Annotated in this window: 50 protein-coding genes (1 of these 50 running past the window's edge); 15 read left to right on the top strand and 35 right to left on the bottom strand. The window is 38.6% G+C overall.

Annotated features, from left to right (window positions below; all coding sequences use genetic code 11):
- On the bottom strand, positions 1–229 hold the 5' end (the start) of the coding sequence (locus AW17_RS07925; protein ID WP_029275592.1) for an ATP-binding protein. Its footprint begins 959 nt before the window's first position; the window shows 229 of its 1,188 coding nt (coding positions 1–229); it begins with the start codon at positions 227–229; its stop codon lies off the left edge, out of view.
- Positions 230–860: 631 nt separating this feature from the next.
- Here AW17_RS07925 and AW17_RS07920 point away from each other — a divergent pair.
- From AW17_RS07920 to AW17_RS07895, 6 genes are all read left to right on the top strand, one after another.
- Positions 861–3,548, top strand: a complete 2,688-nt coding sequence (locus tag AW17_RS07920; RefSeq protein ID WP_029275591.1) for a glycoside hydrolase family 38 N-terminal domain-containing protein — start codon at positions 861–863, stop codon at positions 3,546–3,548.
- A 167-nt stretch (positions 3,549–3,715) separates the two neighbouring features.
- The gene (locus AW17_RS07915) at positions 3,716–6,037 is read left to right on the top strand and encodes a PSD1 and planctomycete cytochrome C domain-containing protein (RefSeq protein ID WP_029275590.1); all 2,322 of its coding nucleotides are present in this window, start codon (positions 3,716–3,718) and stop codon (positions 6,035–6,037) included.
- A 3-nt stretch (positions 6,038–6,040) separates the two neighbouring features.
- A complete protein-coding gene (locus AW17_RS07910) occupies positions 6,041–7,492 on the top strand; it encodes a DUF1501 domain-containing protein (protein WP_029275589.1) in 1,452 nt (483 codons plus the stop codon).
- A gap of 9 nt (positions 7,493–7,501) precedes the next feature.
- Positions 7,502–8,527, top strand: a complete 1,026-nt coding sequence (locus tag AW17_RS07905) for an NHL repeat-containing protein (protein WP_029275588.1) — start codon at positions 7,502–7,504, stop codon at positions 8,525–8,527.
- Positions 8,527–10,689 carry an FN3 associated domain-containing protein gene (locus AW17_RS07900; RefSeq protein ID WP_029275587.1) on the top strand — a complete coding sequence of 721 codons (2,163 nt, stop codon included), beginning with the start codon at positions 8,527–8,529 and terminating at the stop codon, positions 10,687–10,689. The genes AW17_RS07905 and AW17_RS07900 overlap by 1 nt, the downstream gene beginning before the upstream one ends.
- Positions 10,690–10,741: 52 nt before the next feature.
- The gene (locus AW17_RS07895) at positions 10,742–12,016 is read left to right on the top strand and encodes an MFS transporter (protein WP_029275586.1); all 1,275 of its coding nucleotides are present in this window, start codon (positions 10,742–10,744) and stop codon (positions 12,014–12,016) included.
- A 258-nt stretch (positions 12,017–12,274) separates the two neighbouring features.
- On the opposite strand, the gene AW17_RS07890 is transcribed toward AW17_RS07895, so the two are convergent.
- A complete protein-coding gene (locus AW17_RS07890) occupies positions 12,275–13,123 on the bottom strand; it encodes an AraC family transcriptional regulator (protein WP_029275585.1) in 849 nt (282 codons plus the stop codon).
- 149 nt (positions 13,124–13,272) lie between these two features.
- On the opposite strand from AW17_RS07890, the gene AW17_RS07885 reads away from it, so the two are divergent.
- The 5 genes from AW17_RS07885 to AW17_RS07865 all read left to right on the top strand — a co-directional run bounded on the left by AW17_RS07885 (position 13,273) and on the right by AW17_RS07865 (position 20,289).
- Entirely contained in the window at positions 13,273–14,658 is a 1,386-nt protein-coding gene (locus AW17_RS07885) for a sugar porter family MFS transporter (RefSeq protein WP_029275584.1), read from the top strand.
- 8 nt (positions 14,659–14,666) lie between these two features.
- Entirely contained in the window at positions 14,667–15,545 is an 879-nt protein-coding gene (locus AW17_RS07880; RefSeq protein ID WP_036669325.1) for a phytanoyl-CoA dioxygenase family protein, read from the top strand.
- A 4-nt stretch (positions 15,546–15,549) separates the two neighbouring features.
- Positions 15,550–16,371 (top strand): hypothetical protein, encoded by an 822-nt coding sequence (locus tag AW17_RS07875; RefSeq protein ID WP_029275582.1) that lies wholly within the window; start codon positions 15,550–15,552, stop codon positions 16,369–16,371.
- Between the two features lie 6 nt (positions 16,372–16,377).
- Positions 16,378–18,225: a right-handed parallel beta-helix repeat-containing protein gene (locus tag AW17_RS07870; RefSeq protein WP_051691693.1), complete on the top strand. Its 1,848-nt coding sequence runs from the start codon at positions 16,378–16,380 to the stop codon at positions 18,223–18,225.
- A gap of 99 nt (positions 18,226–18,324) precedes the next feature.
- Positions 18,325–20,289: a DUF1565 domain-containing protein gene (locus AW17_RS07865; RefSeq protein ID WP_051691692.1), complete on the top strand. Its 1,965-nt coding sequence runs from the start codon at positions 18,325–18,327 to the stop codon at positions 20,287–20,289.
- Between the two features lie 1,038 nt (positions 20,290–21,327).
- On the opposite strand, the gene pepE is transcribed toward AW17_RS07865, so the two are convergent.
- The 32 genes from pepE to AW17_RS07705 form a co-directional block, all read right to left on the bottom strand.
- Positions 21,328–22,023 (bottom strand): dipeptidase PepE, encoded by a 696-nt coding sequence (gene pepE / locus AW17_RS07860; protein ID WP_029275579.1) that lies wholly within the window; start codon positions 22,021–22,023, stop codon positions 21,328–21,330.
- A gap of 174 nt (positions 22,024–22,197) precedes the next feature.
- Complete coding sequence (locus AW17_RS07855; RefSeq protein ID WP_157280241.1) at positions 22,198–22,593, bottom strand: hypothetical protein; 396 nt, start codon at positions 22,591–22,593, stop codon at positions 22,198–22,200.
- A gap of 194 nt (positions 22,594–22,787) precedes the next feature.
- On the bottom strand, positions 22,788–23,369 hold the full coding sequence (locus tag AW17_RS07850) for a WcaF family extracellular polysaccharide biosynthesis acetyltransferase (RefSeq protein ID WP_245235027.1): 582 nt from the start codon (positions 23,367–23,369) through the stop codon (positions 22,788–22,790).
- Entirely contained in the window at positions 23,353–23,949 is a 597-nt protein-coding gene (xrtY, locus tag AW17_RS07845; protein ID WP_029275576.1) for an exosortase Y, read from the bottom strand. The genes AW17_RS07850 and xrtY overlap by 17 nt, the downstream gene beginning before the upstream one ends.
- Positions 23,950–23,970: 21 nt before the next feature.
- Positions 23,971–24,825, bottom strand: coding sequence for a glycosyltransferase family 2 protein (locus AW17_RS07840; protein WP_029275575.1), 855 nt, complete (start codon positions 24,823–24,825; stop codon positions 23,971–23,973).
- The gene (locus AW17_RS07835) at positions 24,809–26,122 is read right to left on the bottom strand and encodes an XrtY-associated glycosyltransferase XYAG1 (RefSeq protein WP_167343649.1); all 1,314 of its coding nucleotides are present in this window, start codon (positions 26,120–26,122) and stop codon (positions 24,809–24,811) included. The genes AW17_RS07840 and AW17_RS07835 overlap by 17 nt, the downstream gene beginning before the upstream one ends.
- Before the next feature lie 41 nt (positions 26,123–26,163).
- Positions 26,164–27,576: an exosortase Y-associated Wzy-like protein gene (locus tag AW17_RS07830; RefSeq protein ID WP_029275573.1), complete on the bottom strand. Its 1,413-nt coding sequence runs from the start codon at positions 27,574–27,576 to the stop codon at positions 26,164–26,166.
- The gene (locus AW17_RS07825; RefSeq protein WP_209444216.1) at positions 27,566–28,681 is read right to left on the bottom strand and encodes a glycosyltransferase family 4 protein; all 1,116 of its coding nucleotides are present in this window, start codon (positions 28,679–28,681) and stop codon (positions 27,566–27,568) included. Before AW17_RS07825 ends, AW17_RS07830 begins: the two co-directional genes overlap by 11 nt.
- 169 nt (positions 28,682–28,850) lie before the next feature.
- Positions 28,851–29,630, bottom strand: coding sequence for an acyltransferase family protein (locus AW17_RS25355; protein ID WP_083488652.1), 780 nt, complete (start codon positions 29,628–29,630; stop codon positions 28,851–28,853).
- Positions 29,533–30,048 (bottom strand): acyltransferase family protein, encoded by a 516-nt coding sequence (locus AW17_RS07815; RefSeq protein WP_029275571.1) that lies wholly within the window; start codon positions 30,046–30,048, stop codon positions 29,533–29,535. The genes AW17_RS25355 and AW17_RS07815 overlap by 98 nt, the downstream gene beginning before the upstream one ends.
- Positions 30,048–31,289, bottom strand: coding sequence for a glycosyltransferase (locus AW17_RS07810; protein WP_245235026.1), 1,242 nt, complete (start codon positions 31,287–31,289; stop codon positions 30,048–30,050). Before AW17_RS07810 ends, AW17_RS07815 begins: the two co-directional genes overlap by 1 nt.
- Before the next feature lie 50 nt (positions 31,290–31,339).
- Entirely contained in the window at positions 31,340–32,479 is a 1,140-nt protein-coding gene (locus AW17_RS07805; RefSeq protein WP_029275569.1) for a glycosyltransferase, read from the bottom strand.
- On the bottom strand, positions 32,457–33,479 hold the full coding sequence (locus AW17_RS07800) for a glycosyltransferase (RefSeq protein WP_051691691.1): 1,023 nt from the start codon (positions 33,477–33,479) through the stop codon (positions 32,457–32,459). The genes AW17_RS07805 and AW17_RS07800 overlap by 23 nt, the downstream gene beginning before the upstream one ends.
- The gene (locus AW17_RS07795; protein ID WP_157280240.1) at positions 33,472–34,074 is read right to left on the bottom strand and encodes a hypothetical protein; all 603 of its coding nucleotides are present in this window, start codon (positions 34,072–34,074) and stop codon (positions 33,472–33,474) included. Before AW17_RS07795 ends, AW17_RS07800 begins: the two co-directional genes overlap by 8 nt.
- Before the next feature lie 98 nt (positions 34,075–34,172).
- Positions 34,173–35,174: a glycosyltransferase family 2 protein gene (locus AW17_RS07790; protein ID WP_051691690.1), complete on the bottom strand. Its 1,002-nt coding sequence runs from the start codon at positions 35,172–35,174 to the stop codon at positions 34,173–34,175.
- Positions 35,167–35,844, bottom strand: a complete 678-nt coding sequence (locus AW17_RS07785; protein ID WP_280739942.1) for a glycosyltransferase family 10 domain-containing protein — start codon at positions 35,842–35,844, stop codon at positions 35,167–35,169. Before AW17_RS07785 ends, AW17_RS07790 begins: the two co-directional genes overlap by 8 nt.
- Positions 35,845–35,894: 50 nt before the next feature.
- Complete coding sequence (locus tag AW17_RS07780) at positions 35,895–36,188, bottom strand: hypothetical protein (protein ID WP_029275564.1); 294 nt, start codon at positions 36,186–36,188, stop codon at positions 35,895–35,897.
- Positions 36,188–37,066 (bottom strand): glycosyltransferase, encoded by an 879-nt coding sequence (locus tag AW17_RS07775; RefSeq protein WP_051691689.1) that lies wholly within the window; start codon positions 37,064–37,066, stop codon positions 36,188–36,190. Before AW17_RS07775 ends, AW17_RS07780 begins: the two co-directional genes overlap by 1 nt.
- A gap of 16 nt (positions 37,067–37,082) precedes the next feature.
- Positions 37,083–37,868: a class I SAM-dependent methyltransferase gene (locus AW17_RS07770; protein WP_051691688.1), complete on the bottom strand. Its 786-nt coding sequence runs from the start codon at positions 37,866–37,868 to the stop codon at positions 37,083–37,085.
- A gap of 66 nt (positions 37,869–37,934) precedes the next feature.
- Positions 37,935–38,684 (bottom strand): glycosyltransferase family 2 protein, encoded by a 750-nt coding sequence (locus tag AW17_RS07765; RefSeq protein WP_029275561.1) that lies wholly within the window; start codon positions 38,682–38,684, stop codon positions 37,935–37,937.
- 70 nt (positions 38,685–38,754) lie between these two features.
- Complete coding sequence (locus AW17_RS07760) at positions 38,755–39,579, bottom strand: class I SAM-dependent methyltransferase (protein WP_051691687.1); 825 nt, start codon at positions 39,577–39,579, stop codon at positions 38,755–38,757.
- A 49-nt stretch (positions 39,580–39,628) separates the two neighbouring features.
- Entirely contained in the window at positions 39,629–40,816 is a 1,188-nt protein-coding gene (locus AW17_RS07755) for a glycosyltransferase family protein (protein WP_029275559.1), read from the bottom strand.
- Entirely contained in the window at positions 40,817–41,926 is a 1,110-nt protein-coding gene (locus AW17_RS07750; protein WP_029275558.1) for a DegT/DnrJ/EryC1/StrS family aminotransferase, read from the bottom strand.
- Positions 41,926–42,678, bottom strand: a complete 753-nt coding sequence (locus tag AW17_RS07745; protein ID WP_029275557.1) for a class I SAM-dependent DNA methyltransferase — start codon at positions 42,676–42,678, stop codon at positions 41,926–41,928. Before AW17_RS07745 ends, AW17_RS07750 begins: the two co-directional genes overlap by 1 nt.
- Positions 42,662–43,111, bottom strand: a complete 450-nt coding sequence (locus AW17_RS07740; protein WP_036669318.1) for a cupin domain-containing protein — start codon at positions 43,109–43,111, stop codon at positions 42,662–42,664. The genes AW17_RS07745 and AW17_RS07740 overlap by 17 nt, the downstream gene beginning before the upstream one ends.
- Positions 43,108–44,346, bottom strand: coding sequence for an ABC transporter ATP-binding protein (locus tag AW17_RS24890; protein ID WP_245235025.1), 1,239 nt, complete (start codon positions 44,344–44,346; stop codon positions 43,108–43,110). The genes AW17_RS07740 and AW17_RS24890 overlap by 4 nt, the downstream gene beginning before the upstream one ends.
- A gap of 6 nt (positions 44,347–44,352) precedes the next feature.
- Positions 44,353–45,207, bottom strand: a complete 855-nt coding sequence (locus tag AW17_RS07730) for an ABC transporter permease (protein WP_029275554.1) — start codon at positions 45,205–45,207, stop codon at positions 44,353–44,355.
- Positions 45,200–46,390 (bottom strand): glycosyltransferase family 4 protein, encoded by a 1,191-nt coding sequence (locus tag AW17_RS07725; protein WP_029275553.1) that lies wholly within the window; start codon positions 46,388–46,390, stop codon positions 45,200–45,202. Before AW17_RS07725 ends, AW17_RS07730 begins: the two co-directional genes overlap by 8 nt.
- Positions 46,380–48,167 carry an asparagine synthase (glutamine-hydrolyzing) gene (asnB, locus tag AW17_RS07720; protein WP_029275552.1) on the bottom strand — a complete coding sequence of 596 codons (1,788 nt, stop codon included), beginning with the start codon at positions 48,165–48,167 and terminating at the stop codon, positions 46,380–46,382. Before asnB ends, AW17_RS07725 begins: the two co-directional genes overlap by 11 nt.
- Before the next feature lie 187 nt (positions 48,168–48,354).
- Entirely contained in the window at positions 48,355–48,858 is a 504-nt protein-coding gene (locus AW17_RS07715; protein ID WP_029275551.1) for a UpxY family transcription antiterminator, read from the bottom strand.
- 181 nt (positions 48,859–49,039) lie between these two features.
- Positions 49,040–51,445, bottom strand: a complete 2,406-nt coding sequence (locus AW17_RS07710) for a GumC family protein (RefSeq protein WP_051691686.1) — start codon at positions 51,443–51,445, stop codon at positions 49,040–49,042.
- Positions 51,445–52,260: a polysaccharide biosynthesis/export family protein gene (locus AW17_RS07705; protein ID WP_055726085.1), complete on the bottom strand. Its 816-nt coding sequence runs from the start codon at positions 52,258–52,260 to the stop codon at positions 51,445–51,447. The genes AW17_RS07710 and AW17_RS07705 overlap by 1 nt, the downstream gene beginning before the upstream one ends.
- Positions 52,261–52,649: 389 nt before the next feature.
- Here AW17_RS07705 and AW17_RS07700 point away from each other — a divergent pair, with 389 nt between their 5' ends.
- Positions 52,650–53,048 carry a hypothetical protein gene (locus AW17_RS07700; protein ID WP_029275548.1) on the top strand — a complete coding sequence of 133 codons (399 nt, stop codon included), beginning with the start codon at positions 52,650–52,652 and terminating at the stop codon, positions 53,046–53,048.
- A 362-nt stretch (positions 53,049–53,410) separates the two neighbouring features.
- Here the strand turns inward: AW17_RS07700 and AW17_RS25105 are convergent, their stop codons facing one another.
- Positions 53,411–53,545, bottom strand: a complete 135-nt coding sequence (locus AW17_RS25105) for a hypothetical protein (protein ID WP_280739941.1) — start codon at positions 53,543–53,545, stop codon at positions 53,411–53,413.
- A gap of 320 nt (positions 53,546–53,865) precedes the next feature.
- Between AW17_RS25105 and AW17_RS07695 the strand changes: the two genes are divergently transcribed.
- The 3 genes from AW17_RS07695 to AW17_RS07680 all read left to right on the top strand — a co-directional run bounded on the left by AW17_RS07695 (position 53,866) and on the right by AW17_RS07680 (position 57,337).
- On the top strand, positions 53,866–54,165 hold the full coding sequence (locus AW17_RS07695; protein ID WP_029275547.1) for a hypothetical protein: 300 nt from the start codon (positions 53,866–53,868) through the stop codon (positions 54,163–54,165).
- Between the two features lie 935 nt (positions 54,166–55,100).
- A complete protein-coding gene (locus AW17_RS07685) occupies positions 55,101–55,931 on the top strand; it encodes a glycosyltransferase family 2 protein (protein ID WP_083488650.1) in 831 nt (276 codons plus the stop codon).
- A gap of 326 nt (positions 55,932–56,257) precedes the next feature.
- Positions 56,258–57,337 carry an MraY family glycosyltransferase gene (locus tag AW17_RS07680; protein WP_245235024.1) on the top strand — a complete coding sequence of 360 codons (1,080 nt, stop codon included), beginning with the start codon at positions 56,258–56,260 and terminating at the stop codon, positions 57,335–57,337.
- Positions 57,338–57,671 lie beyond the last annotated feature (334 nt).

Below are 57,671 nucleotides of genomic sequence, written 5' to 3'. Positions count from 1 at the left end.
CAATTAACGTTTTCGAAGTGAAGTAAATGTCATCAAGCGTGATATATAGTGCCTCTTCAACCCCAGCTAACTTCATTCTCTGCAATAGGGTAGTTGTTTTTCCAGTACCTCTAGATCCTAATATACATATCAATCTGTTGGACCAGTTTATTTCACTTAATAAATATCGTTGAAAACTTAAGTTTTGCTGGCTTAATAATATATTCGATTTTTCTTTTAGCTTATCCATTTTATTAAATCGTTTTTCAAAAATAGCAAAAATACTCAAAATCGTTCTTTATGTTTAACATATTTTGTGTTTTTTGCTCTGTTTAATTATCACTTTACTTTTTGTATATAATTAAGAAATACGAAAACTATTCATAATACCCATACTAATTGTTTTTTGAATGGTGATTTGGGGATGTCGCTAAAATTGGTTCTTCGTGACCAAAAGTGACGGAGAACCACTATGGCTGAAAAGGAGTGGCCATTTTTAGCGAAACCCCTACACAGGTAATGGATTATTTCGGCATCAGCGAGAGAACCTATAAGCACAAAGCAAAAGAAGGAACAACAAAACCCCTTGAAAATACCGGGTGGTGAAAGATGTTACAAAAGCCAGTTTTTAGAGCAGTTTCGAGAAAGTCGGAGAAGAAGTTGCATCAGGGCTAAATCATGATAAGCTTTATCAGGAACAGAAAGCGTTTGTATATTTCATTTTCCCAGCAACCGCCTTTTTATTTTTACAACCACAAAAAAACACAACTAATTGTCAAATTACTTGTAGTTGAGGACGGGTTATATTTTAACCTTTATATAGTTAGAAATTCTGGGTGCTGTTTCTTTGGCGCCTAGGCTACCTGTATAAGATCGTAATCATGAGATTGAAAAATTATTTATGGAAATACAATATCTTGGAATGCTTTATAGGCGTTATTCTACCCATATTATTTTTTAATCAAGATGTAATGGGACAGGATCAGCCAAAGTCTCCGATCCCTGTTCCCAGACAGCCTTCGAATTTATTGCCTGGGCATACCTCGCCTGGGGTAAAGGACATTTGGATTGTCTTTAAAACCCATTGCGATTTAGGTTATACCATGTCTGCAAAGGAGGTTTTAAAGAAATACCGCGTGGATATGATGGATAATGCAATTAAGCTCATTGATCAGGAAAGGACCAAAGAAAGTTCAGACCGGTTTAAATGGACCATTGCCGGCTGGCCAATGTGGGGGGATATTCTGGGTGATCTGCAGACTCCGGAGCGAAAAAAGAAAATAGAACAGGCCTTGAGGGAGGGGTATATAAATGTTCATGCTTTTCCGGCCACGATCCATACTGATGTGTTTGAAGCAGAAGATTATGCGCGTTCTCTGGGGTTCTCCTCTAAAGTAGCCCGGAAATATGGATTAAAATTACCCATTGCGGCAAAGATGACCGATGTACCGGCGCACAGTTGGTTTTTGCCAACCTTGTTGTATCATTCAGGGATTAAATTTTTGCAGATCGGAAGGAATTATGCTAATCGCGGGCCTATATTGCCTGAATTATTCTGGTGGCAAGGTCCGGATGGTTCAAGGATCCTCTGTAATTATTCGACAGAGTACGGATCAAAGCTAACGCCTCCCGATGACTGGCCTTCTAAAAACTATTTAGCGGTTTCCATGACTCATGATAACGAAGGTCCCCCTTCTCCGGGTCAGGTAGAACAGGTAAAGAAAGAAGCGGGGAAAATAAAAGGAGCTAAAGTTCATATTGGGACATTGGATGATTTTGCAAACGCATTATTAGCCGAAAACCCTGATCTGCCAGTAATAAAGGGCGATATGGTCGATCCATGGATTCATGGTGTAATGGCTATGCCTCAGGAAACCAAAATGGCGAGGAATATCCGTCCGCTTCAACCTGTTCTGGATATTTTAAATACGCAGTTAAACCTCTGGAAGCTACGGAGTGGATCAGTTGAGGACAAACTGGCTGTTTCCTATGAAAACAGTATGCTTTATGGCGAACATACCTGGGGAGCGATGACACCCGGATGGGGCTTTTTCTCCATGGATGGTAAAAATATGGGCATTGAAAGGTATCATTATGGCAATGATTTCATCCGGGCGAGGGCCGAAGGCTTTTATGAAAAGTTTGAAAGCAGTTTTGAGGAGCACAGGCGATATATAAAAATTACAGATAGTATTGTCTCAAAAGAACTGGATAAAAGGTTAGCCATTCTTGCACAGAATGTAAAGGCGAAGGCCGGAGAAATCATCGTATACAATACATTGCCATGGGCAAGAAGTGGAGAGATCAGTATTGGCAGCAAAAGGATCTGGGTCAATGATATACCGGCCAACGGTTATAAGGTCATAAAGAACGATGAGAAAAATGGGGTTGCTTTAGCTAATCATCCAGCTATTTTGGATACGAAATATTTTACGGTACGTTTTGATACCAGTCGCGGAGGCATTGCTTCTTTGATCGAAAAATCAAGCGGAAAAGAACTTGTTTCGAAGGACGATAATTTTGTGCTGGGACAGTTTTTACACGAGAAATTCAGTTATCAGCAGACCATAGATTATTATAATAAATATTGTACGCTTTCCAATTCATTCAATGCTTCTGTAAAACCGAATATGCCAAAGAATATTCCCTATTCAGCCGTTACGCTGAACAATTGGAAGATGAATGTTGTGCAGTCCTCTTTTGCTGATATTGTTACCCTGACCACTGGTAATACGCAAGGCATCGCCAAATCTGTATCTCTAAGATTTACCTTTCCCAAAGCGCAGCCCTTTGTTGATGTAGAATGGAGGATCAAGGATAAAGTCCCTAACACCCTTCCAGAGGGAGGCTGGTTATGTTTTCCATTTAACATCAACAAGCCTGATTTTAAGGTAGGAAGAATCGGTGGGGTGATGGATCTGGCAACAGATCAGATTACTGGAGGCAACCGCTATATCTATGGCGTAAATACCGGTGCTGCGTTAAAAGAGCATGGAGGTGTTGGAGTTGGGATCTGTGCAGTTGATGCCCCATTAATGAGTTTTGGAGAACCTGGGCTCTGGAAATATGATTATGACTATTTGCCCAAAAAAGCTTCTGCTTTTGTAAATCTTTATAATAACATGTGGAATACCAATTTCCCATACTGGACAGAGGGCACCTGGAGTGAAAAGGTGAGGATCTGGACCGTAGGGAAAAATGAAAATACAGCTGAAAATATTGCCATTAAGTCTTGGGAAGCCAGAATGCCCTTATTATCTATCACCGCAAGCGGTATAGGTGCAAAGCTGCCGCGCGAAAAAAGCGGGATTTCTGTTTCGCGTAAAGGCGTACTGGTAACTGCTTTCGGAGCAGACCCTGATGGTAACCGGGGCACGCTGCTGCGGATCTGGGAACAGGCAGGGATTAAAGGGAAGGTAACGATCAATCTTCCTGGAGAAATGAGTGTAAAATCCGCATTACCTGTAAATTTAAGGGGAGAGATAACCGGACAGAAAATAGAAGTGAAAAATAACCTGTTCAGTACTGATTTAACATCATTCGGCCCCGCCAGTTTTATTTTAAATTAAGCGCCGATTACATTGGATAGAACAAGGTTTCTGTTTATTCACAATAAGATAGTCCATGGTATTGTGTAGGATAGTCCATTGTGTTAACCGTTTTAGTTATTTATTATTATACCTGCCCTTGCAGATGATCATAACATCCGCAAGGGCCGAAACCAAATATAATCAGTATGAACCGTAGGCTTTTTTATTTAATGCTGTTGTTTTCGGCTATTATATATGCGATACAGGCATGCAATAGTTCGTCCACGAGCCAGGTTGCACAGGAGCAGATACCCGATAGCATCAGTTATAATTTTCATGTCCGGCCGATACTGTCCGATAAGTGCTTTATCTGTCACGGTCCTGATGCCAATAAACGTGAAGCCGATTTAAGGCTGGATATTGCGGAAGAAGCTTATAAAGCTTTGAAAGACAAGCCTTCGGCGCATGCGCTTGTCCCCTTTAAACCCTTAGCCTCTGAACTTTTTTTGCGCATCTCTAGCCAGGATTCAAGCCAGCTAATGCCCCCTAAATCCTCGAATCTCAAACTAACCGCGCATGAAATTGCAGTTATCGAAAAATGGATCAAACAAGGAGCTAAATATGAGCGGCATTGGGCTTTTACACCGCCAAAAAGCCATCAGATCCCAAAAGTGGAAAATAAGGAATGGGCAAAAAACGAAATCGATTATTTCATCCTGCAGAAACTGGAGCAAAAAGGAATAAAACCAAATGAACAGGCAGATAAAGAAAGGTTATTGAAACGGGTCAGCCTCGACCTTACCGGTCTACCACCGGATATGGAGATGATGAATAGGTTCATAGCCGATAATAGCAACAATGCCTATGAAAAGGTTGTGGAGTCACTCCTTCAGCGCCCCGCATATGGGGAGAAGATGGCCCTGCATTGGCTGGATGTGGCCCGTTATGCCGATTCGCATGGTTATCAGGACGACAACTATCGTAGTCAATGGCCATGGAGGGACTGGGTTATCCATGCTTTCAATACCAATATGCCCTACAAGCAGTTTATCAGCTGGCAGCTTGCCGGAGACCTGATGCCTAATGCTACCAAGGAGCAGTTGCTTGCGACTGGCTTTAACCGGAACCATAAAATCACCGAGGAGGGCGGGGTAATTGATGAAGAATACCGTGTTGAATATGTAACAGACCGCGTGAATACCTTTGGTAAGGCCATGCTGGCTGCTACCATTGAATGTGCCCATTGCCATGACCATAAATATGATCCCTTCTCTCAAAAGGAATATTATCAGTTATATGCTTTTTTTAACAATGTTAAAGAAGTCGGACTTCAGTCAACCGTCGGGGGGGCTGAAACCTACGCGAAAAAACCGTTGATGGAAATCAGCAATGAAGACATCAAAAAGATATTGGCTTTTGTAAATAAGAGAGATACCAATAAATTGATTGTTTCGGTAATGGGGGATAGGGATACACTACGTAAAACCTATATCCTCAATAGGGGGGTGTATGATGCACACGGAGAAGAAGTACAGGCCGGTACCCCGAAATCTTTGCTTGCATTCAGCGATAAATATCCCAAAAACCGTCTGGGTTTAACGCAGTGGCTCTTCGATAGGAAAAACCCGCTTACAGCAAGGGTATTTGTGAACCAGATCTGGCAGGAGTTTTTTGGACGTGGTATTGTTAAGACCTCAGGTGATTTTGGTATGCAGGGCGAACTTCCCTCGCATCCGGAACTACTGGACTGGCTGGCGGTAGATTTTATGGACCATGGCTGGAACATCAAGCGTCTGGTCAAACAGATCGTAAGCTCAGCGACTTACCAGCAATCTGCAGTCGTATCAAAAGAGAAATTAAAAACCGACCCTGAAAATATCCTGCTCGCACGTGCGCCACGTTACCGCATCCCTGCAGAATCCATAAGAGATGTGGTGCTGGCCAGCAGTGGCTTATTGGTGAAGACCATAGGCGGTCCAAGTGTAAAACCTTATCAGCCTGCGGGGCTTTGGGAAGGAGCGACCTCCGGGCGTGGTATACTGACCTCCTACCGCCAGGACCATGCCGAAGACCTTTACCGCAGGGGAATGTATACATTTATCAAACGTACGGTCCCACCGCCTTCAATGGGTGTTTTCGATGCCAGTAACCGCGATCAGTGCGAGGTGAAACGGTTAAACACCAATACCCCGCTTCAGGCTCTGGTGATGTTAAATGATCCAACGGTACTGGAGGCTTCACGCGTTCTTGCAGCGAGACTCCTACAGGAAAAGAACACTACTGAGGATAAAATCAAGAAGGCATTCCGGTTGATTGTATGCCGGATTCCAAATGAAAAGGAGATAAAACTGCTCAGCTCTTATTATGCAGATCAACAAAAAATATTTAAAGGTGGGAAAGATGCCGAGAAAGTATTGACTGTGGGCGAGTACCCACTTCCTAAAAACATCAACAAGGTCACACTGGCTGCAATGATGGAGGTGATTACCACCATTTATAATTTAGAGGAAACCATTACAAAAACCTGATATATGGAAAAGGATATTTTAGAACATGGCCTTAACTTTAACAGGCGCCGTTTTCTCTCCAGGCTAAGCTTAGGGCTTGGAAGCGTTGCCTTAGGCTCGCTGCTGATGCCTGATCTCTTTTCGGGCAGCATGGATGAAAGCGATATTTTAGCTGGCCTTCCAGATTTTGCACCAAAGGCCAAAAGGGTAATCTATCTGTTCCAGAACGGGGCGCCCTCGCAGCTCGAGTCTTTTGACTATAAGCCCAAGCTCAGGGAGATGATGGGACAGGAACTTCCTGCATCTATCCGTGCAGGGCAGCGGCTTACCGGGATGACAGCCAACCAGGCGTCCTTTCCACTGGTGGGCTCATACTATGATTTTAAACAATATGGCGAATCAAGGGCATGGATAAGCGATCTGTTTCCCCATACAGCAAAGGTGGTTGATGATATCTGTATCATTAAATCCATGTTTACCGAGGCGATAAACCATGATCCGGCACTGACTTTTTTCCAGACAGGGGCGCAACAGGGAAACCGGCCAAGTATGGGCGCCTGGCTCAGTTATGGGCTTGGCAGCGAAAATAAAAACCTGCCGGCTTTTACCGTTCTGCTCTCTCGCGGCAAGGGTAACGGGCAAGGGGTTTACTCGAAATTATGGACAAACGGGTTTTTGGATTCAACGCATCAGGGGGTACGCTTCAGTAGTGGAGAAGATCCGGTACTCTACCTTAAGGACCCTGAAGGGCTCAACAGGTTTGAACGCAGAAAAATGCTTGATAAGCTGGCGGAGATGAATGATATGTCGTATAAGGAATTTGGTGATCCAGAGATCAATGCCAAGGTACAGCAATATGAAATGGCTTACCGGATGCAGACTGCGGTGCCCGAAATTACCGACCTTTCTAAAGAACCAGATGATATCATCAAACTCTACGGCTCGGATTGCCTGGTGCCGGGAACCTTTGCGGCCAATTGTCTGCTTGCCAGAAAACTAAGTGAAAATGGTGTCCGTTTTGTACAGTTGTACCACCAGGGATGGGACCAGCATGGAAATCTTCCTAAAGAAATGGCCTCGCAGGCAAAAGATGTGGATCAGGCCTCGGCTGCACTGATCACCGATCTTAAGCAACGCGGGCTATTGGACGAAACCCTGGTCATCTGGGGCGGTGAATTCGGCAGGACCAATTACAGCCAGGGCAAGATGACCAAAGATAATTACGGGCGTGACCATCATCCGCGCTGTTTCAGTATCTGGATGGCCGGTGGGGGAGTGAAACCCGGGATAGTGCATGGCGAATCTGACGATTTTGGTTATAACATCATTAAAGATCCTGTACACGTGCATGATTTTCAGGCAACCGTGCTGCATCAGCTTGGGTTAAACCACGAGAAACTGATATTCAAACATCTGGGCCGTCGTTATAGGCTGACCGATGTGAGCGGTAAGGTAATCAATGACATTTTAATATAAATCCCGTTTATGGACAGAAGAAAATTTATAAAACATACTACAGTAGTATCTGCCAGTTTCTTTATTGCCAAAGATCTGATGGCAAAACCTAAGGGACCTGTTTATGGGCATAACAATATGCGCTATATGTTGGATAACAAATGGGGGCAGCTGAACCCTTTGAAAAACCCGGTAAATGATTGCCATGAGATGGTACAGGATGCCAAGGGAAGAATTATCCTGTTGACCAACGAGACTAAAAACAATATCCTCATTTATAATAAATCAGGGAAACTGCTAGATAGCTGGGGACATGAATTTCCCGGTGGCCATGGGCTTACCCTGGCAAAGGAAAACGGCAAGGAGTTTCTTTTTATCACAGATACTAATCGGCACCAGGTCTATAAAACCACATTGGATGGCAAGATCCTGATGACCATTGATTGCCCGATGGAAACTGGTCTATATAAAAAGAAAGAAGAATTTGTGCCAACTGAAACCGCGGTAGCTGATAACGGTGATTTTTTTATTGCTGACGGTTATGGCCTGCAGTATGTGTTCCATTATAGTGCCGATGGTAAATTGCTCAGTTATTTCGGGGGCAGGGGAGCTGAAACCAAACACCTTGATAACGCCCATGGGGTCTGCATCGATAAACGCAGTAGCACGCCAAGCTTGCTGGTTACAGACCGTACCCGCAACTGCTTTAAACGCTTTGATTTGCAGGGTAATCTGAAAGAGGTTATCTCGCTTCCAGGTGCCTGCGTCTGCAGACCGGTGATAAAAAATGATTATCTGTATGCGGCAGTATTGCGCTCGCCTGACCTAAGTAAGGACGGAAGCGGCTTTACGACCATTTTGGATAAGAACAATAAAGTAATATCCAATATAGGGGGAACGCTGCCAGTTTACAAAGACGGAGTGCTGCAGCCCATGGCCCAGGCGGAAAAGATTTTCTTGAACCCGCACGATGTGTGCGTAGATAATGATGAAAATCTATATGTCGCACAATGGGCATCGGGAAAAGTATATCCATATAAATTCACACGCATATAATGAAAATCACGCTGAAGGGTTTTGCAGAGAATATGCTGTTCATGGCAAATGCCTTTATTATTTTTTTACTGGTTTTTGGCCATAGGATTTCAGTTCCATATTGGTTACAACCGCTGGGAAGGATGCACCCTATGGTACTGCATTTTCCAATCGTTATTCTGCTGCTGGCGATGCTGCTGGAGTTTTTCCGCTTTAAAGATGCTTACGCTAAAGAAAAACTCTACCATGATTTTACTTCCTGGCTACTGCTTTCTGGTACTCTTTTTTCAGCTGTAACCGTTATCATGGGGCTGTTCCTCTCTAAAGAGGAAGCGTATTCGGGAAGCACGTTGCAATGGCATAAATGGACGGGAGTAAGTATCGTCCTCATCACCACCTTTATTTATTACTGCAGGAATTCTGCCTGGTATAAACTGCCTGTAGCAAGAGGTGGAGCTGTCCTTACCATTCTTTCGGTAATCCTTGCCGGCCATTACGGCGCGGCATTGACCCATGGAGATAATTTTGTGCTGGAAGCTGTAACCGCTCCTTCGGAAATGGTCAAAGTTCCACTGGAGCAGGCAAAAATATTTGATGATGTGGTCATGCCTATATTTTCTCAGAAGTGCCTCAGCTGCCATAATATCGAAAAGGCGAAAGGCAATCTGATCATGGATAATGCCGGCTCGATTCTTAAAGGCGGGAAAACAGGAAAGCTGTTTGTACCCGGAAAACCTGGGCTCAGCTTGCTACTGGAACGGATACATCTGCCATTGGATGAAAAAAAGCATATGCCCCCTAGAGGGAAATCCCAACTGAGCGAAAAAGAGATGGAGCTTTTGAAACTTTGGGTAAAAAGTAATGCTGAAATGAAGAAGAAGGTCACGGATTTACCTGCAAATGATTCTTTACGGTTATTGGCGACCACCTTTTTAGCCCCGACCGATGTGCCGGAGGAGAAATTCGAGTTTGCAGCAGCAGATGAGACCACCGTTAAAAAACTGAACAATAACTACAGAAATATTTACCCCTTAGCTAAGGAATCGCCGGCCTTGGCAGTAAATATCTATAATAAAAGTGTTTATAAACCATCAGTGTTAAAGGAACTGAGCGAGGTTAAAAAACAGATTGTATCATTAAACCTGAGCGGTATGCCCCTAGGCGATGAAGACCTGAAAATCATCGCTGGCTTTGAAAACCTGCGTAAACTGAACCTGAATTTTACGAACATCAACGGAACAGGATTAAAATATTTAACGGCTTTAGAACATTTAAATGCTTTGTCCCTTTCTGGCACCAGAGTGAGTTATAATCTTGTCAAACAGCTTGTAAACATGAACGGTCTCAGACAGCTAACTTTATGGAACACAGCCCTGACTGGGACAGAACTGTCTCAGCTACAAAAAATAAACAAGAATCTGACCGTGATTGCGGGCTTTAAAGATGATGGAAAACACCCCGTTAAATTGAACAAGCCCCGTCTGAATACGGATGTAACTGTTTTTAAAGATGCGATTACCCTGCAATTGAAGCACCTGATAAATGGGGTTGAAATCAGGTATACTACAGATGGGACAGAACCAGATAGCCTTAAATCCCCCATTTATAACAAGGAAATTGTCCTTAAGGGGAATACCACGGTTAAGGCCAGGGCATACAAGCCAGGCTGGTACGGCAGTGATCTGCTGAGTGCTAATTTTTACAGGAGCACTTATAAGCCAGACAGCATCTTCTTTTTATTGCCGGCCAACGAGAAATACAGGGCCGGGGGAGCAACGGTGCTGACCGACGGTCAATTGGGAGATTATGATTTCAACCTGGGCAAGTGGATCGCTTTCAGAGAAAATGATATGGAGGCGATGCTTTACTTTAAAAGGCCGGTTACCATGCAGTCGGTAACTTTACATGCGATGAAGCAGATACAGCCCTACATATTCCCGCCTACCGAAGTAGAGATATGGGGCGGGACAAATAAGGATAAACTGCATTTACTGGGCAGGGTAAGACCCAACATGCCAGAAAAAATGGAGGAACGCGAGCTCATTAAAATTGAAGCCAAGTTTAAACCTCAGCATATTTCCTGCTTAAAGATTGTAGCCAAAAACCTAAAAAAACTACCAGAGTGGCATCCTGCTAAAGGACAGCCGGCCTGGCTTTTTGTAGATGAAATATTTCTGAATTAAGAAAAAAAACCGTTTTTTTATTAAAAATTAAAACCAATATAAACCTAAACATATGCTTAAAATTCAAAACACCAAATTATTCTGGGCAAGCTGCCTGGCGTTATTGGTTACCTCTCTTTCCTTCGGCATCCGTGCCGGTATCATGAACCAGCTCGGCATCGATTTTCAATTGACTACTGGTCAGTTGGGTACCATTACTGCTGCTGCCTTCTGGGGATTTCCACTGGCAATTGTAGTCGGAGGATTTGTGGTCGATATGATCGGCATGAAACGTTTGCTGGTGATGGCTTTTATTTTTCACCTGGCCGGAATTGTGTTGACCATTTTTGCTCAGGGCTACTGGAGCCTGTTTTTATCAACGCTATTGATCGGCATTGCCAATGGCACGGTGGAGGCCGCCTGTAATCCGCTTGTAGCTGCTTTATATCCGGAAAATAAAACTACCCGCTTAAATCATTTTCACTTATGGTTTCCCGGAGGTATTGTGATTGGCACCTTGCTGGTTACCCTGTTTGTTCAGCTCGGACTGGGCTGGAAGGTACAGGTGGCCATGATGATTATTCCGACTTTAATTTACGGATACCTGTTTTCAAAGCTGGATTTTCCGGTTACCGAAAGGGTATCATCCGGTTACTCCAGCTCAGATATGTATAAAGCAGTACTTTCTCCATTGTTTATCTTTATGTTTATCTGTATGTTCGGTACGGCCATTACCGAGTTATTTACCGGGCAATGGATAGGTTTATTACTGAAAAATGTAACGGATAATGCCATTTTATTGCTCACGCTAACTACCGGAATTATGGTAATTGGCCGGGGTTTTGCCGAGCCTGTGGTTCACCGTCTTGCCCCTCAGGGCGTACTGCTCTTATCTGCAATATTTGCCGCATTGGGACTTTACATGCTGAGTACATTTACCGGGAATTCTGTTTTTTTCGCAGCAATTATCTTTGGTATAGGCGTTTGTTATTTCTGGCCGACTATGATCGGTTTTGTCGCTGAGAATGTCCCTAAATCCGGAGCCTTAGGCCTAAATCTGATGGGAGGTGCGGGAATGTTTGCTGTTTCTATTTATACGATGTTTATGGGTGGTTTTTATGATAACCTGATCGTTAAACATTTACCTGCTGGTGCCTCGTTAGGCGCTTATTTAAAGGCTCCGGAAAATTCAGCACCAGCGCAGGCGCTTGTCAATGCCAAAAATCTGGCGGGCCCAGAAATTCTGCAGGCTACACTGATTATCCCTGTGATATTGATTGTCGCGTTCGGTGGACTGGTTTTATACCTGCGTTCACGAAAAAAGAGCAAATCTGTACAATTGGTATAAGGGATAGAATACACTTGTTCAACAGTGATAATCGTACATTCGATTTGAATGTTAATTGCAATGAATTGTCTTTATAAATAAATCAGATATACAGAAAAAAGGAGCCGTCTCATAAATCAACTATGAGGCGGTTTTTTTGCTAAGTATTAAAGTAGCGCAGCGTGTGTTGCGCGCAAGCAATGAATTGATGCTGTTTTTTGCGGTGATCTATAAGTCAGGCTTCTTGTTCTTTTGCTGTATTGTTCTCATAATAGCTGATTAATCCGCAGTAAAATATTTTCTGTACTGCAATGGCGTTGTTTGTTTTACTTTTAAAAACTGTTTATGGAAATTGGCCATAGTATTGTAACCGCTGTCGAAACATATTTCCAGAACTGTTTTCCTGGTTTCCATAAGTGAGGTACAGGCATATCCGATCCGGATCTCGTTCAGAAAATCGATATACGTTTTTTTTGTGCTTTTTTTAAAATAATTACAGAATGCAGGCACGCTCATTGAAGCAATGCCAGCTACCCTGGATAGCGAGATCGGCTCCCTGAAAGAATCGATGGTAAACTGGAAGATGCGGTCGATACAATCCCTATCTTTATTATTGGGCTGTTTTAGGTCCTGTGTTGATACTTCGATATACTCTTTACCTGTTGCAATGATGTCGAGACATTTGCCCAGGATGAGGATACGCTGGAACCCTATTGTTGTTTCCAGCTCGCTGATGAGTGAAAAAAGCAGGCGTTTACTGTTTCCTGTTATTTTCAGGCCGAACAATGAACTCTCCAATAACTTCTTGATATACCGGCTTTCGGGTATATTCAATATTTCAGTGCCCCAAAAGTCCTCTCTGAACTGGACCACCACTGCACTTGTAATCAATCCCGGTTCCCTTTTCTGAAAGGTATGCGGAAGATTACTGCCTAGGAAATAAATATCACCGGTTTCAAATTCACCAACGTGATTGCCCACGAAACCTAGTCCAGAGCCTTCGGTAAACAAGATCAGTTCGTATTCGATATGCTGGTGCCAGCCCACCTCAAAATCCGGCGTTCTAAAAGTTTTGGCCACAAACGAAGTCGTTTCATCGAGTGTTAGCTTTTGAATAAAGGGCTTCATGATTGACGATATTTTACGTTTTTGATCACAATTTAATGATTTTTTCTTTTTTTTAATAAGATAGTTTACTTTTTTGATAGGAAAGTGTAAGGGATCAGAATAAAAACCCGCTAGCTTAGTATTTACCTAACCAAACCGACCCAGCTCATATGGCTATAGCACCTGCTTTAAAACCGTCAGCGCAAGCTGCGCCAAAAACCGAAACCATAAACACCAGGTTTATTATTGTTATTAGTATGGTGGCTGCATTAGGTGGTCTATTGTTTGGATTTGATACCGCTATTATTTCCGGGACGATACCTTATATTACACCTTATTTTGGACTAGACGGATATTCGCTGGGCTGGGCGGTTAGCTCAATACTGATCGGCTGCGCTACAGGTGCGATGGCGGCTGGGCTATTTGCAGATAAATACGGGCGCCGTGTAACGCTGATCGCATGCGCTTTGCTGTTTGCGCTCTCGGGCCTTGGAGCAGGTCTGGTATCAAATTTTACTTTCTTCGTCCTGTTCCGATTGATCGGCGGATTGGGGGTAGGAGCTGCTGCCATGATTTCGCCAATGTACATTGCAGAAACCACACCTGCCTCACTGCGCGGCAGGCTGGTTGCATTATACCAGCTGGCTATTGTCCTTGGGATATTGCTGGCTTATTTCTCCAACTATTTTTTTGAAAGTTTTGGAGAAAACAACTGGAGGTATATGTTTATTTCACAGCTTATCCCTTCGTTTTTATTCCTGGTGGCCTTGTTGTTTGTTCCTGAAACTCCCCGCTGGCTGGTCAAAAAGGGGCTCAAAGGAGAAGCATTAGTGATATTGACAAAAATATCTGGCAGTGTAGCCGCTGATGCGGAAATTGAGGAAATTGAAAATACTTTCAAATGTGAAAAAGATTCTGGTTTAAAGATACTGTTCAGCAAAACTTACCGCCCTGTACTGTTCATCGGGGTACTGATCGCAGTCTTTCAGCAGGTAACAGGCATTAATTCTATCCTTTATTATGCGCCTGTTATATTTAAAGAAACCGGTCTGAGCAATACATCTTCTTTATTGCAGACCATTGGCATCGGTGTAGTGAACGTGGTATCCACTTTTATAGCCATTGGCCTGGTAGATAAGGTGGGCAGAAAAAAATTCCTATTGATAGGAAGCTTGTTGATGGGACTGTCGTTAGTGGCTATTTCGCTCTGTTTTCACTTCCGGTATTTTGATAATTATGTGGTACTCGGGCTCATGGTGATATATGTGGGGACCTTCGGATGTACGCTCGGCGCAGTTACCTGGGTATACCTTTCAGAAATTTTCCCAAACCGGGTCCGCGGGATCGCAATGTCGGTCGCCACCCTCGCCTTATGGCTTGCCGATTTTATCGTTACTTATACCTTTCCGGTAATGACCCGGCAGCTGGGCACTTCAAATACACTGTTCTGTTATGCCGCATTCTGCCTGATCGCCTTTATCTATGTGATTTTTAGGGTACCTGAAACAAAGGGCAGATCACTGGAAGAAATTGAATCCATTTTTATCAAGAAATAACCATTGCTATGAATTTTGAAAATGCGCATATAAAGAATGCAAAGGTATCGCCCGCTAACATCGGGTTTTATAAAGAATACGGCTACCTTGTTGCAGAGCAGCTCCTGTCTGTGAATGAAATCGATGAGCTGAGAATGGAAACTGCAGAGATATTCAGGGGGAACCGCGGCCATGTTGACGGACTGGTTGATCCCGGGGAGTTGACAGATCAGGAGATACTTAAAAAATATATCGCGATACATTTTCCACATAAAATATCCAAGGTGATCAAATCATATCTTCTTCACCAGAGGATAACCGATGTACTTACCAAGATCATAAGTCCCAATGTAAAATGCATGCAGTCTATGCTGTTTGTAAAAGCTCCGGGCAAGGCCGGACAGTCCTGGCACCAGGATGAATATTATATTCCCACCAGGGACAGGTCACTGACGGGCGTATGGATTGCCATTGATGACGCGAGCCTTGATAATGGCTGTTTATGGATTATTCCGGGATCAAACAAGTCTGGTTATATCATGGACAGGGTACCCAATACTAGTGCCGAATATGCAGATGTGGATACCGTGGACGTCTCGGGCTTTGCAAAGGAAAATATTATCCCCGTAGAAGTGAAAAGTGGCTCAGTGGTTTTCTTTAACGGATATACGCTGCATAGTTCCCAGAAAAATAAGACAGAGGACTGTTTCCGTACTGCATTGGTCAATCATTACATGAGCGCCGAATCTATGTTGCCATGGGACCAGGACGGTAAATTCGATCCGACAGACGATCTGAGGGATATTATGATGGTTTCGGGCGAGGATCCTTACGGCTATAAAGGCACAATTGATGTGAACAGACCTTACTTAAGGCCCGAGACCCTGAAAATTAAAACATCGTTATAACCCTATGGAACTGAAGTTTTTTTGCCCGCGTTGGGGAAGTGAAAATACCGAGCTGGCTGAGTTTTTCAAACAAGCCAGACAGCAGGGGTACGATGGTGTAGAGTATGCTATTGCAGGCGATCTGCCTGTCTCAGCGATTGATGATATTTTTGACACAGCTGCCAGGGAGGATATGTTATTGATAGTCCAGCATTATGATACTAGTGAGGCAGACTATCACAAACATTATGATGCCTATAACAATTGGCTCTGGAAAATGAAGGGCTATAAACCATTTATGATCAATTCCCAGACCGGTAAGGATTTTTTCAGCTTCGAAGAGAACAGTGCGCTGATCGGTGCGGCCCGTGGATTCACCGGGGATACAGGCATTAAAGTATATCATGAAACCCATCGGAACAAATTCTCTTTTGCTGCACATATTACCAAAGACTACCTTCAAAGGATAACTGATCTGCAGATTACTTTGGATGCATCACATTGGGTCTGCGTGGCTGAATCGTTGTTAGAAAATCAGCAGGATGCGATGCAACTGGCCATTGAAAGAACAGCGCATATCCACGCAAGGGTAGGCTATGAGGAAGGGCCGCAGGTGCCTGATCCGCGCGCCGCTGAATGGCAGTATGCACTGAACATGCATTTAAGCTGGTGGGACAAGGTAGCCGAGCGTAAAAGACTTGAAGGACCTGGGGCAATCTTAAGCATCACGCCGGAGTTCGGACCGTTCCCTTACATGGTTCCATTGCCCTTTACAGGGCAGCCCATTGCTGATCAATGGGCGGTAAATGCTTATATGATGCAGATATTGAGAGAGCGGTATAATTAGATAAAGATGGGAAATGTGATTAAAATATTGGTTTTATTTATACTGAGCGCTTTTGGTGCCTCGGCTCAGCAGTACCATGTCGCTGTAAATGGGAATGATGGGAACGATGGAAGCCTGAGAAGACCATTCAAGACTATAACTGCAGCAGCAGATGTAGCCCAGCCCGGTAGTGTGATCACCGTTCATGCCGGCGTGTACCGCGAGCAGGTGGCGCCCCCACGGGGTGGGAGCTCGGATCAGAAAAGGATCTGGTACAAGGCTGCCAAAGGCGAAAAGGTTGAAATAAAAGGATCTGAAATCATCAAAAGCTGGAAGAGACTAAGTGCAACGAAATGGACAGTTACGCTGCCCAATCATTTTTTTGGAAAATTTAATCCCTACAGCGATACAATCCATGGCGACTGGCTTGAAAAAGGAAACTGGTGCCATACGGGTGAAGTATACCTGAACGGGAAACCGTTAACAGAAGTTAAAGATATAAAACAGCTGGATTCGGCGACGATCAAAGCGCCAGCGTGGTATTGCAGGGTTGATGAAAGCAATACCGTTATCTGGGCAGATTTTTTTAATGCAGATCCCAATAAGGAAATGGTTGAAATCAATGTCCGCCAAACTGTATTTTATCCTTCGAAACCGGGCATCAACTATATTGGTGTTTCAGGTTTTACAATGAGCCAGGCCGCGACTCCCTGGGTGCCTCCTACTGCCGAACAGTTCGGGCTGATCGGTACGCACTGGAGTCGGGGCTGGGTCATTGAAAATAACGATATCAGTTATTCAAAATGTGCCGGTATTACCCTTGGTAAGTACGGTGATGAATGGGACAATAAGTCTGGCTCGGTAGAGGGATTCATTAAAACCACCCAGCGGGCATTGGATCATTCGTGGAACAAAGAACACATCGGGAGCCATCTGGTGAGAAACAACCAGATCCATAATTGCGGGCAGGTCGGTATTGCAGGCAGTCTGGGGGCAGTTTTCAGTACCATTACCGGAAATTCCATCCATGACATTGCAGAACAAAAACTATTCTGGGGTTATGAAATGGCCGGGATAAAGTTACATGCACCTATTGATGTCGAAATAAGCCATAATCATATATATAATACAGAAGGAGGAATATGGCTCGACTGGATGGCGCAGGGAACGCGGATAACCAAAAATTTCCTGCACAATAACCGGGTACAGGATTTTTCATTGGAAGTTAACCATGGTCCCGTGGTAGTTGATGACAATCTATTTCTTTCCCCGCAGTTAGCCCAGGTGAGGTTGTCGCAAGGGGTAGCATTTGTAAACAATTTAATTGCATGGAAACTTTGGGAAACCAATGACCTTGATCCGCGCCCAACGCCTTTTCTGAAGCCACATTCCACTTTGATTGCCGGTTTTCATAACAATCCCTGTGGCGATACACGGTTTTATAACAATATATTCCTGGGACGGACGGACCTGTCGCCTTACGATAATGCGGCGTTGCCTGTGAAAATGGAGGGTAACGTGTATTTAGCAGATGCCAGGCCTTCTAAATACGAGCAGCAGCCCGTGAGGAATCCCGATCACAGCCCTGCTTTTGGAATAGAAGAAAAAAACGGGATGTGGTATCTTAGCGTTAATTTAAAAACCTCCTGGTCAGAAAATATAAAACCCAGACTTATCGATACCAGATTGCTCGGAAAGGCGGTAGTTCCACACCAGTCGTTTGAAGATCCTAACGGTAATACCTTTCTTTTCGATACCGATTATCTGGGTATAACAAGGAAGGCAAAGAATCCCGGTGTGGGACCGTTTGTGATAACTAAAAACGGAAGACAACGGATAAAAGTATGGCAGGATCGACATCGGACTGGCCTATGAGGATTTCTGTCTGGCACAAGCAATATCTAATGCCAGTGTTCGCGTAACCGGCATTCAGGAAAGAATTTATATGAGGAAAACGAACTAAAAACAACAACAATGAAAACTAAAGTAATCTCATTGCAACTAAAAAAGAGCTATATAAAAAATAAGATGATGTTTAAAAAAATTAATCTACTGGTTTTATTGGTATTGACAACATTTGTTGCCATGGCCAAGGAGTATCACGTAGCGGTAAATGGGAGCGATACCAATGAGGGCAGCCTCGCTAAACCCTTTAAGACTATATCTGCAGCGGCAAATGTGGCCATGCCAGGCGATGTGATCACGGTTCATGCCGGTGTGTACCGCGAACAGGTGACGCCTCCCCTTGGCGGCAATTCAGAGCAGCAGCGGATTGTTTACCAGGCAGCCAAAGGAGAAAAGGTTGAGATTAAAGGTTCTGAAATAATAAAGGGCTGGAAAAAGACCGGTAATGACACCTGGGTGGCAAAGATTCCCAACAGTTTTTTTGGGAAATTTAACCCATACAGCGATTTGATCCGTGGCGATTGGTACTGGCCGCCCAAAGGAAGTACCTATCATACCGGTGCGGTATATCTGAACGGGGACTGGTTAATGGAGGCTGGTACGCAAGCAGAAGTCATGAACGCACCCAACAAAAAAGATCCGCAGTGGTTTGCTACCGTAGATTCGACCTCGACAACAATATGGGCGCAGTTTAAAAATGTGGACCCTAATGAGCAGACCGTTGAAATAAACGTAAGACAGACTATTTTTTATCCCGATAAACCATTTATCAATTACATCACGCTACGCGGTTTTACCATGCAGCATGCAGCTACAAACTGGGCGCCGCCTACAGCTGAGCAAATGGGACTTATTGGTACCCATTGGAGCAAGGGATGGATCATAGAGAACAATACAGTCCAATATTCAAAATGTGTGGGCATTGCACTTGGTAAATATGGCGATAAATGGGATAACAATAATACAGAATCGGCAGAAGGCTATGTTGGTACCATCAAGCGGGCATTGGCATTCGGCTGGAATAAAGCTACGGTTGGAGGGCATGTTGTTCGTAACAACACAATTGCATATTGTGAGCAGGCGGGTGTAGTAGGCAGTATGGGATGTGCTTTCAGCGTTGTTGAGGGCAATACGATACATGATATCCATATGAAAAGATTGTTCAGCGGTGCAGAAATGGCGGGTATTAAATTTCATGGGGCTGTTGACGTGCAGATCCGTAACAACCATATCTATCGTACCAATATGGGCGTTTGGCTCGACTGGATGGCTCAGGGCGTACAAGTGAGAAATAACCTGATGCATGATAACGGTTTGGACGTCTTTTTAGAGGTCGATCACGGGCCTATGCTGGTCAGTAACAATGTGTTACTTTCCAAAACCAGTTTGCTGATGAACTCCAGCGGCGCCGCATTTGTACACAATATATTTGGAGGCAAGATGAACGTAGTTTCTTACGACAGCAGGCTCACCCCTTATCTTAGGCCGCATTCGACCTTTATGGAAGGGCTACATGACAATGCCGGGGGAGGTTGCCAGTTCATCAACAATTTATTTGTGAACGGTGGCGATGCTTCGGAATACAAAAAAGCAATATTGCCGGTAAGCTTTACCGGAAATGTTTATGTGAAGGGGGCCATAAGGGCGATCTCTGGTAATAAAAAAAGAAGCTTTGGAGAAATTAGTGCGGCAGCGAAAGAAAAGCTTAAAAATGTGCCGGACAAGGATGCCGTGGAAACGGATTTTTTGGTGGATGAAAATTTTGATGCCACTACAAAGTTAACAGCTGAAAAAGAAAAAATGTACCTTGAAATAGCGCTGGATAAAAACTGGCTGATCAAACAGAAAAGGAAATTGGTAACAAGCCAATTGTTGGGTAAGGCCATTGTCCCTGGTTTACCTTTTGAGAATCCAGATGGCTCTCCACTAAAGATCGAGATGGATTATTTCAACCGGAAACGGAACGTGCTCAATCCGTCGCCTGGTCCGTTTGAGATAATAAAAAGTGGAACGCAGCGGATACAGGTCTGGTAAGAACGTTTCGCAACATAGCATTTAGTGGGCGCAAATAGGCAAGAACTGGTCTATCTCGCATCGCACCTAGTTTTGTTGAAAAGAATTTTAATTGTTGGAGCGGTTGGAGCAATTATCCGCAGAGGATCTTTTATTATTCAAATTGCATGAAATATTAACCTTAAACAATGTAATCTGAAAGTTCAACTTTCAAATTACATTGTTTAAGGCATTTTATTTTCCTTGTGTAATCCAAACTTCCCTAAAGATGAAGCAGAAACCCTGGGCAGGTATCCCAGAGTGGTAATAGCGCATAAAACACATGTCTAATTTTTATTTCAGAGAAACCCTTTAAATAAATTTTCCCCTGGTTATGGCTATGAGCTGGAAAAAGCAATCGAAAAATACCCGTTCAGCGGTATGGAGGATCTGAAGAAAAAAGAAGCAGTGATCCGGGCACTGCATTATGGCAACCTGATATCACTCTCGATAAACATTGATGGAAAAGAGCAGCCGGTTTATGTCTCCGCCCAATGTCATTAAGTTAGGGCATTCGGCACAAGCAAAAATAATTTAACCACAGATAGAAAGGATGCACACAGATATGAAATCCGTGTTTATCTGTGTCCATCTGTGGTTAAAAACTCTTTATCCTATCGGTTGGTGTCTCACCGACCGAAATGGAACATACTCATTATTTCTTCAAATTAGGAAATGGAAGGCTTGTGGTTCTTGGCAGCTTGTAACCCCGCTTTCCATTTCAAGTCCGCACTCGTACCTCGCTTACGGGCTTTGCATTGCAATCGGGTTTAGGAACAAGGGCTTGTGCACCCTGCAACCTCAAAAATAAAAAACTGAGTTAGCCATTTATCCCCAGTTGAAGCGTTACCCCAATGTTATTAAGTTAGGGCATTCGGCACAAGCAAAAATAATTTAACCACAGATAGAAAGGATGCACACAGATATGAAATCCGTGTTTATCTGTGCCCATCTGTGGTTAAAAACTCTTAACTTAATGAAATTGTGTCTCCGCCAACCCCATGTGATCTTATTTTACACTTACAATAATGAACTGCCTGGAGGGAGCTCATAAGGGGGGTTGCCCACCTCAAAGATCCTGGTATATTCACTGCCCTGTGTAGTGATTTCATCGCCCAGTATCCTGATCCAATTGCCTTCGCGCAGCCCTACTACCTTTATGTTATTCTGCGTTAGAAATTCCATGATCCTGGTTTCCCTTGTTTCTCCATTATGTTTTAACTCCGGATTTGGGTCGAGGTAATGGGGATTAAGGTTGAAAGGAACCAGTTGCATGCAATCAAAAGAGGGCGGATACACAATAGGCATATCATTGGTGGTTTTCATATTCATGCCGGCGATATTGCTTCCGGCGCTACAGCCCAAATAAGCTTTGCCCTGTTTGATGGATTCACTTAGATGCTTCATCATGCCCAGTTCATGAAGTGTTTTTACCAGAAGAAAAGTATTGCCTCCCCCGGTAAAAAAACCTTTGGCAGTATGGATCGCCTCAATGGGGTTGTTAAATTCGTGCAGGCCTTTAACGCTGATATTTAGCTGTGAGAAAAAATCGCAGGCTTTGGCAGTATATTCTTCATGCGAAACGCCTCCTGGCCTTGCATAAGGGATAAATATAATTTCATCTATCCCGGCAAAGAGCGTAATGAGCTCATCTTTTAAGTATTCCAGATAATTACCGCCAAACAGCGTAGAAGTAGAGGCCAGGATAACATTCATTTTATTTTGCTTTCGGCAATTATACCGTTTTTCGTTGAAATAATTGTTGTGTAGAGCCAGCAGAAAGATCGGCTATTTTCTAGTTAATGAGAAACGGCAAACTGAAGGTTTTTTTAGAAATGAAGGTCGGTTTTTCCTTTAAAGCATGTTTTCTTTATGCCTTTCAGATAAAAATTAAGGCTGGGCGTTAGACACCCTGGCTGCAGAAAGATATTTCCTCCGCTCATTTATCCATTCTTTTAACTTTGGGAAAATAACCAGGGTAGCAAAAACCAGTATGGAAATAAAGGCCTGTAAATAGAGGTTTATCTTGGTTACCGGATTAATATCTACATCGCCCATTACAACATATAGGCGATATATGCTTCTTATAATAATGAGCACCAATAAGTACTTGCTCCATTCGAACCTGCGTTTGATCAGGATAAAAAGCAGATAGCGCGTGATGAGTATTGATATAAAAATAACCAACTCTTGCGTACTCTCATAATTGTAAAAAAACAGATTTACAATCCCGATTAAAAAAGTAATTAAAATAAGGTTAGAAGATAAGGAGTACTTATTCTTCATTAATTTAAAATTTACCAACTTAAATAGGTTTATGAATGGACAATGCAAATGTTCTCATAATTTTTAAATAAGATAATTTTTCTTGTTAAAGAAATCTTAACCATTGATATTTGTCAACAAATAGTTAAATAGCTATTCAAAAAAAGCGGATTGCTGTTTGGCAATCCGCGTTATATTTTAGTCTGAATTTTGTGTTACGCTTTCATTACACGGTCTTTAACCTTTACCGCTGGGTTGCCTTGGTAAATGCTGTAAGGCATTAAGTTTTTGTTCGCCACACTTCCCATTGTTAAAACTGCATGACTATGTAGCGTTACACCAGGGCCAATTGTAGCTGCAGCACCAATCCAAACGCCATCTTCCAGCACAATGGGGCCAGTCATTAAATCAAAATTTGTGCGGCTATAATTGTGATTTCCGGTAATGAGAACAGCCTGTTGCGAAATACAGCAGTTTTTTCCAATTTTTACCTGATCCAAATTGTCTATATAACAATCAGCGAGCCAGCTATAATCGCCAATTTCCAGTTTCCATGGATATTTAATGTGAATGCCCGGTTTTATGCGTACTTCCATGCCAATTCTGCTACCGAATAACCGTAACAAAGCAACCAGTACCGAACTGACTGGCATTAAACGGCTCTTAAAAAAGATGACATCGGTAAAGTACCACAAAATCTGCTTGAGGATGGGGGCACCAACCTTAAAATTGCCAGTATCAAAATTCTTGTGTAGCTGTGTTTTTAGCAAATTTTCCTCTTTATTTGTTGCTGGCAATGGTTTGATTTTTAACTAATTTATTGCTTTTTTTGATCCAAAAATACAACATTGCGAAAATGCAGATGTACACAATGATATTAAAAATTTCGTGGTGATAGGTAAAATTGTTCCGTTGCGATTTAAAGAATCCCAATAATATACCCAAACCTGCAATACGCAATACATTCAGAACGTAGATGGCAATAAAACCGATCACCAGCATTTTAAAAGTCGATTTCCATGACGCAGGGAATGCCAGTACAAAAGCGGCCAAAAAACTCATTACACCAAGGCCAAGGCAGGAATAATTCACACGCAGATAAGGTCCGGCCACTACCATAACGTCCATTTCATTATGAATGGCATAGAAGCCAAAAGCCTTAATAATCCGTACCGCAGGTACAATTAATGCTGTTTTTAAACCTTGAATATAATCAAAGTGATTAGCGATATAGGCATTATAAAATTTGGAACCAGGTGTCATCACACTATTCATAAACAGATTACCCTGGCTAAACAGGATGTATAATATGAACAGGGCAACCACAAATTTGATGGCCTTTTTATTCGCTTCTTTTTTTGCTCCTTCTGGGGTCATATGTTATCGGCACTTATAAATTTAACTTCTGTTTTTTTGAATTACTTTAATTTTTTTATCTACCAGTTTTCTAAACCAGAAACCTTGAAGATAATGGAACTTAATTCCCGTGGGGCCTTCAAATATACCGAATTTAAAAAACATCCGATAGCCAAAGTAAAGATAGGGGCGAAAGCCTAACGGGAGTTTCCACCACAATTGTTTTAACCATGCCCGCTTTTCATCGGGGTTGCCCAATAAATCAGGCTTCAGGCTTTGTAATCTAAGTTTTTGCATTCTTTCTATCTCTTCCTGTGCAACCAGATCACTATAGCGTTCGTGTTTGGCTTTCCAAAAAGCAATGTCGTTCTCTTTTAAATTTTCTTCCAATATCCAGCCTTTCTTCCATATTAAGGTTTTTCCGGGCACTATAAACCGATGGTCCATATTCTCATTCAGATCAGAAAATCCGATCCCTGTCCTGAACATTTTTAAAAGGTAAAAAGGGTAGAAGGTGCCAAACCTGATCCAGCTTCCTTGAAAGAAGTTTTTACGGTTAAAGTAAATACCGTTAATATCGAGGTAGTCTTCCTCTTTAAAGTTGTCCAGCATTTCAAACAGCTCCGGTGTAACGGTTTGATCTGCATCGAGGCCGATTGTCCAGGGTGTTTCTACTTTAAAGTTTTTTAAAGCGAAATCCCATTGTTTTGGGTGGTTTATAAAAGGGTTTTGTTTTACCTCAGCACCATAGTGTTCAGCAATTTTCAACGTTTCGTCGGTACTTCCGCTATCCAAAATAAATGTGCTGGCATTAAGCTTCTTAATAGATTCTAACAACCTGGGTAAATGAATTTCTTCATTAAAGGTTAATATGATAAAACTAAAATTTTGATTCATTTAAGTTATTATGGGTAGCTAGAATTTCTTTGTAAAATTCAACGTATTGTTTAGCCAAAATGTCATCGTTAAAATCAGCATTGATTTGCAATGGAGCAGTAGTTCTGATTTTTTTTCTTTTTTCCATATCCTGATAAGCCTGAATGATTCCAGTTTTGATCTCTTCAATATTTAGTCCAGTAACCCATCCCAGGTTCTTATCAGCCACATAATCGACAAGACCAACAAATTTACTGACGAGTACTGGCGTACCTACGCTTAAACTTTCTACCACTACGTTGGCGAAATTTTCATTGTAAGAAGTGAGGACTGTTAGATCATGCCCGGCCATAAAGTTAAACTTATGCTCATTATTTACCTGTCCAAGCCAATTCATTCGCTCGCTAAATTTTAGCTTTTCAGCCTTGTCTTTTAATCTTTGTACATAATCTTCCTTCCCTGTACCGCCGATGGTTAACTGCCAGGGGATATCGACAAGTGCCAAAGCCTCAAAAAGTAATTCAAGTCCTTTCTTCTCTTCAATGCGGGAAAGAAAAATCATCTTGAAAACAGGTGATTTCTCATCTTTCACCACTGCTGCGTGGAACTCACTAGCTACCGCTCCAGCGCCTAAACTAACCAGATTGGGGATTACCCTAATACTTTTAGGCTGCACTATCGTTAAAATATCTCTTTTTTCCTGTTCGCTGGTGGCGTGGATATGGCAATATTTTAATAGCTGTTTGCCCATTAATTTGTGAATGAGTCTCTTTGAAAATGAATTCCGGTTACCAAATGTATAGGAGGTGAGCATTCCCCGTGGAGACAAAACAACGGGTATTTTATACCACTTGGCAACCAAACAGCTTAATACCGAAACTAAATTCCACCAGGCATGGATGTGTACAACATTCCCCTCCTTCGGAGGGGTGTCTATAAGACGGGGTGGTCCTTTTAGGTTTTGATTGGCTGTGTTTAGCTTGTCATCCTTATCACTTGTCTTGTCATCCTGAATGCAATGAAGGATCTCTTTCCGTAAATTCAACAACAGTCCAGGCGAAAAATGGCTGTGATCTTTTGTCCAGCGTTTAAAATAGGTAACACTTACGCCCTCTACCAGCACAGGGTTACCTATTGCCACGTCTAGCTCATTTGTTCCATTTGCCGTTGTGGTTAATATTTGCACATCATTAATGCCTAATCCCTCACCCCTAACCGCTAACCCAATTAAGGTCTCGCATAACTTCCCTACACTCTGTATAGGCCCGCCATACAGGTAGGCAGGTTTGTAAGAAGCAGTAATGTGAATAATTTTCAATTTAAATTTTCTAAACAACTAACCCGCTAAACACTAAACAGCTAATCAAAGCTAGGCTTAAGTACTTTTATGGTTCTGAGCAGATAAAATAGGAACCACATAATTACATAACCCCAAAAAATATTATTGAACATAAATTCGAAGTTATTACCTCGCCAAAGACCCTGAAAGATGCTATTGAACATAACTACACAGCCTAGCTCGTAACCTCCAAATATTTCTTCAGCTTTATCTGATAAATTTTGCACCAACATGCCATACAATAACATAAAGAAGAAAACCCCTGGAATACCGAAGCTTAAATAAGCATCAACTACAGGGCGGGTTTTAGCAGAAACTGTCGACATTTTATGCGCCACACCTGCATCATAAACTCGTTGCATCGAAACGGTTTCCATATTGGGTTTTCCTGACCAAAAAATCCTGGGAATAAGTGCTTCCAACGAATTTTCAACGATTTCCCAATCATAATAGGGGTGATGATCGGGTACATAATCGACAAACTGCGTAAACATTTCTATTTCACTCAGCCTTCTCGTAAGGAAGCCCCAGTTTGTATCTTCAATCTGTTCTTCGTTTTTTAAATCTAGGTTTTCAAAGGCTTGATCTTGTGCTTCTTCTGCGCTAACCTCACCGCTCCAGCTTTGCCGAACGGTATTGTTATAGGTGGGCAAGAAATAAAGTAACACATAAGCCACTGGGATTGCTAAGTAAAGGATCAACTTCTTGTAATAAGGAAAAAATACACAGGCAATAATAATAATGTTGATGATAATAGGCTCTTTATATCCTGATAACGAAGCATGTATAAAGTTGAGGATGAAAATTGTGGCGCCTATGCCTAGATATTTGATGTTTTTGGTATTAAAACCCTTAACAAATAATACAGCTGCACAAGATATTCCGACTAAAGTAAGTGGAAGGGCAATTTGACTAAGCCCAGAAAAACGTTGAGCCAATGAACCAATACCAAACACAATAATGCTAAGCCAGATCAAAAAATCATCTCCCTCAAAAGCTTTTACGCTTTTAATTTTTATAGTATTCTTTTGTACTAATAGCATGCCTGTAACCAGTGCAGCATGAGCCAATAAACTCATTCGTTGGCAACTGGCAATCAACGCGGTTTGTTCACTTTCTTTAAATTGTGACCCATAATTAACTTCAGTTAAATACCGGTAACCCAAATGATCCATAAAATAAAATATGGAGGTGGTGCACATAAATCCTGCAAAAATAAGCTGAATAAGAAATATGGGCCGCATAATTTGCTTATGGATAGGTAAATCCTGCTTAATAATAGCAGCTGGTGACAATATCGTAGTGTAAAAGATAAAGAGCGAGCCAAACCAGGCCACAAAATAAGATATGATCGGGCTATTGATTAATAAATAAGAAACCAAAACAGGAAAGTACAGTGTTAAAATAAGTCTTGTAGGGGTATTATTTTGCATCGTTATTATAAATAGTATCTACAATTGCTTCTACCTGCTTTTCAAATGACCAGTTTTGAATGATCTGTTGGGATTGGATGCCCATTTTTGTTAATTTTTCTTTACTGCTTGTTAGTTCTCCTAATTTTCGCATGAGATCATCTAAGTCATTTGATCTAAATACTTCTCCATTAATTCCTGGCTTAACAAGATCTACTGCACAGCCAACTTTTGTGGAAACCAAAACCGCTTTACCTGCTGCCATGGCTTCATTTACAGCTAAACCCCAGGTTTCTCCTGGCCCTTTTGATGGTAAACAAAAGAGATCGCAGGCCTGATACACAACAGGCATTTCTGTTTGATTCTGAAAATCCATAAAATGAATTCTCTTTTTTATATTGTCATCCTGAGCGTAGTCGAAGGACTTTTCATTGATCTTTTTCTCCAAACTCCCAACTCCGAACCCCATCCTCCCTTCCTTGTCATCCTGAGCGTAATCGAAGGATCTCTTCGTTCCTAATCCCTCAACTTTCCTTTTCAAACTCCCCTCTAAGTCTCCATTGCCGACAAATAGTAAATGAACATTAGGTAAATTCAATGCGTTAAAAGCCTCCAATAATAACGATGGATTTTTTTTTACTTCAAATTTACCGGCGAACAGAATTAATATTTCTTGATCAGCAACGCCAAATTTTTGTCTTAAACGATCCGCCTCTACTTTTCTTCCTTGCGAAAATCTTTCATTATCAACAGCATGAGAAGCAAAATGCAATTGCAGATCGTTTAATCCATATTTCTTGAAATAGTTTTTATTTGCCTCTCCGACATAAAATGCCTTATCAATATGGCTATAAACCCAGTTAAGGAAGTATTTTCTCAATACGCTCTTAAAGCTTTTTTGTTGATCTAATAAGGTGGAATCGCCCCTGAAATAAATTGGGAATTTATCTTTGAAAAAACGTAAAGCTTTTAAATGGCTATTCCAGGCCCAACCATAAATTAAGATAGCATCTGGTTTGAAATTTTGTACTTCTTGCATCATTTCGGGGGTGATGATGCCATTAAAATGATGGGTTCCTGGATCTTTGGCAATATTTTCTTGAAAAGTATAATCGTAACCTTCCAATAAAGGCAGGTCCCATTTAACAATCTGTGCAAAACCCTTATCATATTTTATAATGGATTGCTCTCCCCAAGTATAAAATACTTTAAGTCCAACTTTTTTTGCAAGCAATTTAAAAACCGGTGCATAATATTGAATGGGATGCGTAGTTATTATAGCCAACCTCATCACTCTAGATTACCTCATTAAAAACTTGCAGCGACGCTGATGAATTGATCTTACTACTATGCTCAAGCTTTCTTTTATAGTGTAAAAATCTTTTTTCGACTAATTCATAGCTTAAAATAGCGAGTGTTAAAGTAGCTAAAATAGAAACAATATCTAATATTATGGTACTTGTTAATGTTGTTGGTCTATTAAAAATATTCAACCTTTTCAAATAAAATATAGGAAAATGAAATAGATATAAGCCATATGAAATTTTGCCCAAATATCTTAATTTCCGATTAGATAGGAGCACTCTATATAAAATATGCTCTCCTTTATAAGCATTGATGATTATAATTGAACCCAATACCGTTAGTAGATAATAATGTATTGGAATATTGAATGGGGTTAAATTTATATTTAAAATGAAAATAGAAAAAAATAACAATAACGCTATAGCCGAAACGAAGCTATTCTCATAGATTCGATATATCCAATTAATGGTATTTGCTGTTATTTTGGAGGACACAAAATTTTTCTGGTATCTTTTGGAATAAATAAATGCCAGATAGCCCCCAAAGAAAATTTGGAAAAACCTCCAAAAGAAAAATTTGTAAAAGTAACTTTTTAGTAAAATAGGGAGCGCTATGATGAGTATAATAAAAACGAGATTATAAAATATAAATGTACCGATGATATGATCTCGGTTATGTTTTCTTGCATACATCATGATGATCATAAATAACGACGGGAAGACAAAATAAAACTGCTCCTCGATCGCCAAAGACCAGCAATGAGAAAACATAGATGGATATTGTAGAACGGGAAATATCTTGCGGAATAAAATAACGCAATCGCCTGTATATGTTAATATAAAAAAGAGATTGGAAAGTTGCCGCTACGTGATCCCAAAACAACAGGGGTACTAAAAAAACTAATGTTGCGACTATTAAAGGCGGATAAAGCCTGAGGAGCCTTTTCTTGTAAAAAGTTAGGACATCAACTTTATCAGCTGTGATAAACTGATCTATTAAAATCCCCGTTATTAAAAAGCCAGAAAGTGTAAAAAAAAGATCTACCCCTATGTACCCACCTTGGAATAGATTAAAATGGTACTTGCTTCTTAGAAATGCTACAGTATTAGAATGAAAAATGATTACAAATAAACAAGCAAAAGCTCTTAATGAATCAAGATGTGGATAGTATTTTAAATCGCTATCCATTAGCTCTTCCTTGATTTTATGAGATATTCTTTTATTACCTCATCGAATAAAAGGCATTGATTTAATGTCATTTCCCTTGCTGTATATTTTTTGAATTTTGTCCAGTTAGTCTTAACAGCATAAGATTGGTCTATTACATTTTCTATGTACTTTGTTATCTCCTTATTTACTTCTTCAAAAGGCGTTTGAATAGTAGTTGTCATGCCCGCATTACACTCGTTTATGATTTTTATAGCATCGCTTTTTTCATGTAAAATGCAGAACAGCGGCTTTTTCGCAAGTATGTAAGGATATAATTTTGAAGCGGTATAACCTGGATCATCGGTTCCAATAATGATTAGCCCATCGGCCTGCATTAATAGACTAAGCGATGCATAAAAGCCTATTCGGTCTGTCTGCTCTTCAACTATTTCTAAAACATCGTTTTTTTTTGCAATAGGCGTAACTGTTTCTTCTCCTCCCCCAGTTTTAGCATAGCTGGTTCCGATAAAATTAAATGCTATCTTTTCATATAATGATGCCTTATTGTCTTTTAGGTTTTTGAGTGATCTGAACAATAAATGGAGAGAGTCCTCCATTATTTTACCAACAACGCCAAGGTAGAGGAAAGAAATTTTGTTTCCGAGCATTGTCGAAGCTGGGAGCTCTTCAGCGATTTCAAAGTCCTTTTCCAATACTGAAAATGGAATTGTTTTTTTTGGTATAGCCTTTATAGATTCATATCTTTTTTGTAGATCTATAATGTATTTCTCTGAAACACTGATTAAACCGTCTACGCTTTTTAAAGCAATGGGCTCCAAAAACTTATTTAAACGATATGAAAACCAGAATTTCTTTGGTCGCTCTTTTTTAGCCTTTGTTTTGTAATAATCTGTATGCCAAGGATCTTGCATATCGATTACGTAAGGTATATTGTATTTTTTTTTCCAATAAGCCCCCAAAATCATTACGGGAAACTGCGTAGTAGAAAAATAGATGAGATCAAAATTCTCTTTTTCTAATAGCTTGTTTACGTAAATTTTATAAAACCAGAGTGAACGGAGCGCTAAACTGCCCAAACCTACTTTTGAGGTCCACTTTTTGTTAAAAGCCTTAACTCTGTGAATAATTACATCATTAGGCAATGATTTTAAAAGTAGAGGATCTTTTACCATTTCAGAATAACTTTCATCAACAGTTACTATCTCCGATTGCCAACCATATTGTTCAAAATAAGGTAAACTTATTCTAATGCGATGCATATCCGGAGCATTAGACGGAGGGAAATATGGCGATATAATAAGTACCTTTTTCAGTTCAATTTAGATATTTTTTCTAATTTTTTGTTTAACTGACATCCTAGGTCAGTGGCAGTTGGCATGCTATGTTTAATTTTTACAATATCGGTTGCAAGCGTTTCATAGTCATTAGCGGGGATATTTGTCAGGTTGTTAATTTCATTAACCATTGAAAAAGATGTATTATCTGTTTCTATTAATTTTCCATCACCAAAAAGGTAACCTCTTCTTCCAGCTATAGTAGTTATCACAGGTATTTCCCATTCGATTGCTTTTGCCAATTTCATAGAAGCGCCTCTTGAATAATTAAAGATAGGATTGAGAAAGAATGCCCACATTCTAACCTCTTCTTGTAATTGATCATCATTTAATGCCCCCAGGTATTTTATAAAAGGATATTTGTTGGCTAATTTTTTACCAATATGATACGGCCCGCCTATAATTCTTATTTCAGGGTTTATACCTGCTTCCTTTATTTCTTCGCATAACTGATTGAGTGCTATTATATTTGGTGTATGATTTAATGTTCCAACATAGCCGAATACATTTAAAATGGGGTTTCGATTAATATCCTTTTTTTGATTGATTAACCTTGGAATGAACAATGGATTATTTACTCCTAACCATTTTTCAATGGCATTTTCTTCTTCAGACATGGTACAAACTAAATCGACATATCGTTTTCTATACCATGATTCCAAATAGAGGGTTAATCCTAATTTCAAAATGCCAAAATATCTATAGAAATTTTTGAATTGTGGTTTTAATCCCGTGAGGTCGCCTAATAAATCGCCGGATTCATTTCCATGAGACATGATTATAATTTTTGGAACGATTTGAAGTTTTGCTTCTTTAATAATCTTCGAAAATTTAATGAGCTCTGCTTTGTTTATGAAAATGTGTGTGATTTCCTTTGCCAATAAATATTGGACTAATCTTACTTTATATTTTTTTGGACTATAACTTTGGTACGCATCTAAATTTAAACGATATAATATTCTAAAAACTAATGATTTATTATAATTGACTTCAAAAAAATAAAGCTCATCTGCAATTTCCTTTATAATATCTAGAAATTGCTTAGAGCAGATCTGTACTCCACCAGCAATGGTAGAGTTTAAGTCGGTTGGATTATGAAGGAATAGGGCTTTCATTTTTTTCTAACAGGTTTCCTAAATCAATATAAATCTGATGATAAGCCAAGGCACATTTTTCAAGCGAAAGATTAGTTAAGATATACTTACGAGGGTAAAACTCCTGTTCATTGATTTTTTGCTGAAATTTATTCAAGATATCTCCAAATTGATGTATTGATTTGAATGTTAGACCACATACTTCATCCCAATAAGGTACCGCACTTACCGGTCCATATTTTACCCTATTTGGAAAGTATTCTGGATCTAACCAAAATTCTTGTTGATCATAGGCTAAAATGGGTGTATTTGTGGAAAGAATCTGCTGGTATGCAAGTCCTTGTGTTTCGTGTTCGCATAAGAAAATAACTGCCCTGCTTATTGCTAATTTCTCTAATAATTCTTCATGGTCATAGTTTCCATACAAAATCTCAGTATGGGTAAGTTTATTTTTATCGAGTATTGATTTTATAGGCTTGATTAAATCTTTTTCAAAAGAATCATGGTTCCATCTAATTTTGTCGTAGATCAGGAAAGCATATTTTAGGTCTTTTTTAATTGATGGAGACCATTTTTTTGTGTCAATTCCTACAGGCCATACTTTTACTAAATCTCCATAATTAGGTTCAAACATTTTTTTCATCCATTCTCCAGGAACCAATATTTGTTTAATATTAGGGTGTTCCTGTAAAAGATTAGGGGCTTCTAAAGGATGTGAAAATATCGATGCTCCGAAAAGTATTGGATTTTTAAATTTTTTTTCATCAAGAAGATGTGATTTGCCAATTACACCAATTAATTCAGTGGGGTTTCTTTTTGCGTATTTATAATCATTAAAACGATAAGGGATTTTTAAAAGGTCTAAACCCCTCATTAATTCTAACGCAACCATCATTTGACCACCTGGTTGTGGTGTTCCCCTCAACAGTCTTCTGATTAATTTTCGTGGATACCGATCATATTTGATCCAACGATCATGGTCAGGTTCTTCATAAAATAAATTGAGAACAATATTATTCATTAATAACTTTTTTATTGTCTGCGGGATGCCCAGAGATCCCTCTAACATTTATTTTTTGCATTTTATAGGTTTTTAGTTCTAGCTTTTTTATGGCATTAAACATACCTCTCTCAATAGCAATATTGGTATCGTAAAAAATTGTTGAATTATTCTTCAGAAATGCATTTTTTATTACTTGAATTAGGCTTCTAAAGCCAAATACTCTATGTTTATAGAAATACATATTGTTTAATGCTTCAAATAATGTCGTTTGCATAACTTGCTTATTGCAGAAATAATATGCACGTGTACTTATTGTATCAGAATTAAATTTTCCCGCGAACTCTACTTCGTTTAAAATATTTTGATCTAATTTCTCCGTTAAACTATACCTGCCAGAAATTTTTAAGATTGGTATATCATCTTGAATTATTTCCATTCCGTGAATGAGCATAAGTAGTTCCGATAATCCTTTGTTATTATATTGAAAGGAGTTAAATTTAACGAGCTCCATATTTACAAGCTGGTTCTCTGACTGTTTTTGCCAGTTGAAGCCAGAATTATCAAAAAGATAAATTTTAGAAAAGCCAAGAGATTTTAACGATTCAATAGTCATAAGTGTTTGCGTTAAACGTTCTTCAGCTGAAATGCTGTCCCTGTATAATGTGTGAATTGTAGAGGACCCAGTAAAAATCGTAGAAGTTATAATAGCGATCATAGAATGAATATTCTTAATCCAATTTTTTCTTTCAAGGTTTGAAGCTTCCTTGCCAGTTTCCAGTTTATGTGGTTGGCAATAAAATCTGCAGTTTTGCTCCCGATATATAAATAAGGTTGTTTCTTGAGGTTTAACAGTGCATTTTTAAGAATTTTTTTACTTAAGAATTTATATTGTGGGTAACAGCTAACAGCTAACTTAAAGTAGGCCAATGCAAAAGTCTCCTTAATTTTATCCTCATTCTTTACGGCTAATAAATGCTGTTCCTTTAGAGTGAGTCCATTAAAGATGCTTTCCATTGCTTTTATAGACTTTTGACTTGCCAAATTGGTTCCATCTTTATATTTTCGATAATAGTTATATACATTATTAATTGGAACAATTTCATCTGCATTTAAAGCAACACGACAAAAATATTCTCCATCATCATCTACACTAATCTGCTCATTCCATGGCCCAGCCTTTTTGATAACAGAAATAGGCGTAAGCCAGGAATGAATAGTTATCATACTGCCGTTTCCATTAACCCCATAAAGATTTAATAGAAAATCTACTGTATTTTTCGTTTCATATTGAAATAAGGAATCTCTCAAATCTGGTTTTTTTTTAAATGGGTTTTCACCATCGTTAAAATATACTGTAGGGCAAATCGCAACTTTGTTCTGACTCCCTTTTAATGCATTTAATTGGCTTTCTATTTTATCAGTACTAAGCAGATCGTCAGCATCGAGATACTGGATATAATCACCACTGATTTTTTTTAATCCAAGGTTTCTCGCAGCAGATGCGCCCCGATTTTTTTGATGAAAAACCTTGACTTTATTACATTCAAATTTTTTTGCAATTGCTAAAGTTTGATCCTTTGATCCATCATCTACAATAATTATTTCTATATTCTTCCAGGTTTGATTAAGTACAGAATTAATGGTTTCTGCAATATAATTTTCTAAATTATAAACAGGGATAATAATAGAAACAAGTGGCTGTAATTTATTCAATGATTGCGGATGGGCTAAATATTTCTATCCAGCGATTTTTTAATGATGAATTTTCGGGAGTAATATTATCAACAAACCAAGGCTGTCTGAGATATTGAGCATAGAGTTCTGGATCGTTGTCAATTTCGATGATCTTATCTATAATAGGAGAAAAGTCTAACTTGTTAAATTGTACACTCATTTTAAGCTCACGGCCTATTTTTTTAATACGCCTTATTATTTTGTGATGTAGCTGATTGTAAAATGTTGGTCTGTAATCCTTAAAATCTTGCTGTGAAAAGTGTTGTAAAAAGCTTATTAAACCATCCTTTCTAGTTTTTGTATATTCAAGAGCATTAATAAAGCTATTACTGTTAAATATTTCATTGATAAGTGAGTCCCCAAAATAAATCGGAATACTTTGTGCTTGCATCGCATCATATAGTTTTTCGGTTTGGTAACCGGGATAAACATAATTTTCGAAAGCAATGGTAAATTTATATTTAGATAAAAAATGTCTTTTTCGCTCCCAAATATTTCCATCATAGAACAAATCAATTGATTTCATATTGTTCATTGATTTTCCTGGAGAATCTATCTTTTTATATTTAGATAGTTGCTTATAAAATTCCTCTCGGTAAGGAACTGGATTAGAATAAATGAAATTGCAAAACTTAGTTTTTTGGTTAATGATAAAATCTATATCATTTTCCGATATATTTTTAATTAACGTATTTGGGTTTAACCCATGCCACTGAATGCGCTTGTATTTAATGTTATTATTTCTTCTTCCCTCGGTATCCCAAAGGCGTATTCACAAATAGAGAGATCCGGCTTTATGTTTTCACAGAAATAACCTATTCTGGTATAGTTACCTTTTTTAGGTATGTTATTTCCGTAAGGGCCGAAAAGAATAAAGTCTGGTTCATCGCATTCTAAAAAATTAAATGACGAATTAAGATCGAATAGGATATCTCTTGTTGCTTCTTCAAAGCTAATCCCATTCTGACACTTAATCTTAATTGTTTTTACCATTAATAAAAACGTTTATTGCTAATTTTTAATTTGGTTAAAATAATATCTTTTATAAAATGAAATGTTTTTGGTAATGAAAAATTCGTGAAAAATCCCCATTTTAAAAATACTTTTAAAGACGATAAAAGAGAATAGTTGAGGATATTCATTCTAAAAAAGAATATTTTTCGGTTTCGCCATTCTATTTCTTTTTGCTGATGGCCTGGTAAATCTCCTTTAGGTAAGGAATTTTTCCATTTTTCAGCTAATATTATCGAGTAATTCACCCAATCTCTGTTTAAATCTCCAGAAGAAAAATGTTCAATCAAGACTTCGTTTGAGACAAACAGTTTACGATTTTGTGCAACCTGTAAACAGAAATCAAGATCATAACAATGAAATCGATCAAATTTGACTTCATCAAATTTATTGTCTTGCCACACGTGTTTGTGGGTGAATAAAAACACGCCATCTAAGGTTACAACTTCTACATAACCTTTTTGTTCTAAATTATTAACATGGGAAGTTTCCTTTCCATAGCATTGAACAATATTAATGTAATCGGTTTCAAACAGTCCCTGTGCCCAAGAACTTGGGCATAGGGATTTATATCTAGATCCAGCTATTCCGATGATGCCCGTATTTTGTTGGGCGATGAAAAAATTAATCAGCTTATTTCCCCAATCTCCTGATTTAAATATAATATCTTCATGCAGGAAGCATAAATAATCGAAACTAGCTTTTTTGGCACCCAGATTATATGCTTTACAGATTCCATATTGGCCTTGCGAATTATCGATTTTTACAATTTCATACGGAAGATTTATAGTTTCATCAATGCTTTTTATTACTTGCTGAAAATAATCCTCTTTATAAGAGCAGATAATTATGGAAATCATTTAATTGCAGAGAGATTTATCTAATCAATTTTTTTTTGATCCAACTACTTAGACGGTACAATCTTGAATTTAGATATGGTTTTAACATATTATCCACCAAAATCCTTTCACCTTCAAAGTAGGTTATACCTAAACTGGGTGAGGATACATCAGAGGCTACGCATATATTGTAAATTGCTCCTTCCATTGTATAATTTCCAGATACCTCCTTATAGTTTCCTTTATAATAGCTAAAACATGATGATTCTTCTTTTTGGGGAACAATTAAAGAGCCCATAACGATTCTTTGAAAATACAAAGAAACATTTTTGAAATGTCTGGCAATTAAATCTTGAAATTCTGCATTCGTTAATTCTTTAACGTGAAACGGATTGTTCTCCGGAATTACTTTTTCAGGTGTCGACATAATTAGTAGACCACCTGGTTTTAAAATTCTTTTAATTTCAGTTAACATTTCTTCGTGTTGATCATGATGCTCTAATGTTTCAAAACTCACCACCACATCTATTGTAAAATTCTCTATCGGAATTTGACTTGCAGAGCCCTGTCTATATGTCAGGTTTTTCTTTGCATATTTTGCATTTGCATGCTTAACCGATTCATTATCAATATCAACGCCGTAAACAAAAGAAGCTGTATTAGAAAGTAAATGACTACCATAACCTTCTCCACTGGCAATATCCAAAACAATTTTATCTTTTACTAAATTTATTAGCATGCTGTATCTGTGTAGATGTTCAACCATGGTGTAGTTTTCAACATAGGTTACTAACCGTTCACCAGTCCAAGGTAAGTCTTCCATAGGTATTAAAATAAGTTTATTTTTAATAAGTTTTTCATAATAAATTTATGAAGAAGCATCAGGCTTTCAATCCTTAAAAGTAGAATTAAAAATATACCTGGTTTTATGATATAGAAAAATTATATAGTTTTTATTAATCCATTTGTACCTAAAATACGCATTTGCGCTAAACCGTAATCTAAACTGTCGACTACTCTGTTCTTTATCTAGGGTTTCACTACCTAGATGTTTCACTTTAGCGCTTTTGACCAGCACGTTTTTTAAACCATATTTTTGCAACGTAAGCCTAAAATCATCATCTGCATACCAAAAGATAAAATGTTCATCAAATGGACCTATAATTTTAAAAATGGATCTTTTCACAAAGAAACACCAACCCGTAAAAAACACGCCATTTTTATAACCATAATTGATTTCATTAGGAATCTCATCTTCTTTATCGGCATGAAAACTTGGACAAAAAGTACTTACACTATATATATCCGAATCTTTTTCTAACGCTGCTAAAATCGCACTTGCCCATCCTTTATTAAAAATCAGGTCATTGTTACAAAAACATACCAAATCCTTGTTGGTTTCGGCCAGGCCTATATTTAAGTATTTATGAAAACCAAATTCAGTTTCCGGATAAATGGTTTTAGCGTTAAGGTATTGATAGGGCTTGAGAGATGAATTTGACTCAATTACCAATATATTAAACATTATCGAATTTTGATCTTCCGAATCCGTCAAACTCTCAATGGTTTGATTGGTTAACTTAATTAGATTATCGGTTTTCCCATTGCTTAAAATAATAATATCGATGGTAACACTCATTCAATTAAGGTCATGTAAGTAATTTCCGTACTACTGCATGTTAAGACTATAGAATTTATTAAAACTAGCATTATTTTCTCTTAAAAATCTTTAAGTTATAAAAATTAATACTTGAAGCCAGCTTCTTAGTCCTATTAATAAATTTAATGATTCTTGAATTTTTATATGGCTTTTGTATATTCTCTATTAAGATTTTTTGTCCTTCAAAATAACTAACTCCCAGTGATGGTAGTTCATAATCTGATGCTACACAAATATTGAAAATAGGATTGCTTAGTTGTTTTTCATGAATTAGATTTTCGTAGTCACCATCATGAAAGCTAATTGCTGAAGATTCATTTTCTTGATTGACTATTAATGAACCCATAATAATTCTTTGAAAATAATAAGAATGATGTTTAAAATGGCGTGAAATTAGATCTTTGAATTCACTATTTGTTAGTTCTTTAACGTGAAATGGGTTAATGGTAAAAGGCACAACTTTTTCGGGAGACGACATAATTAATAAGCCATTCGTTTTTAAAACTCTTTTAATCTCAGATAACATTTCTTCGTGTTTCTCGTGATGTTCAATCGTTTCAAAACTTACTACAACATCAAGGCAAGAATCTTTTAATGGAATTTGATCTGCAGAGCCATGAAGGAAAGATAAATTTCGCTTTTTGTACTTTTCAGATGCATGTTCAATGGAAGCTAGATCAATATCCACGCCATACACATTTGAAGCATAATTAGATAATAAATTACTTCCATAGCCTTCACCACATGCAATATCTAATACGATTTTATCTTTTATCAAGTTACATACAGCACTATATCTATGAAGGTGTTCTATCGCAGTTTCGTTTATTACAGAGGTTACCAAACGTTCTCCTGTCCATTTTAAATCTTTCATATGTGTGCTGATCAATTTGATATTTAATTTAACTAAATATGGCTATATATTAGAAAGTTGAATCAATATAATCGATAAAAAGCTTAACTTTTTCTGTCGGATCTAGAAGTTCATCATAAATTCTGCTGGCTTCTATTTTATTTTTTTCAAAATGATCGTTAATATAGGCCAAAGCAATACCCATTTCTGAAAAATCTGTTATGATATACCCAAAATCATATTCTTTTTTAATATCGATAAAGGAATTGTTTACAGTGGTAATTGTAGGTATGCCCAACATCATTAAAGTATTAAATTTTGATGAAGAATAGCCTATTTCAGCAAAATTTTTGCCATCATAGGGACTGTTGCTTGTAAATGGAATATAAGTAGACAATCCAATGTCAAATTGCATTAAAAAGGAAAGATAATCAGTATAATCCAATTGATGATCTAATATTTTTACCGAAAAACCTTTTGCATTTTCTGAAATAAAATTCGCTAAATCGGCTTTGAAGCTTCCGCCTATACCATGACTATGAATATAAAGGTGAAATTTTTTATCCCAACTAAATTTCATCGATTTAATGAGTTCTTTAATTCCCGACCAATCATATAAACTGCCTGAATAAATTACAGATTTTTCACCTTCTTGAAGGTTTGGTTTAAACGGAATATTGCTTCCAGTTTTTGGTAAATAGAATTTTGATGGAGAAACAGGGATGAAGAAATAATGGTTGATCTTACAGTCGGTAAATTCGGTCAAAAATAGCCTCAATCGATATTTATCAGGTATAATTAGTGAATTAATTCCCTTTTTGAGCAAATGCTTTGATTTTTTGTGCAATTTAATGGTTCGTTCTTCTTTAAGTTCATCTGAGAAGAAAATTTCGAAAGAGACGTAATTGAAATCTTTTAATGAGGATGGAAACATCTGGTAAGCAGTATGAAACCCTTCCGGATCGATACAAATTATGTTGGGGTTTTTCGATTTGATGAGTTCTAATTTTGCTGATATCCATGGCAAGAACGTTTTTTGAATGAACAACCAAGGTTTTCTGGGCGCTTTTGGATATAAGAGCGGCAAAGTTTTAATCTTTACATTTTCGTTGCCTTTGAAATAAGTTTTTGAACGCTCGCAATTGGTAAAAATTACTAAGTAAAAGTGTCTATCTATCAAACATTTGATCAGATAATTTAGGGTAACATTAAAAATTAAATTATTATGTGGATGGATAATAAAAATCGTTTTTTTCACTTAATTTTTTAGAATATTAATGATTTGTGTCTGCTCGTCTTCTTTCAAGCCCAAACCACTTGGTAAATAAAAACCATTTCTAGCTAGCCTTTCTGCAACGGGATAATTTTCGTTTTTAAACAATCCCATCTTTTGAAATACAGGTTGTTCATGCATGCACCAAAAGAAAGGCCGGGTACCGATTTTGTTTTTGGTGAGATGCGCTATTATGTTTTCTTTTTCGGCTAAGGTTGGTGCAATCAAACCAAATATCCAATAAATATTCTTACTAAAATCTGTTTTTGCAAGAGGCAGTTGGTACCCTTTTTCTCGTAAGAAAGAAAGCCCTTGTTGGTAGCTTGCACCTATTTCTCTTTTCTTGACTATAAAACCTTCAAGTTGTTCTAGTTGTGCTACACCTAGAGCTGCCTGTAAATTTGTCATTCTGTAATTCCAGCCTAATTCATGATGGACAAAGCGAGGGCCATCAGGCTCAAAGCAGAGGTTTCGGAGTTTTTTGCATCTATCTGCCAACTCTTGACTGTTAGTTAGGAGCATACCACCTTCACCGGTTGTAATGTGCTTATTTGGATAGAAGCTAAAAATACTAATGTCGCCAAAACTACCGCACATTTTGCCTTTATAGGTTTGGCCGTGCATTTCTGCTGCATCTTCGATTATTTTCAGCTTATATTTTTTGGTCAATGCTAATATGGGATCCATATCAACTGGGAGACCGTAAATATGTACTACCAAAATCGCCTTTGTACGAGTGGTTATTTTGGACTCAATTTGGGTCACATCCATATTCCAAGTGATTGGATCACTATCTACTAAAACAGGCAATGCGCCAGCGGTAACCACAGATTGCGCTGGAGAGATAATCGTGAAAGTAGGCATAATTACCTCGTCTCCAGGGCCAATATTTAAAGCTTTAATCGCAATATCTAAGGCTGCAGAACCGTTACTAACCGCAATTCCGTACGAACTACCAATATATTTACTAAACTGATCCTCAAATTTATTAATAAAAGGTCCTTCGCTACTGATCCAACCTGTTTCAATACACTCAGTTAAGTATTTTAATTCATTGCCATTGAGCAGGGGAGCGTTAACAGGAATTGGATGCATTATAATTTTTTTAAAATATAACAAACGCCCCAAGTTTCGACTGTGGGTATGTTCTGACTTAGAAATTCTTCATTGTGAATTAGCTCAAATCCTGTGGCATAAGCTAGTAATTCTATTTCTGGCCTGCTGAAATGCCGCATTGGATGTTGCTCTTTAAAAGATTGAATTGTACCGTCTTTAAGGTCGTTTACGGTAATATCATAATTAACTTCAACAACATTTAATTCGGGATAGATCACTGGATTTGCATTTCTAGTAACCTCAATATTTTGATTTCGAAGTATTTTAGTTCGTTTTTCTGGTATTTGGAAATGTACGGCAGCACTGTGCCAAACATCGAAAATGAACAGACCATCTCTGTTTAAGTTCTGATGAACATTCTTGAATGTCTTGATCAAATTCTCATTGGTAGTTAAGTAGCTGATCACATGGAAAAGAGATATGGCAATATCAAAAGAGATGTTTGATCTAAAGTCAGTAATATCTGCAATTTGAAAACTCACTCCCTCTTTTTTATTCTGGTTCGCAATTTCGACCATTTCAGAGCTCTGCTCAATACCGAGAATTTGATATCCTTTCTCTGCCAACAAATTTGCATGTTTGCCAGTTCCCGAGCCTAACTCTATAATTTTATTGCCTTTAGAGTGGTATTTATCAAGTAAACCAATTAGATAGGCGGTTTCTGCCACGTAATCTTTGTCTCTATAAAGCAAATCGTAATATTGACTATAAAGCTTAAAGTTTTGGCCCATTACCTTTGGTTATTAAGTTGATGTTTTCAGGCTTGTATTCAAATCTAATTTTGTCTTCATCACCACAATAGGGACCTTGCTTAATTTCGATCATCTCGGAGTTTTCTAACATTTCGAAACCATGTCCGCCAGCTGCCAATAAAATTACATCGCCAGTTTCTACAATTCTACTTTGCAAGTAGACTCGCTCATTATCATAAAAATCTACCCTAACTTTTCCTGATTTAATATAAAGCACTTCTTGGGTAAGAACAACCTTTCGCTCAACTAAACTGTGCACATGAGGATCTATAACATAGCCTTTAGGGCGGTTCATATAACCGAGCTGTTGAGAAAAGTCGCCAGGGGTAAAAAAAGAAATACCATCCTTTTTATAGTGGGCGCGTATTATTATTGATAAAAGTTGCTCTCGGTTTTTTACTTCTTCGATCATGGGATTAAGTAAGAGTTTGCAATTTGCGATCCTGTTCTGGTAGAGAATGGAAAAGTACGTTTTGGTGTGGGCGAGTCAATAATTTCAAATCCTAACTTATCATCTACCCAATCGTAAGTTTCTGCTTCACTAGCACCTAGCCAGGCATAAACGGTGTATTCATCAGGTATGAAGCTATTTAAATGTACAATACAGGTATAAACTTTATCTTTATTTTCAAAATTAATGTAATTATCTAAAGATGGAATTGCCTCCATTATAGTAACACTAGCACTATTTTTAATTCCAAATACGGCAAATGCAGCTGTTGAGAATAATGTTTTGTTAACCTTAAATTTTATTTGAAGTGTATGAGAGGGTTGGGATCCTCCAAGTTGTAATTCGATGTTTGTAAATTTTGGGTTTGAGACAATATTTGACATCGTGTATTCGCTACGTAAAAATTGGCTTTGGTTTTTCAAATAATAGTCGACAGCTTTTTGTGATGTCCCTGTAAAGTTGCACAATCCATTTTCAAGTACAATCCCAGATCTACAAAGTTCGGTTACCGCGCCCATATTATGGCTCACAAATAGCACTGTTCTTCCTTCTCCCTTGCTCACTTCTCCCATTTTGCCTAAACATTTTTTCTGAAATTCTGCATCGCCAACAGCCAATACTTCATCTATAATCAATATTTCGCTTTCTAAATGCGCAGCTACGGCAAAGGCTAATCTAACATACATGCCGCTGCTATATCTTTTTACCGGCGTATCTAAATACCGTTCTATCCCAGCAAAATCTACAATTTCATCAAGCTTACGTTGGATTTCTTTTTTACGCATGCCCAAAATGGCACCATTTAAAAAAATATTTTCTCTACCGCTCAACTCTGGGTGGAAACCAGTGCCTACTTCTAATAAACTCGCAATTCTGCCTTTACCTGATATTTTTCCAGTAGTAGGGGCAGTAATCTTGCTTAGAATTTTTAGAAGGGTACTTTTGCCAGCTCCATTTCTGCCAATAATTCCTACGGCATCGCCCTGCTCTATCTCAAAATCAATGTCTTTTAAGCTCCAAACTATATCGCTATTGGTATTTTGGTTATTGGTTTCGCCAATTCTTAAAAAAGGATCTTCTTTACCGCGGATGCGGGCAAACCAACGTTCCAAGTCCCTACTAATGGTTCCAGTGCCTATTTGGCCCAATTGGTAAGCTTTACTCAGGTTTTCTACTTTAATGGCTATGTTCGACATGGGTGGTTAAACAGTATCAACAAAATTCTTTTCCACTTTATTAAAGGTTATTATTCCGATGAGCAGAATGATTAGCGTTAACACTGAGGTATAGCCTAAATAGGCCCAGCTAAAAGATCCATTCCCCAGAAAACCATATCTGAAAGTTTCAATAAGGCTTGTCATTGGATTAAATTCGATTAACCAACTGTACTTAGGATATTTTTCAATCGCTGTAGATAGTGGATAAATTACGGTAGTAGCATACATTAGCAACTGCACGCCAAAACCGATCAAGAATGACAAGTCTCTATATTTCGTGGTCATAGCAGAGATGATCATTCCCAAACCCAGGCCCAATAAGGCCATTAAAGCCAATATTAGTGGGAATAATAAGATTGCCCAAGTGATGTTAAAATTTGCACCAGAGAAATAATAATAAGCCAATAAGATGAGAAACAATACCATCTGTACCCCGAAACGCACAAGGTTACTCACCACAATGCTTAATGGCATAATTAACCGTGGGAAATATACTTTGCCGAAAATACTGGCATTGTCTTTAAAAACAGAGGAGGTTTTGGTTAAACAATCTGCGAAATAATTCCATGCTGTAATGCCAGCCATGTAAAATAGGGGTTTCGGCAAACCATCAGTTGATATACCTGCTAGGTTGCCGAAAATAAAGGTAAAGATAATGGTGGTAAATAGGGGTTGGATAAAGAACCAAAGCGGGCCTAAAATAGTTTGCTTGTAGAACGAAACAAAATCTCTCCTCACCAATAGTACCAACAAATCGCGATAGGCCCAAACTTCATGCAGTTTTAGGTCGAATAAGGACGATTTTGCCTCAATGGTCCATTGCTCTTCTTCCTTAACCATAGCTATTAAGTTTGTTTATCTGCATGTTTTGTTGGTCCTGATTAGATTCTGTATGATCAATTGAGCCATTTACAATCAAGTTTTTGACCGATTGAAGATAGTGTGTATAACCAAATGCTTTGATACATTTTTCCTGAAGGGTCATTTTCTCATTTTCAGTTTGACTATGCTTTAGCAGTATAGATATGCTGCTTAGCATTTCTTGCTGATCGTCAGGATCAACCAATATACCAAGCGCCCCGTTTTGAAGTGCATCTACACTGCCATCTTTATTGCCGGCAATTACCCTGAGACCACTGGCGAGGGCTTCGATGAATACAATGCCAAAACCTTCTTTTTTACTGGGTAGAATAAAAAGATCAGACAATAAGAAATGTTCGGTAAGTTCAGCTTCATCAATAAAACCGACCATTCTGATATGATCTTGAAGTTGGTTCATTGCGATTAGATCTTCTAATCGTTTTTTTTCCACAGCATCCCATTTTCCACCCAACAGATAAACCAGGTTTGGGTATTTTTCCAAGAGTTGTGGCAAAAGCTCAATGGTATGGTCGTATCCTTTGTACTTCTCTGAAGAAGATAAGCGGGATAGTGAAAATAACACTAAGTTCTCACGATTTAAATGGTAGCGATCCAATAAACGCTGTGGTTTTTCGAACTGGGTAGGCAGATAATAAAAGGGATCAAGACAATTGTTTAATACTTCAATGTGATCTGCAGAAATGTGATGCATTTCCATAATTTTATCGGCAGTAAAATGACTTACACAAATAATCTTATCCAACTGGTTTAACATTTTGAGTTTGGAGTTGGATAACTTTTTCCAAATTTCTATACCATGTGCCAATAAATAGATTCTTTTATGAGGATGTATTTTCTTGATGAAATAGACAATATTGATCAAATGGATATGGCTTAACAAAATCACATCTGCTTTTAATCCACTTAAAAAAGATTGCACCACGAAGTGTTCTTTGTTTCCATTAAAACCTTGAAACTGTTGTTTACTCAGGTACCTGGAATCGCGGTCGGTATTTTTATCATACATGGAATATACCGTCGATTGAACAAGTTCTTCTTCGCTTAAATCGTATAACACACGGGATAAACTTCTGCAAACTTTTTCAATGCCACCAGTAAAACTAAAAGTTTTAAGGGTTAAAAATAAAATCTTAATTGGCATGATATATCCTATATAAGGCTAGGGCAGAACTCCAGTGCAATTTATTTTCTCCAAAGTTTTGTATGAGCGATTTTGCCCGTTTATTTGTATATCGGGATGGATCGGCAATGTCGCAGCTTTTTCTCATCCATTCCTGAAATGGAAAAGTAAAACCCATTTTCCGCCTTTTCCAGGTTTCTACAGGCAGATCTTCTTTGTAAGCCTCTACCAGGAGTTTTTTTTTCTGTTCGTAACTAAACTTTATTTCTGTTGAGATGGAAAGAACCAGATCGACAAAATTACGGTCTAGAAAAGGAACCCTCACTTCAACGCCATGACTCATGCTCATAAAATCGGTATCCTTTAACAACTGATTTTGCATGTACATGTTAAATTCGAACCAGCTCGCACGCGTTTCGTTACTGGTTTTCTTTATTCCGGAGTGAAGCGGGATATCTTCCAGGCAATCGATAACCGTTTTCATATCGATGTTTAATAGTTCTGCAATTACATCAGGCGAGTAAACGCCCCGCAGGCACAGGTATTCGCCAATGGGCGAGTTTAAGCTAAGGTAATATAATCGTTTAAATTTGGTGTTGTTGGAGAAACGCATGCTCCGTAGAACGCTTTTGCTCAGCCAACTTAGGTTTTGTATTTTATGGATCCGATCAAAAGAAGGGTATCCCCCAAAAAGCTCATCGGCACCTAAACCCGACAGCAATACTTTTATACCGTGCTCTTTTGCTGTTTTACACACAAACCAGGTATTAATACCATCATTTGTGGGTTGATCCATATCAGCTAAAACGGTTTCGAAATTCTGTACGAAATCGCGATAGGTAATAAGCTGTTCAATTTTTTGAGTATTTATTTTTTGGAGTAGGCTGTTCCGCTGTTTTTTTTCGGAAAAATCTATTTCATTAAAATTGGCAGAAATACTGGACAACCGTTTGTTATTATGCTGATTGGCCAGTATCGTAATGATGCTCGAATCGAGGCCACCACTGAATAGTATACCTATATCAACATCAGAAATCATCTGCTGCTTGATGGAATGGCCAAGTTCTTCGCGGATTCTTTCAATAGCGTAGCTTTCATTATGGATGTAAGCTGTGCTTTCAAACTCATGGTACGATTGAATATGATGTTCAGCGCTTCGGATGTTATATTTAAGAAAGCAGCCTTTGCCCAGGCTACACACATTTTTAAGTGTAGTATAAGGTTCGGGGATATGGCCGAATGCAAGATAGTAAATCCGCCAATTTTCATTTTCCCGATAAATATCGACGTGTTTAAAAGCCTTTACTTCTGATGAAAAAATTAAGGCTCCATTGGCAAAGTGGTAATACAATGGTTTGATCCCGTTTTGATCTCTTACCAAATATATACACTGATGCCGCTTATCGAAAATACAGAAAGCAAAAATTCCATCTAGTTTTTCGAAAGCTTTTTCTCCCCAATGCTGGTAGGCATAAAGTATTACCTCTGTATCGGTTTGTGTTTTAAAAATGTAGCCTAAATTAATTAACTCGGTTCTAATTTGCAGGTAGTTATAAATCTCTCCATTGTACGTGATAACAATATCTTCTTTGTGGCTTAACATTGGCTGATGACCACTAGAACTGAGATCTAGAATGGCTAACCTACGGTTACCCAGGCATACGGATGATTTTTTATCAGTATAAATACCATGATCATCAGGCCCGCCGTGTTGCATACTATCGCACATGGCTTTTACCTGTTGATTAACTTTTTCGAATGAATTTCTACTGTTTACAATGCCCGCTATGCGACACATAATCTTATTTTATCAACCAATTAGAAGCTATTTTAATGTGCATTGGGTACAGCTTCGCCCCCTCAGTCACATTTTATTTTCAAAATGAACTGATTAATTTTTATATATCTTGCTGAGCCCTATCTCAGGTCTCACATCTCCCCTCTAAACGCTAACCTCTCGGATCTTACGTCTCACATCTCAAATCTTATAGCGGTTCTACAAATGCTATCGATGTATTAATATTAATCGAATAGCCCATATTTTGTAAACGTAAAATAATACGCTGTTTGTTCTGTAACGATACCAATTCGGCAATTATGCCTTTAAAAGGTCCGGCTTTAATCAATACGCTTTCACCTGGTTTAATATCGTAATCAATGAGTTCCAGATCGGCGTCTGTAGCGAGCAAGAGCTTAAGGTCATGGATTTGTTGGTCAGGAATAGAAGCGACTTGGTTGGAGAAATAAATAAATCTGGCAACACCATTGGTCATCAAAACTTCTGCGTATTCTCTCGCCGAAATATACGCAAATAGATAAGATTTAATCAAGGGCTCTTCGACGATTTTTTTACGGTCGCTCCATTGCTTAACTGCCTTTTTAAGAGGTAAATAAGTTTGGATTCCTTTCCTGTTCAATTCTTCATTCGCCTTTTTTTCTACTCTCGAACGTGTATAAACCGGATACCACCTGTAATTTTGATCTATCATTATACTATATCAATGATTAAACTCCATCTTCTAAATTAACCAATCTAAACAATTAAGCGATTAACCTTTTCCATCTTCCATTTCTAACCACTAAACCCTAAACCAGTCCTTCCATCATCCTTCTCACCTTCTCCGTCGTGCTATTTAGCCCTTCTCTTCCAGGAGAGGGCGGGGGGAGAGGTTATTTTCTTTTCCAAAATTCCCACCAGCTTTTCTCATCATCGTAATAGCCGCTTTTTCCATAACCTGTGTAATTAGAATAGTAGTAGGTTCCGGTATTACTATGTGCATAATTGGTGGTATAAATGTTTGCATGCAACTTCTCATCACCAAATGAATTTAATATAATGGCAATGTTGTTTAGTCCATATTCTTTTGATAAACGATCAGGAATAGTGGCGGCTCTGAATTTAGAAACGCCCGAACGGATAATGAAGAGATTGATATCAGCCTTTCTAATGAGCGGTACAGAATCTGAAACCAGGCCTACAGGAGCGGTATCAATGATGATATATTCATAGCGCGCTCTCAGTGTTTCGATCAGTGTTTCCATCGACTTGTGATGCAGCAATTCTGAAGGATTTGGGGGTACTGGGCCAGAGGTGATGTAGTCGATATTGTGCCGTTCATCGGTAAAGATAATATCGGCTAAATCTGCCTGTTTTGATAAATAACTACTTAAACCAATGCGGTTATCGGAGCCAAGGGCATGGTGAAGTTTAGATTTTCGTAAATCTGCGGCAATCAGAATCACTTTCTTGTCTATAATGGATAGGGTGCCTGCAAGATTTAAGCTTACAAACGATTTTCCTTCACCAGAAATTTCAGAAGTGATACAAATTACTTTAGTGTCTTGATCACTCGCCATAAAGCTCAGATTCGTTCTCACCGACCTAACCGATTCGGCAAATATTGATTTTGGTCGTTCTATCGACAAAACACTTTGGCCTGGTTGAACTTTTTTGGGATATTTTAAAATTACCCCAATTATCGGGGTTGCGGTTAGGCCCTCGATGGTTTCGATATCGTAGAGATAAGGATTTAATATCCTGACCAATAGAATTAAGCCCAGCCCCGAAAACAAACCCATAAATAAATAAGAGGAATAAATTTTCTTAGGCACGGGAGAAATCGGAAAAAAAGAAGGCTGTGCTACGCTGATAATTGTGGCACCCGAAATTACGGCTGCTGAACTGATTTGCGCGGAGAGTTTTTGTTCAAATAGCATCGAAAACATGCGTTGGTTGATGTCGAAATTACTCTGCAATTTTGCGAAATCATTTTGTTTGGCAGGTATGCTGCCCAGTGCCTGATTTGCCTGGCCAATCTGTCCATTAATGTAACTGATTGTTTTTTGGTTACGCTCATGCAATAAACGGATATTGGTTACAATGGCCTGTTTCACTTCGTTAATCTGCCGGTTAATATCCTGGATGGGCTGAGCATCGGCATTAAAATTCTGTAACTTATTTTCTCTATTAATGATAAGGCCATTAAGCTGTGTAATTAAACCGGTTAATAGGGTACTGTTGGTACCTTCCAGGTTAAGATTAAATTGTATTCTATCTTTATTGTTTTTTACCTGAGTTTCTAATTGTTGGATACCAAGTTCTTGTAGTTGTAATTCTGCAATCTGGTTTTGCAGAATGCTCAGTTTCGAATTTCCCAGTTGCCGATCGCTCGTTGGATCGATTAATTTATTATCGCTTTGAAAGCTAGAAAGTTTATTGCCCGATTTATTCACCTGTGCATCTAAAAATGCAATCTGGCTATCCAGGTAATCTATAGTTTGTTTGGCCGATCTTTTTTTAAGCGTTGCATCATTCTTAACATATTGTTTAATGATCTCATTGAGCACATTAGCAGAGAAAACAGGATTGCTATCCGTGTGGGTAACACCCATAATATTGGTGTTTTTCTCCTGTTCGAATACATTTAATCCCCCTGCAGCTCTGCCATACAAATCGCTAATCCCGTTGAATTTGAAACTGTAATTGCCGGTAGACGGAATTTCAGTTTTAACCGTAAACACCATATTTCCAGCATTAATTGCTTGTCCATAACGATACTTTTTTGAACTCTGGTTGTTGTCGTCGCTACTCGATAATTCAAAGGTTTTGTTATCAACCGGCTTAACAGAATAGGTAGCCCTACTGAAATCAACTGAATCCTGGGTTAAAATATCAACTTGAAAAGGCTGTTTCGGATAAAGTTCAGTCACCCGTACCCTTCCTTCTAAATAGTAGCTAATTTTATAATCAAGATTCTTTAATGCGTTTAAAATTACGTCTTCCGAACGCATAATAATTCCCTCAGTCTGAATCTGGTTTTGATTAAAGGGGCGATAATTTACTGGCGAACCAGGAAGTGGTGGCATTTGTTGCTGCTGATCGCCATCTAACTTTAACGAAGCAGAAGTAATATAAATAGGTGTAATGCTACGTACATATAACCAGGCCATTACGAAACTGATCAATACCGTTCCGGCAACCCAATACCACTTGCTTAGAAAAATCAACGCGATTTTCCAATAGTTAATGGTCTGGCTAGCTAACTTCTTATTTTCGGTTGGTGTGGTATTATCCATTAGCGGGTTAAGGTAAAGATTAATACAGCAAGATTGGCTACCACAAGCAGCGGTTGTACAATATTATTAACACTCGTTAGTTTTTCGCTCAATGCCGAGCTCTTGGTTTGCTGCAGTACAATAATGTCATTATTCTGAAGAATCAGTTTTTTACTGGCTAAACTGTTAATGTCATTCAAGTTGACATAAATAATTTCCGGGTGGCTTCTATCGCCACGGATAATTTTCAGGGTTTTAGGATCTGCAGTTTTATTGATGCCGCCTGCCTCGCCAATAATATCAATTAAGGTAGTGTTTTCGCGTTCCAGTAAAAAATTCCCTTGTTTGCTGAATTCTCCCAATAAAGTAACCTTTAAATTTATCACACTCAGTTCTATAATAGGATCGCGCAGTAGTTGTTTAGCATATAAACCCTGAATTTTAATAGCAGCATCCCTTCTGCTCAGCCCCACTACCTCAACTTTTCCGATAGCCGGTAAATTTACTTTACCATCTAGGTCTACCAGGTAAGATAAGGTACCATTAATACTGCCAGCTACCACATTTTGGTTACCGCTTGGGTTGCTTGAAGAAGTTGAAGCGCCAAACTCTTTGTTTTGTACATTTCGGATGGCCAACTGATCGTTAACCTTTATTTTGTAGTAGGCATCACTAATACCCTGGTCGTTTACCACATATACCTGTTTAATGGTGTCGGTAACTACATCGCTCGGGGCGTTAAATAGACTATGTTCTTTTCTGGCAGCACAGCTTGCAAGAGCGATGCTAATAGATAAAATACAAAGAAATTTTAAAATTGCTTTTGTCGGGATCATAATCTCAATCGGAATGTAGGATGGAAGCTTGGGGCTTACACGCAAAACAGGGTTAAAGATACTTAAAATATGGCTAAAGATGCTAAAAAAAAAATAAACTGAAAAGTAAGATTTACTTATTGTCTTTTTAAGGAGGTGATGAATAATGCATAGTTTCATTGCTCATTATAATTCAATGTTATGAGTTAATACCTAATTAACAACGGTTTTTAACGCCATTTGTTTAAAATCGGCCAACAATAAAAAACGCAGTTAGTTTTTGATGCGTTATGTTTATTTTGATAAAAATCAACATAAATATGTGTTTATGTATATTTATTAATACTTTATTATTGCTATTTGTGTAGAAATTGTTTTATATTTGCCCCGTCAATTCCAGTTCTTAATCTATGAAAAAAGTACTTATTCTGTGCACATTTATTTTGTGTCTGTTTTTTTTAAAAGTAACTGCTCAAACAGGTTGCGTAAAATATTATTACCCTGGTTTCGATGTTGTATATTATCAAAGACGATTGAGACAAATTGGTACTTTCGGCCCGGCTTATGGTGGCGTGCCAGCTGCATTTCCTGTTGGATGCCGGCCTGTCGAGCCAACGCCTTTTTTATCGAATAGCGGTGAGTGCTCCTTAAGAAATCCGATAACTGGATATTATGATATACGTGGCTTACTCGTTGAAAATCATCTTGAGTGTCCTATTGATACCTATTTACCGTTTTTTGTTTTACTCGCAAGCTGTCTAGGAGCAGGTTTTGTAAGAAACAGAATGGTATTTGGCTTGATTGGTTAGCTTATGCCTCTTATTTATTTTTTTCCGTTTAATTAAAATAATATAAAAGACCGCAAAATTACGCGTCGTATACTCGCACTTTAGTAGAAAAAAAATATTTTTTGTATTATTTTGTGTGTATTGCGGTATTTCTTTTGCCTTTTATGATCTTTGCTCAAATTGGTAAAGATGGTTAAGGTTTTTTTAAATTTTAATGTGCTTCTAGAGGGTCAACCACTACCAACATGGCTATGCACTTTATATACCCTACATGCTATTGGCACTAGCTGCCTTAGGCTTTTTTATAATCAAAAAACAAACGGTATGGGGGACAAGTAATTATAGCTTTTCTTAAACTGTTTTTGGCCAATATTGAACAAGTCTTATTCATTTTGTTCATGATAATTGTCAAGGATTTCTGATTTTGCTTTAAGCGAATTTTCTATTTTTCTTTGTTTAGGCGCTTCTTGGGCCATTTTTGACTGATTGTAGCGCGAAATCAGCGTGTCATATTCCATTTGATAATTTATTTATGCTTTTTTGGTTATATTTGTAATATTAATCTTACGATTATTTTGGTATTTTGTTGGTTTATATCATCGTTTGGCTCCAAAATTTTGTTGTGTTATTATTATAATTTTTTTGTCGCAGAACATCTCTGATTGTGGGAGTTACGTATGTGCACCCACCAGTACCAAACAATAATGTCGAAATATCTCTTTTTAACTGTCTTGTCAACAGTTTTATTTTTCTCTAATGCCGTCGGAGCAGTAGGCTGTAAAACCGGAATTATATTTATACAGTTCAAAGTGGAACTTATTTTGACGGAGGAACCACTATGCCGCTATACACTGCATTTGATCGAATCACGATAAGAAACTGGCCTGAAGACCCAAATTGCGGGATTTTAAGAACTACCTCAGATAATTATCCGGTAGCCAGTGGCGGCTCTGGCAATCCTCAATCTAAATGTACTTCTCTGGAAAGTGTTGCTGACGAGGGTGTTCTGGTGAATTACAATCCGTCTGATAGCAATTGTATGCCGTTGCCATTAGATGATTATGCGCCGTATTTAATAAGCTCCATCGGATTTCTTGGTTTTATCATAATTCGTAAAAAAAACTCAATTTGCATCTAGTGCTAAGTTAAGTATGAATTGTCATTTTATACTCCCGCTGATTACGCGGAATACGCTGATTTATATGTTCAGCGATTATCACCGAAATCAGCGGGAAAATAGAACCGCCATTTTACTATTAACACAACGCTAGTCTATAAGTCATTATACTGTTATTCTTTATCGTGGTAATTTTGTATCACTAAGGGCCATAGTGTTTCCATAATATTGAACAAAAAGAACGGCAAATACATAAGTTAGACAGACCGATTTTATATCGGATCAGTATCGATATGGAATGAAGGGGTGTATCAGTTATCATATTATTCTTTTCTTGAAATACTTTATACGCATTTGTTCAGGGTTCAGCCACGGGATGCATCATGTCTGATGAATAAATCGTTTACCGAAATCAGTAATAAAGGCCGATCCTCTTAATAGTTGAAAGCAGTTGAACAAAATGAATGTAGTTTCTGCATTAGGTTTGGTGTAGTTTTGATTTGGATATAATTCTACAGTTATGAACTCCTTGAAATGCTTAGCTATATGGATTGTTTTGTTTCTCTATTCTACCTTAGCTAAAGCTACCGTTGGATGTTTGATCACTGGCGGGACTGAACTTTATGATACTGCCACATTAAATGTTTTAACTGGAGGATATAAGCTTTATACTAATTCCTTATATCCTTTATCCAGTAATTATTGTAGTTGGGCAGCCGTATCATATACAGGGAATACATGTGGTGTTTGTTCCGGCTTGGGAATTTGTGTAGCTGGAATCTGTCCATGTCTTGGAACAGCTAAATACGGTTGGGAGGGGTCATTTACAATGGTAGAATGCAATCTCGACGACTACTCCTGGCCCCTTGGCGCTGCCGCAGGTCTCTTCGGTGTATTCGTAATCAGAAGAAGAAATAAACAATAATCATCTTTTTCCATTTAAATAATGTTGTTGTTTGGATGCATCTATCCGGATTGAATGGTTATTGATTATATTTACCGCAGGTTTCAGCTTAAAAAAGCCGAAGAATGCTTGTTTGGTAACCATGAAGATATCCCTTATTACGGTCGTTTACAATGGAGAAACCTTCTTGCAAGAGTGTTTTAATTCTGTAATGGCGCAAAGCTATCCAGCTGTAGAATACCTGGTGATTGATGGGGGATCGACAGACAGAACGTTGAACATTATTCGGGAGAACCAATCTCATATTGATTATGTTGTTTCAGAAAAAGATAAAGGTTTGTACGATGCCATTAATAAAGGGATCCAGAGGGCAACAGGAGAGGTGATCGGAATCTTAAATGCCGATGATTTATTTGCACACCCTGATGTATTGGCATCAGTAGCCAAAACCTTTATCGATCGGCCGAAAATAGATGGACTTTATGGTGACCTCAATTATATCCATGCCACAACACATAAAATTATCAGGACGTGGAAATCACGGCAAAACACCTTTCAGGATCTTAAAAAAGGCTGGATGCCCGCACATCCTACGCTGTATTTGAAAAGATCTTTGTTTGAGAAAAATGGCGATTATGCCTTAGATCTGGGTACCGCTGCCGATTACGAATTAATACTACGTTACTTTTATACCCATAAAATAGAAGCGGTTTACCTGCCTACCTTAATGGTGAATATGCGCATGGGAGGGGTAAGTAACCAATCCGTGATGAGTAGGGTCTCTGCCATGGTTAATGATTATAAAGCCTTAAAAAGAAACAGCGTACCACACCCACTTTTGGTCGTGATCAGGAAAAAGCTGAGTAAGCTCAGCCAATTTTAAATTCTTTCCCGAAGAAGAATTTAAAGGAAATAAATCTCCTCAGATTATCATTGCGAGAAGGCTTTTTCAGCCGACGAAGCAATCTTTATGGCAAAGATCACACTAGCGTGAAAGATTGCTTCGTCGTACCCTCCTCGCAAGGACGACCTTTCTTATGGGATTTGTCAAATGTAGCAACACCAGTCTTTCTAAGGTAATCTGATGTTCGATCAGCAAAACACCATTATAAATCCACCTCACATTTGATTTATGTCATGTCAAATATTTTACATCACAATTTTGTTTATCTTACTATGATTATATTTGCCTGCAAGTCGCTATAAGTTTTGCTAAAAGATATTCTGAATACCAGCCCTAACTATTTCTGTATAGCCATATCTATTTTGGCCTTTTCAACCGTAATTATAAGTATTCCAAGTATAATCTATATTTCTTTAAAGTATGGCCTTTTTGATAAAAACGACCTGTACCGTAAAAAACATAAACGCAATATTTCACGTTTAGGTGGCTTGGCCATTGTAGGTAGTTTTACCGTATGTATCTTGCTTTTTTCGGCCATTATTAATTTTAAAGAAGCTAATTTTTTAATTGCATCGTGCATCATCCTTGCGGCACTTGGTTTAAAAGACGATGTTTATGGCACCAATACCAGTACAAAATTTATTCTACAGATCGTAGTAGCTTTTATCCTGGTTTTTTTTGGTGCCTTCCGCTTAACAAGTTTGTACGGTGTGTTGGGGATAGGAGATATGGCGCCTTTATGGAGAAACCTTTTTTCGATTGCATTGATTATCTTTCTGAACAATGCATTCAATTTAATAGATGGCATTGACGGATTGGCCGGTGGAATCGGCATTTTAACGAGCCTGGCTTTCGGTATTTTGTTTTCTTTGATGGGACAAGTGCCCTATGCATTTATAGCCTTTGCCCTTGCGGGTGCTATTGCTGGCTTTTTAAAATACAATTGGTTTCCTGCTAAAATATTTATGGGCGATACAGGCGCACTGATTATCGGGCTTATTTCTGCTGCCCTGGCCATTAAATTTATAGAGCTCAATAAGTTTACAGGTGAAAATAAACCTGCTTTTTATTCTGCGCCAGCAATAGCGGTAGCCATACTGATCGTACCTATATTCGACTCATTAAGGATTTTTACCATCCGTATTTTAAAGGGAGGTTCTCCGTTTAAGGGAGACCGTAACCACATCCACCACCGTTTAGAGCAGTTAGGGTTTAAGCCCAGCTGGATCGTAATTTCCACTGTGGGGTTTAATCTGGTTACAATAGCTGCCACCATTTTCCTTCAGCATCTTGGGAATTTTGTATTGATTTTGCTCATTATTGGTCTCTGCATTGCGTTCAATACCTTGCTTACCTTAAGCCTGCTTAAAAAAAAAGGCAGGTAAAATTAATTTAGCATCTGTTTCTGTACTCCAAAAATAAATTTTACTTTTTTAGTAAAGCAGGTGTGGTGCCTATCGGTTTCCTTGCAGATTAGAAGTACCTAGCCCCGGTCGCAGCGGCATCCCCGGAGCGCAGCGCAGGGATATAGCGAAGAATGGGAAGAAACATTACTAACCTGAGTTCGATTATTAAATCTCATTTTGTGGCGTTTTAATCAAGTTTTCTGTTAAGACGGTCGTCACCCTGAATTTATTTCAGGGTCTTTCACGCTAAAAAGATGCTGAAATAAATTCAGCAGGACGATAAAGCGGGATTAGGCGTAAATAAGATATAATT

Origin of the sequence: Pedobacter borealis DSM 19626, from assembly GCF_000708285.2 — a bacterium.
GTDB classification, from domain to species: domain Bacteria; phylum Bacteroidota; class Bacteroidia; order Sphingobacteriales; family Sphingobacteriaceae; genus Pedobacter; species Pedobacter borealis.
The sequence above is the reverse complement of the archived record's forward strand: the minus strand, read 5'-3'. Positions and strand labels throughout refer to the sequence as shown.

Bases quoted from the DNA above. Each gene is read 5' to 3' on its own strand.
- AW17_RS07920 (WP_029275591.1), top strand. From the start codon at position 861: ATGAGATTGAAAAATTATTTATGGAAATACAATATCTTGGAATGCTTT.
- AW17_RS07915 (WP_029275590.1), top strand. From the start codon at position 3,716: ATGAACCGTAGGCTTTTTTATTTAATGCTGTTGTTTTCGGCTATTATA.
- AW17_RS07910 (WP_029275589.1), top strand. From the start codon at position 6,041: ATGGAAAAGGATATTTTAGAACATGGCCTTAACTTTAACAGGCGCCGT.
- AW17_RS07905 (WP_029275588.1), top strand. From the start codon at position 7,502: ATGGACAGAAGAAAATTTATAAAACATACTACAGTAGTATCTGCCAGT.
- AW17_RS07900 (WP_029275587.1), top strand. From the start codon at position 8,527: ATGAAAATCACGCTGAAGGGTTTTGCAGAGAATATGCTGTTCATGGCA.
- AW17_RS07895 (WP_029275586.1), top strand. From the start codon at position 10,742: ATGCTTAAAATTCAAAACACCAAATTATTCTGGGCAAGCTGCCTGGCG.
- AW17_RS07890 (WP_029275585.1), bottom strand. From the start codon at position 13,123: ATGAAGCCCTTTATTCAAAAGCTAACACTCGATGAAACGACTTCGTTT.
- AW17_RS07885 (WP_029275584.1), top strand. From the start codon at position 13,273: ATGGCTATAGCACCTGCTTTAAAACCGTCAGCGCAAGCTGCGCCAAAA.
- AW17_RS07880 (WP_036669325.1), top strand. From the start codon at position 14,667: ATGAATTTTGAAAATGCGCATATAAAGAATGCAAAGGTATCGCCCGCT.
- AW17_RS07875 (WP_029275582.1), top strand. From the start codon at position 15,550: ATGGAACTGAAGTTTTTTTGCCCGCGTTGGGGAAGTGAAAATACCGAG.
- AW17_RS07870 (WP_051691693.1), top strand. From the start codon at position 16,378: ATGGGAAATGTGATTAAAATATTGGTTTTATTTATACTGAGCGCTTTT.
- AW17_RS07865 (WP_051691692.1), top strand. From the start codon at position 18,325: ATGAAAACTAAAGTAATCTCATTGCAACTAAAAAAGAGCTATATAAAA.
- pepE (WP_029275579.1), bottom strand. From the start codon at position 22,023: ATGAATGTTATCCTGGCCTCTACTTCTACGCTGTTTGGCGGTAATTAT.
- AW17_RS07855 (WP_157280241.1), bottom strand. From the start codon at position 22,593: ATGAAGAATAAGTACTCCTTATCTTCTAACCTTATTTTAATTACTTTT.
- xrtY (WP_029275576.1), bottom strand. From the start codon at position 23,949: ATGACCCCAGAAGGAGCAAAAAAAGAAGCGAATAAAAAGGCCATCAAA.
- AW17_RS07840 (WP_029275575.1), bottom strand. From the start codon at position 24,825: ATGAATCAAAATTTTAGTTTTATCATATTAACCTTTAATGAAGAAATT.
- AW17_RS07830 (WP_029275573.1), bottom strand. From the start codon at position 27,576: ATGCAAAATAATACCCCTACAAGACTTATTTTAACACTGTACTTTCCT.
- AW17_RS25355 (WP_083488652.1), bottom strand. From the start codon at position 29,630: ATGTTTTCTCATTGCTGGTCTTTGGCGATCGAGGAGCAGTTTTATTTT.
- AW17_RS07815 (WP_029275571.1), bottom strand. From the start codon at position 30,048: ATGGATAGCGATTTAAAATACTATCCACATCTTGATTCATTAAGAGCT.
- AW17_RS07810 (WP_245235026.1), bottom strand. From the start codon at position 31,289: ATGCATCGCATTAGAATAAGTTTACCTTATTTTGAACAATATGGTTGG.
- AW17_RS07805 (WP_029275569.1), bottom strand. From the start codon at position 32,479: ATGAAAGCCCTATTCCTTCATAATCCAACCGACTTAAACTCTACCATT.
- AW17_RS07800 (WP_051691691.1), bottom strand. From the start codon at position 33,479: ATGAATAATATTGTTCTCAATTTATTTTATGAAGAACCTGACCATGAT.
- AW17_RS07795 (WP_157280240.1), bottom strand. From the start codon at position 34,074: ATGACTATTGAATCGTTAAAATCTCTTGGCTTTTCTAAAATTTATCTT.
- AW17_RS07780 (WP_029275564.1), bottom strand. From the start codon at position 36,188: ATGGTAAAAACAATTAAGATTAAGTGTCAGAATGGGATTAGCTTTGAA.
- AW17_RS07775 (WP_051691689.1), bottom strand. From the start codon at position 37,066: ATGATTTCCATAATTATCTGCTCTTATAAAGAGGATTATTTTCAGCAA.
- AW17_RS07770 (WP_051691688.1), bottom strand. From the start codon at position 37,868: ATGGAAGACTTACCTTGGACTGGTGAACGGTTAGTAACCTATGTTGAA.
- AW17_RS07765 (WP_029275561.1), bottom strand. From the start codon at position 38,684: ATGAGTGTTACCATCGATATTATTATTTTAAGCAATGGGAAAACCGAT.
- AW17_RS07760 (WP_051691687.1), bottom strand. From the start codon at position 39,579: ATGAAAGATTTAAAATGGACAGGAGAACGTTTGGTAACCTCTGTAATA.
- AW17_RS07750 (WP_029275558.1), bottom strand. From the start codon at position 41,926: ATGCATCCAATTCCTGTTAACGCTCCCCTGCTCAATGGCAATGAATTA.
- AW17_RS07745 (WP_029275557.1), bottom strand. From the start codon at position 42,678: ATGGGCCAAAACTTTAAGCTTTATAGTCAATATTACGATTTGCTTTAT.
- AW17_RS07740 (WP_036669318.1), bottom strand. From the start codon at position 43,111: ATGATCGAAGAAGTAAAAAACCGAGAGCAACTTTTATCAATAATAATA.
- AW17_RS24890 (WP_245235025.1), bottom strand. From the start codon at position 44,346: ATGTCGAACATAGCCATTAAAGTAGAAAACCTGAGTAAAGCTTACCAA.
- AW17_RS07730 (WP_029275554.1), bottom strand. From the start codon at position 45,207: ATGGTTAAGGAAGAAGAGCAATGGACCATTGAGGCAAAATCGTCCTTA.
- AW17_RS07725 (WP_029275553.1), bottom strand. From the start codon at position 46,390: ATGCCAATTAAGATTTTATTTTTAACCCTTAAAACTTTTAGTTTTACT.
- asnB (WP_029275552.1), bottom strand. From the start codon at position 48,167: ATGTGTCGCATAGCGGGCATTGTAAACAGTAGAAATTCATTCGAAAAA.
- AW17_RS07715 (WP_029275551.1), bottom strand. From the start codon at position 48,858: ATGATAGATCAAAATTACAGGTGGTATCCGGTTTATACACGTTCGAGA.
- AW17_RS07710 (WP_051691686.1), bottom strand. From the start codon at position 51,445: ATGGATAATACCACACCAACCGAAAATAAGAAGTTAGCTAGCCAGACC.
- AW17_RS07705 (WP_055726085.1), bottom strand. From the start codon at position 52,260: ATGATCCCGACAAAAGCAATTTTAAAATTTCTTTGTATTTTATCTATT.
- AW17_RS07700 (WP_029275548.1), top strand. From the start codon at position 52,650: ATGAAAAAAGTACTTATTCTGTGCACATTTATTTTGTGTCTGTTTTTT.
- AW17_RS25105 (WP_280739941.1), bottom strand. From the start codon at position 53,545: ATGGAATATGACACGCTGATTTCGCGCTACAATCAGTCAAAAATGGCC.
- AW17_RS07695 (WP_029275547.1), top strand. From the start codon at position 53,866: ATGCCGCTATACACTGCATTTGATCGAATCACGATAAGAAACTGGCCT.